Source organism: Rhodococcus sp. IEGM 1302 (genome assembly GCF_030056935.1).
Taxonomy (GTDB): Bacteria; Actinomycetota; Actinomycetes; order Mycobacteriales; family Mycobacteriaceae; genus Rhodococcus_F; species Rhodococcus_F qingshengii.
Genome location: NZ_JASHKY010000023.1, coordinates 1 through 56,591 on the forward strand (window position 1 = coordinate 1; position 56,591 = coordinate 56,591).

At 62.8% G+C, this 56,591-nt stretch carries 58 protein-coding genes and 1 tRNA gene (1 of these 59 running past the window's edge); 35 read left to right on the forward strand and 24 right to left on the reverse strand.

All coding sequences use genetic code 11. The features are described from left to right. Both QM609_RS23325 and glpX read right to left on the reverse strand, forming a co-directional pair. On the reverse strand, positions 1-608 hold a 608-nt coding region (locus QM609_RS23325), incomplete at its 3' end, for a lyase family protein (RefSeq protein WP_283337507.1). A gap of 101 nt (positions 609-709) precedes the next feature. Continuing rightward, positions 710-1,744: a class II fructose-bisphosphatase gene (gene glpX, locus QM609_RS23330; RefSeq protein ID WP_003945202.1), complete on the reverse strand. Its 1,035-nt coding sequence runs from the start codon at positions 1,742-1,744 to the stop codon at positions 710-712. A gap of 180 nt (positions 1,745-1,924) precedes the next feature. Between glpX and QM609_RS23335 the strand changes: the two genes are divergently transcribed. Continuing rightward, on the forward strand, positions 1,925-2,494 hold the full coding sequence (locus tag QM609_RS23335) for a DUF4245 domain-containing protein (protein WP_003945206.1): 570 nt from the start codon (positions 1,925-1,927) through the stop codon (positions 2,492-2,494). Positions 2,495-2,515: 21 nt separating this feature from the next. Here the strand turns inward: QM609_RS23335 and QM609_RS23340 are convergent, their stop codons facing one another. From QM609_RS23340 to QM609_RS23350, 3 genes are read right to left on the reverse strand one after another with little or no spacing between them, the layout of a single operon-like run. Continuing rightward, on the reverse strand, positions 2,516-2,734 hold the full coding sequence (locus tag QM609_RS23340; protein WP_003945276.1) for an exodeoxyribonuclease VII small subunit: 219 nt from the start codon (positions 2,732-2,734) through the stop codon (positions 2,516-2,518). After that, positions 2,731-3,996 (reverse strand): exodeoxyribonuclease VII large subunit, encoded by a 1,266-nt coding sequence (gene xseA, locus QM609_RS23345; protein ID WP_050656007.1) that lies wholly within the window; start codon positions 3,994-3,996, stop codon positions 2,731-2,733. Before xseA ends, QM609_RS23340 begins: the two co-directional genes overlap by 4 nt. Then, positions 3,993-4,592, reverse strand: coding sequence for a lipid droplet-associated protein (locus tag QM609_RS23350; protein WP_030536251.1), 600 nt, complete (start codon positions 4,590-4,592; stop codon positions 3,993-3,995). The genes xseA and QM609_RS23350 overlap by 4 nt, the downstream gene beginning before the upstream one ends. Positions 4,593-4,745: 153 nt before the next feature. Here QM609_RS23350 and QM609_RS23355 point away from each other — a divergent pair, with 153 nt between their 5' ends. Continuing rightward, the gene (locus QM609_RS23355; protein WP_003945273.1) at positions 4,746-5,759 is read left to right on the forward strand and encodes a 4-hydroxy-3-methylbut-2-enyl diphosphate reductase; all 1,014 of its coding nucleotides are present in this window, start codon (positions 4,746-4,748) and stop codon (positions 5,757-5,759) included. A gap of 70 nt (positions 5,760-5,829) precedes the next feature. Here QM609_RS23355 and QM609_RS23360 read toward each other — a convergent pair whose 3' ends face one another. After that, positions 5,830-6,786, reverse strand: a complete 957-nt coding sequence (locus QM609_RS23360; RefSeq protein WP_007726347.1) for a DUF6542 domain-containing protein — start codon at positions 6,784-6,786, stop codon at positions 5,830-5,832. A 217-nt stretch (positions 6,787-7,003) separates the two neighbouring features. Here QM609_RS23360 and QM609_RS23365 point away from each other — a divergent pair, with 217 nt between their 5' ends. Together QM609_RS23365 and QM609_RS23370 are read left to right on the forward strand one after the other, a co-directional pair. Beyond that, entirely contained in the window at positions 7,004-8,179 is a 1,176-nt protein-coding gene (locus tag QM609_RS23365; protein WP_050656030.1) for an exonuclease SbcCD subunit D, read from the forward strand. Continuing rightward, positions 8,176-11,154, forward strand: coding sequence for an AAA family ATPase (locus tag QM609_RS23370; protein WP_050656008.1), 2,979 nt, complete (start codon positions 8,176-8,178; stop codon positions 11,152-11,154). Before QM609_RS23365 ends, QM609_RS23370 begins: the two co-directional genes overlap by 4 nt. On the opposite strand, the gene QM609_RS23375 is transcribed toward QM609_RS23370, so the two are convergent. Next, positions 11,155-12,348 (reverse strand): AI-2E family transporter, encoded by a 1,194-nt coding sequence (locus QM609_RS23375; RefSeq protein WP_003945249.1) that lies wholly within the window; start codon positions 12,346-12,348, stop codon positions 11,155-11,157. It abuts the gene before it with no gap. Between the two features lie 152 nt (positions 12,349-12,500). Between QM609_RS23375 and QM609_RS23380 the strand changes: the two genes are divergently transcribed. Continuing rightward, positions 12,501-12,905 carry a hypothetical protein gene (locus tag QM609_RS23380; protein ID WP_003945253.1) on the forward strand — a complete coding sequence of 135 codons (405 nt, stop codon included), beginning with the start codon at positions 12,501-12,503 and terminating at the stop codon, positions 12,903-12,905. A gap of 6 nt (positions 12,906-12,911) precedes the next feature. Here the strand turns inward: QM609_RS23380 and QM609_RS23385 are convergent, their stop codons facing one another. From QM609_RS23385 to QM609_RS23395, 3 genes are all read right to left on the reverse strand, one after another. Next, entirely contained in the window at positions 12,912-13,121 is a 210-nt protein-coding gene (locus QM609_RS23385) for a YbdD/YjiX family protein (RefSeq protein ID WP_003945213.1), read from the reverse strand. A gap of 2 nt (positions 13,122-13,123) precedes the next feature. Beyond that, entirely contained in the window at positions 13,124-15,406 is a 2,283-nt protein-coding gene (locus tag QM609_RS23390; protein WP_050656009.1) for a carbon starvation CstA family protein, read from the reverse strand. A 112-nt stretch (positions 15,407-15,518) separates the two neighbouring features. After that, complete coding sequence (locus tag QM609_RS23395) at positions 15,519-17,096, reverse strand: FMN-binding glutamate synthase family protein (RefSeq protein WP_042449196.1); 1,578 nt, start codon at positions 17,094-17,096, stop codon at positions 15,519-15,521. Positions 17,097-17,188: 92 nt separating this feature from the next. On the opposite strand from QM609_RS23395, the gene QM609_RS23400 reads away from it, so the two are divergent. Together QM609_RS23400 and ychF are read left to right on the forward strand one after the other, a co-directional pair. Then, complete coding sequence (locus tag QM609_RS23400; RefSeq protein WP_371683539.1) at positions 17,189-17,707, forward strand: CD225/dispanin family protein; 519 nt, start codon at positions 17,189-17,191, stop codon at positions 17,705-17,707. A gap of 70 nt (positions 17,708-17,777) precedes the next feature. After that, a complete protein-coding gene (gene ychF, locus QM609_RS23405; protein WP_019744568.1) occupies positions 17,778-18,857 on the forward strand; it encodes a redox-regulated ATPase YchF in 1,080 nt (359 codons plus the stop codon). Between the two features lie 18 nt (positions 18,858-18,875). Here the strand turns inward: ychF and QM609_RS23410 are convergent, their stop codons facing one another. Next, positions 18,876-19,838, reverse strand: a complete 963-nt coding sequence (locus QM609_RS23410) for a pseudouridine synthase (RefSeq protein WP_050656011.1) — start codon at positions 19,836-19,838, stop codon at positions 18,876-18,878. Positions 19,839-20,026: 188 nt separating this feature from the next. Here QM609_RS23410 and QM609_RS23415 point away from each other — a divergent pair. Further along, positions 20,027-20,102, forward strand: a tRNA-His gene (locus QM609_RS23415). Positions 20,103-20,398: 296 nt separating this feature from the next. Here QM609_RS23415 and QM609_RS23420 read toward each other — a convergent pair. Beyond that, complete coding sequence (locus QM609_RS23420) at positions 20,399-21,496, reverse strand: glycerophosphodiester phosphodiesterase family protein (protein WP_179090764.1); 1,098 nt, start codon at positions 21,494-21,496, stop codon at positions 20,399-20,401. A gap of 62 nt (positions 21,497-21,558) precedes the next feature. Then, a complete protein-coding gene (locus QM609_RS23425; protein WP_047270355.1) occupies positions 21,559-22,401 on the reverse strand; it encodes a PE-PPE domain-containing protein in 843 nt (280 codons plus the stop codon). 107 nt (positions 22,402-22,508) lie between these two features. Between QM609_RS23425 and QM609_RS23430 the strand changes: the two genes are divergently transcribed. From QM609_RS23430 to QM609_RS23460, 7 genes are all read left to right on the forward strand, one after another. Beyond that, positions 22,509-23,474, forward strand: a complete 966-nt coding sequence (locus tag QM609_RS23430) for an L-lactate dehydrogenase (RefSeq protein WP_050656012.1) — start codon at positions 22,509-22,511, stop codon at positions 23,472-23,474. Positions 23,475-23,514: 40 nt separating this feature from the next. Then, positions 23,515-23,901, forward strand: a complete 387-nt coding sequence (locus tag QM609_RS23435) for a phage holin family protein (protein ID WP_003945275.1) — start codon at positions 23,515-23,517, stop codon at positions 23,899-23,901. Further along, on the forward strand, positions 23,898-24,263 hold the full coding sequence (locus QM609_RS23440) for a VOC family protein (protein WP_050656013.1): 366 nt from the start codon (positions 23,898-23,900) through the stop codon (positions 24,261-24,263). The genes QM609_RS23435 and QM609_RS23440 overlap by 4 nt, the downstream gene beginning before the upstream one ends. Before the next feature lie 75 nt (positions 24,264-24,338). Continuing rightward, positions 24,339-24,815, forward strand: a complete 477-nt coding sequence (locus tag QM609_RS23445) for an SRPBCC family protein (RefSeq protein ID WP_007726321.1) — start codon at positions 24,339-24,341, stop codon at positions 24,813-24,815. A gap of 32 nt (positions 24,816-24,847) precedes the next feature. Then, on the forward strand, positions 24,848-26,176 hold the full coding sequence (locus QM609_RS23450) for a WS/DGAT domain-containing protein (RefSeq protein WP_050656014.1): 1,329 nt from the start codon (positions 24,848-24,850) through the stop codon (positions 26,174-26,176). Positions 26,177-26,196: 20 nt separating this feature from the next. Continuing rightward, positions 26,197-26,760 (forward strand): mismatch-specific DNA-glycosylase, encoded by a 564-nt coding sequence (locus tag QM609_RS23455; RefSeq protein WP_003945221.1) that lies wholly within the window; start codon positions 26,197-26,199, stop codon positions 26,758-26,760. Between the two features lie 52 nt (positions 26,761-26,812). Then, complete coding sequence (locus QM609_RS23460; RefSeq protein ID WP_050656015.1) at positions 26,813-27,163, forward strand: hypothetical protein; 351 nt, start codon at positions 26,813-26,815, stop codon at positions 27,161-27,163. Positions 27,164-27,223: 60 nt separating this feature from the next. Here the strand turns inward: QM609_RS23460 and QM609_RS23465 are convergent, their stop codons facing one another. Both QM609_RS23465 and QM609_RS23470 read right to left on the reverse strand, forming a co-directional pair. Continuing rightward, positions 27,224-28,921, reverse strand: a complete 1,698-nt coding sequence (locus tag QM609_RS23465; RefSeq protein ID WP_007726313.1) for a fumarate hydratase — start codon at positions 28,919-28,921, stop codon at positions 27,224-27,226. Positions 28,922-29,035: 114 nt separating this feature from the next. After that, complete coding sequence (locus QM609_RS23470) at positions 29,036-30,157, reverse strand: winged helix DNA-binding domain-containing protein (RefSeq protein ID WP_050656016.1); 1,122 nt, start codon at positions 30,155-30,157, stop codon at positions 29,036-29,038. A 271-nt stretch (positions 30,158-30,428) separates the two neighbouring features. On the opposite strand from QM609_RS23470, the gene QM609_RS23475 reads away from it, so the two are divergent. The 8 genes from QM609_RS23475 (at position 30,429) to QM609_RS23510 (ending at position 37,759) form a co-directional block, all read left to right on the forward strand. Further along, a complete protein-coding gene (locus QM609_RS23475; RefSeq protein WP_019744544.1) occupies positions 30,429-30,554 on the forward strand; it encodes a hypothetical protein in 126 nt (41 codons plus the stop codon). 315 nt (positions 30,555-30,869) lie between these two features. Next, complete coding sequence (locus QM609_RS23480) at positions 30,870-31,874, forward strand: alpha/beta hydrolase (protein WP_050656017.1); 1,005 nt, start codon at positions 30,870-30,872, stop codon at positions 31,872-31,874. After that, positions 31,871-32,857: an alpha/beta hydrolase gene (locus QM609_RS23485; RefSeq protein ID WP_228232762.1), complete on the forward strand. Its 987-nt coding sequence runs from the start codon at positions 31,871-31,873 to the stop codon at positions 32,855-32,857. The genes QM609_RS23480 and QM609_RS23485 overlap by 4 nt, the downstream gene beginning before the upstream one ends. A gap of 85 nt (positions 32,858-32,942) precedes the next feature. After that, positions 32,943-33,422: a VOC family protein gene (locus QM609_RS23490; RefSeq protein ID WP_050656019.1), complete on the forward strand. Its 480-nt coding sequence runs from the start codon at positions 32,943-32,945 to the stop codon at positions 33,420-33,422. Between the two features lie 109 nt (positions 33,423-33,531). Then, the gene (locus QM609_RS23495; protein ID WP_228232760.1) at positions 33,532-34,494 is read left to right on the forward strand and encodes an ABC transporter substrate-binding protein; all 963 of its coding nucleotides are present in this window, start codon (positions 33,532-33,534) and stop codon (positions 34,492-34,494) included. A gap of 153 nt (positions 34,495-34,647) precedes the next feature. After that, the gene (locus tag QM609_RS23500; RefSeq protein ID WP_020908494.1) at positions 34,648-35,346 is read left to right on the forward strand and encodes a CPBP family intramembrane glutamic endopeptidase; all 699 of its coding nucleotides are present in this window, start codon (positions 34,648-34,650) and stop codon (positions 35,344-35,346) included. A gap of 69 nt (positions 35,347-35,415) precedes the next feature. Continuing rightward, a complete protein-coding gene (locus tag QM609_RS23505; protein ID WP_050656022.1) occupies positions 35,416-36,816 on the forward strand; it encodes an amidohydrolase family protein in 1,401 nt (466 codons plus the stop codon). Position 36,817: 1 nt separating this feature from the next. Continuing rightward, on the forward strand, positions 36,818-37,759 hold the full coding sequence (locus tag QM609_RS23510; protein WP_050656023.1) for an antibiotic biosynthesis monooxygenase: 942 nt from the start codon (positions 36,818-36,820) through the stop codon (positions 37,757-37,759). On the opposite strand, the gene QM609_RS23515 is transcribed toward QM609_RS23510, so the two are convergent. Continuing rightward, on the reverse strand, positions 37,747-37,977 hold the full coding sequence (locus tag QM609_RS23515) for a PLD nuclease N-terminal domain-containing protein (RefSeq protein WP_031331074.1): 231 nt from the start codon (positions 37,975-37,977) through the stop codon (positions 37,747-37,749). The genes QM609_RS23510 and QM609_RS23515 overlap by 13 nt on opposite strands. Before the next feature lie 876 nt (positions 37,978-38,853). Here QM609_RS23515 and QM609_RS23520 point away from each other — a divergent pair. Next, entirely contained in the window at positions 38,854-39,636 is a 783-nt protein-coding gene (locus QM609_RS23520) for a DUF1906 domain-containing protein (RefSeq protein WP_042920828.1), read from the forward strand. On the opposite strand, the gene QM609_RS23525 is transcribed toward QM609_RS23520, so the two are convergent. Together QM609_RS23525 and QM609_RS23530 are read right to left on the reverse strand one after the other, a co-directional pair. Beyond that, a complete protein-coding gene (locus QM609_RS23525) occupies positions 39,623-40,123 on the reverse strand; it encodes a nuclear transport factor 2 family protein (RefSeq protein WP_042920826.1) in 501 nt (166 codons plus the stop codon). The two genes, QM609_RS23520 and QM609_RS23525, sit on opposite strands and share 14 nt — an antisense overlap. A gap of 235 nt (positions 40,124-40,358) precedes the next feature. Next, the gene (locus tag QM609_RS23530; RefSeq protein WP_050656024.1) at positions 40,359-41,789 is read right to left on the reverse strand and encodes an MFS transporter; all 1,431 of its coding nucleotides are present in this window, start codon (positions 41,787-41,789) and stop codon (positions 40,359-40,361) included. Between the two features lie 85 nt (positions 41,790-41,874). On the opposite strand from QM609_RS23530, the gene QM609_RS23535 reads away from it, so the two are divergent. Further along, positions 41,875-42,333, forward strand: a complete 459-nt coding sequence (locus tag QM609_RS23535) for a MarR family winged helix-turn-helix transcriptional regulator (protein WP_003945257.1) — start codon at positions 41,875-41,877, stop codon at positions 42,331-42,333. Here QM609_RS23535 and QM609_RS23540 read toward each other — a convergent pair. From QM609_RS23540 to QM609_RS23550, 3 genes are all read right to left on the reverse strand, one after another. Continuing rightward, complete coding sequence (locus tag QM609_RS23540) at positions 42,324-42,722, reverse strand: hypothetical protein (protein ID WP_042448789.1); 399 nt, start codon at positions 42,720-42,722, stop codon at positions 42,324-42,326. The two genes, QM609_RS23535 and QM609_RS23540, sit on opposite strands and share 10 nt — an antisense overlap. A 78-nt stretch (positions 42,723-42,800) precedes the next feature. Then, on the reverse strand, positions 42,801-43,544 hold the full coding sequence (locus tag QM609_RS23545) for an Rv1157c family protein (RefSeq protein WP_003945233.1): 744 nt from the start codon (positions 43,542-43,544) through the stop codon (positions 42,801-42,803). 271 nt (positions 43,545-43,815) lie between these two features. Continuing rightward, on the reverse strand, positions 43,816-44,118 hold the full coding sequence (locus QM609_RS23550; RefSeq protein WP_003945236.1) for a 4a-hydroxytetrahydrobiopterin dehydratase: 303 nt from the start codon (positions 44,116-44,118) through the stop codon (positions 43,816-43,818). Between the two features lie 16 nt (positions 44,119-44,134). Here QM609_RS23550 and QM609_RS23555 point away from each other — a divergent pair, with 16 nt between their 5' ends. Beyond that, positions 44,135-44,560 carry a (deoxy)nucleoside triphosphate pyrophosphohydrolase gene (locus QM609_RS23555; RefSeq protein ID WP_007726279.1) on the forward strand — a complete coding sequence of 142 codons (426 nt, stop codon included), beginning with the start codon at positions 44,135-44,137 and terminating at the stop codon, positions 44,558-44,560. On the opposite strand, the gene QM609_RS23560 is transcribed toward QM609_RS23555, so the two are convergent. Next, positions 44,538-44,714 carry a hypothetical protein gene (locus QM609_RS23560; RefSeq protein ID WP_003945207.1) on the reverse strand — a complete coding sequence of 59 codons (177 nt, stop codon included), beginning with the start codon at positions 44,712-44,714 and terminating at the stop codon, positions 44,538-44,540. The genes QM609_RS23555 and QM609_RS23560 overlap by 23 nt on opposite strands. Positions 44,715-45,038: 324 nt before the next feature. On the opposite strand from QM609_RS23560, the gene typA reads away from it, so the two are divergent. From typA to QM609_RS23590, 6 genes are all read left to right on the forward strand, one after another. Then, the gene (gene typA, locus QM609_RS23565) at positions 45,039-46,946 is read left to right on the forward strand and encodes a translational GTPase TypA (protein WP_007726276.1); all 1,908 of its coding nucleotides are present in this window, start codon (positions 45,039-45,041) and stop codon (positions 46,944-46,946) included. 151 nt (positions 46,947-47,097) lie between these two features. Next, entirely contained in the window at positions 47,098-48,882 is a 1,785-nt protein-coding gene (locus tag QM609_RS23570; protein WP_030536226.1) for an ABC transporter family substrate-binding protein, read from the forward strand. Continuing rightward, on the forward strand, positions 48,879-49,763 hold the full coding sequence (gene mshB / locus QM609_RS23575) for an N-acetyl-1-D-myo-inositol-2-amino-2-deoxy-alpha-D-glucopyranoside deacetylase (RefSeq protein WP_050656025.1): 885 nt from the start codon (positions 48,879-48,881) through the stop codon (positions 49,761-49,763). Before QM609_RS23570 ends, mshB begins: the two co-directional genes overlap by 4 nt. Before the next feature lie 107 nt (positions 49,764-49,870). Further along, a complete protein-coding gene (locus QM609_RS23580) occupies positions 49,871-50,029 on the forward strand; it encodes a hypothetical protein (protein ID WP_003945210.1) in 159 nt (52 codons plus the stop codon). 92 nt (positions 50,030-50,121) lie between these two features. Next, a complete protein-coding gene (locus tag QM609_RS23585; protein WP_050656026.1) occupies positions 50,122-50,538 on the forward strand; it encodes a hypothetical protein in 417 nt (138 codons plus the stop codon). Positions 50,539-50,589: 51 nt separating this feature from the next. Then, complete coding sequence (locus QM609_RS23590; protein WP_050656027.1) at positions 50,590-51,435, forward strand: uroporphyrinogen-III synthase; 846 nt, start codon at positions 50,590-50,592, stop codon at positions 51,433-51,435. On the opposite strand, the gene QM609_RS23595 is transcribed toward QM609_RS23590, so the two are convergent. Both QM609_RS23595 and QM609_RS23600 read right to left on the reverse strand, forming a co-directional pair. Beyond that, entirely contained in the window at positions 51,395-52,966 is a 1,572-nt protein-coding gene (locus QM609_RS23595) for a PH domain-containing protein (protein ID WP_082239048.1), read from the reverse strand. The two genes, QM609_RS23590 and QM609_RS23595, sit on opposite strands and share 41 nt — an antisense overlap. Next, positions 52,963-53,466 (reverse strand): PH domain-containing protein, encoded by a 504-nt coding sequence (locus tag QM609_RS23600; protein WP_007726268.1) that lies wholly within the window; start codon positions 53,464-53,466, stop codon positions 52,963-52,965. The genes QM609_RS23595 and QM609_RS23600 overlap by 4 nt, the downstream gene beginning before the upstream one ends. A gap of 82 nt (positions 53,467-53,548) precedes the next feature. Here QM609_RS23600 and QM609_RS23605 point away from each other — a divergent pair, with 82 nt between their 5' ends. From QM609_RS23605 to QM609_RS23615, 3 genes are all read left to right on the forward strand, one after another. Continuing rightward, positions 53,549-53,737 (forward strand): Rv3202a family protein, encoded by a 189-nt coding sequence (locus tag QM609_RS23605; RefSeq protein ID WP_003945217.1) that lies wholly within the window; start codon positions 53,549-53,551, stop codon positions 53,735-53,737. A 118-nt stretch (positions 53,738-53,855) separates the two neighbouring features. Further along, positions 53,856-56,414, forward strand: coding sequence for a bifunctional FO biosynthesis protein CofGH (locus tag QM609_RS23610; RefSeq protein WP_003945208.1), 2,559 nt, complete (start codon positions 53,856-53,858; stop codon positions 56,412-56,414). After that, positions 56,414-56,591, forward strand: the 5' end (the start) of a protein-coding gene (locus tag QM609_RS23615; RefSeq protein WP_003945247.1) for a hypothetical protein. The gene runs 581 nt beyond the window's last position; 178 of the gene's 759 nt are visible here — the first part of the coding sequence; it begins with the start codon at positions 56,414-56,416; the stop codon falls past the right edge of the window. Before QM609_RS23610 ends, QM609_RS23615 begins: the two co-directional genes overlap by 1 nt.

Consider the following 56,591-nt stretch of genomic DNA (forward strand, 5'->3'; position numbering starts at 1 on the left):
GCGTAGCCGCCGAACTCCTGACCGAGCGTGACCGGCACAGCGTCCATCAGATGGGTGCGCCCGGATTTGACGACGGTCTTCCACTCGGTCGCCTTCGTGGCAAGCGCAGCATGCAGATGTTCCAGTGCCGGAACAAGATCGGTGACCGCTGCTTCGGTAGCTGCGACATGCGTGGCGGTGGGGAAGGTGTCGTTGGAGGACTGCGACATGTTGACGTGATCATTGGGATGTACGTCCACACCGGCGGCCTTCGCGATGGATGCGATGACCTCGTTGGCGTTCATGTTCGAACTGGTTCCCGAGCCGGTCTGGAAGACGTCGATGGGGAACTGATCGTCGTGCTTGCCTTCGGCGATCTCGTTCGCGGCGGCGATGATTGCGTCGGCCTTGTCCGCGTCGAGGAGTCCGAGGTCCTTGTTGACCTGCGCACACGCTGCTTTCAGCAGGCCCATTGCGCGGATCTGGGTGCGCTCGAGCGGGCGCCCGCTGATCGGGAAGTTCTCGACTGCACGCTGGGTCTGTGCTCGCCACAGTGCGTCGATGGGCACCCGAACTTCGCCCATGGTGTCGTGTTCGATTCGGAACTGTTGATCGTTGCTCTCCGTCATGGCTCCACATTGCCACTTTTCGAGAGCGGGTAGGGGACTACGTCCCCCGTGAGCGGTTGAGGAGTGCAGGGACTCCCTAACCACTCACGGGGCGGAGCCCATCAGAACGTCGGGGGAACCGCGCCCTCTTCGCCGTCGAAGTCGACGGAGCTGTACTCGCGCAGCTTCTCGAGACGGTGGTACGCGTCGATCATGCGAACGGTGCCGGACTTGCTACGCATCACGATGGACTGCGTGCTGGCGCCGCCGCCGTAGTAGCGGACGCCGCGCAGGAGGTCACCGTCGGTGACGCCGGTGGCGCAGAAGAAGACGTTCTCGCCCGAGACGAGATCTTCGGTGGACAGGATCCGATCGAGATCGTGACCGGCGTCGATGGCCTTCTGACGCTCTTCGTCGTCGGTGGGGGCCAGCTTGCCCTGCAGCGATCCACCCATGCAGCGCATGGCTGCTGCGGCGATGATGCCCTCTGGCGTTCCGCCGATGCCCACGAGCATGTCGGTGCCGGACTCCGGACGCGCTGCGGCGATCGCGCCGGCAACGTCACCATCGGAGATCAGACGGATACGAGCGCCGGTGTCGCGAACGTCCTGGATCAGCTGGTTGTGACGCGGGCGGTCCAGGATGCAGATCGTGATGTCGGAGACCGACGCCTTCTTGACCTTGGCCACGCGCTTGATGTTCTCGGCGATCGGTGCGCTGATGTCGATGACATCTGCGGCATCCGGCCCGACAGCGATCTTCTCCATGTAGAACACGGCCGACGGATCGAACATCGCGCCGCGCTCGGCAACAGCCAGAACAGAGATTGCGTTGGGCATGCCCTTGGACATCAAGGTGGTGCCGTCGACCGGGTCGACGGCGAAGTCGCAGTCGGGGCCGTCGCCGTTTCCGACCTCTTCGCCGTTGAACAGCATCGGCGCTTCGTCCTTCTCGCCTTCACCGATGACGACGATGCCGCGCATCGAGACTGACGAGACGAGCTGACGCATGGCGTCGACGGCTGCTCCGTCGCCGCCTTCCTTGTCGCCGCGGCCTACCCAGCGGCCGGCAGCCATAGCACCGGCTTCGGTGACTCGGACCAATTCGAGTGCGAGGTTACGGTCCGGGGTCTCACGATGAGTGCTGCTGGCCGTCATGTGCGGTGCCTCCTGGCGCGGTCGCGGTCGACGGGGTGTGTCGACGCAGTGGTTTCTTCAGGCGTCATTGTCCCAGATGGGAGCGGCTACGTGCGCTGTCGGGTCGCCGCAGAGACGTTTTGTCTCGCTCGAGGGGGACCGGGAATCGTATCTACTGCGGAGTACCTGGATACTGGGGGTGTGGCATCGAAGAAACCCCGCATTCTCGAAGACAACAAAGACATGGTCTGGTCTCTCGTACCGTTGGTGCTGTTCTGCATCATCATTGCGGGCATCGCCAGCCAGTGCACGTTCAGTCCTGGCGGCCCGACGCAGGGGCCTATCCCGAGCGTCGACGTGGACGCAGCTCTGAACTACGACGCGAAGGAACTCGGATTTCCCATCCGTAATCCCGGTGTTCCGGACGGGTGGACTCCGAACTCCGGCAGTCGCAAGATCATCTCCGGCGACGGCGGCGGAGATTCGAGCACTGTGGGATTCATCACGACCAGTGGTCGCTACATCCAGCTGACACAGAGCAACGCCGAGGAATTCCCGTTGGTGTCACATGTTGCCGGTGGACAGCGATTCGCGACCGGAGTCGAGACCGTCGGTGCCGATACGTGGAACGTCTTCGGCGGCGAAGGTGTCGAGTCGATCTGGGTCACGGACGTCGGGGATGTTCGCCTGTTGCTCACGGGCGCGGCGACGCCGGAAGAGTTCCGGATTCTTGCCGAGAAGGTCGGCGCAGCGCAGCCGATCACGCCATAGGATTTGCGGTCGGAGCGGACGTTACTCGTCCGCTTCGGCCAGAGCCTTTTCGACGCGGGCCCTCGCGCCGGCCAAGTGCTCTTCACAGCGCTTGGCCAACGCTTCGCCTCGCTCCCACAGTGAGAGTGACGCGTCGAGGTCCAGACCGCCCTGTTCGAGAATCTTCACGACGCTCACCAATTCGTCGCGGGCTGCTTCGTAGCCGAGTTCGTTGATGTCGGTGTCGGTGGCGTTGCTCATTTTTCTCTTCCCATCACTGCGGCGCGAACGGCGCCGTCTGCAAGTCGAACTCGAACCTGGGTTCCGGGTGGCGCGTCCTCGACCGAGCGCAGAACCTCCGGATCGCCGTCGGCGACAACACGTTGCACGACTGCGTACCCGCGGGCCAGCGTCGCGGCGGGGCCCAGCGTGGTGAGCCGGGCGCGCAGATGCTCGATCGTTCGGGACTCGGAGTCGATCAACCGAGTCACATCGCGTCGTCCGGCGGCTTGGAGCCTTTCGACCTCCTCGGCGCGACGGTCCACCGCGAGCAGCGGTGATGCCATGACCGGTCGAGTGCGCAACTGTTCGATCAGATGAGACTCACGCTTGACCCAGCTGCGCAGTGCCGCAGCGCTGCGGTCACGCAGATCCGCAACCAGGGCAGCTTCCGCAACCGCGTCGGGTACGACGCGCTTGGCCGCGTCCGTGGGTGTGGCTGCGCGCAGGTCGGCGACGTGGTCACTGAGCGGGCTGTCCGGCTCGTGTCCGATGGCACTGACGATCGGCGTCGTGCAGGCCACGATGGCGCGGCACAGCGCTTCGTCGGAGAACGGCAGGAGATCCTCGACGCTACCGCCGCCGCGAGCGAGGATGATGACGTCGACTACCGGGTTGGCGTCGAGTTCCTTCAGCGCTTCGATGATCTGGGGAACAGCAGTCGGACCCTGAACCGCGGTGTTACGCACTGCGATGGCAACTGCTGGCCAACGACGATGGGCGACTGAGACGACATCCTTCTCGGCCGCACTGGCTCGGCCCGTGATCAGGCCGATCGTGCCGGGCAGAAACGGAAGCGGCCGTTTGAGCCGCGGATCGAACAAGCCCTCGGCGGCGAGCAAGGCGCGCAGTCTCTCGATGCGGGCAAGCAGCTCACCGATACCCACGGCGCGAATCTCGGTGACACGCAACGACACCGTTCCGCGTCCGGTGTAGAACGAGAGCTTGCCGAACATCACGACTCGCGAGCCCTCGGTCAACGGCACCGGGGAGTTGTGCAACAACTGCGGTGAGCACGTGATCGACAGCGACATGTCTGCCGACGGATCACGCAGGACGAGAAAGGCCGTTCGGGTGCCGGGGCGTGCATTGATCTGGGTGATCTGACCTTCGACCCAGATACTGCCGAGCCGATCGATCCAGCCGGCGACCTTGGCGGAAACCGTGCGGACCGGCCACGGCTGCTCAGCGCTACTGGCGCCGGACGATCGCTGCGATGAAGCGGGGGGCGTTGCGGAAGTCACTTTGCCTTGGCTGTGGTGATGCGGTTAGTGAGCATGGTCTGGAACGGTGCGCGAGCGAGCGTCGCATTCTCGTAGTCCAGGACTGCGGTCAGCTCGTCGATGCTGAGCGTCCGGATGCGCGCACGGAGCTGTGCGAGTGTGAGGTTGGGGTAGTCGAGTTCGGTGACGATCTCGGGCTCTTCGGCAGGTCCGTCCGTCGTAGCTGCCGTGGATTCGGACTCGGCGACGGGTGCGGGTTCCTCGATGGGGGCAGTCGGCTCGAGCGAGTAGAGCGCGAAGCGACCGGCGTTGGTCGGGGTGTCAGCGGTGGTCGATCCGGTGGAAGGCGTCGGGTCAGCAGGCGCATCGACGTCTTCGTCGAAGACCGCCCACTCGGGCTGTTCGTCCTCGGAAGACCAGTTGATCAGTGCAAATGCCTGATCGCCCTTGATGGCCAACGAGGTGATCGACTGCTGCACGCGCATGCTTGTCTGCAGCATCTGGCTCACGGCGGTCATCGGCAGGGCGACGGCGGTGGTGGGCAACTTCTTTGCCTCTTCCATCGCGGTGACGGCGAGTCCCGCGGCAACGCGCGCCACGAACGGTGGTCGGATCATTCCCACAGCTTGCCGCAAAGCTCCGACAATCGGTAGCCGACTTGCCTGTGACGGCTGTACTCGTTTACTTCGGAACCTTCGATCGGAGCCCGAAACCGAGGTGTTCACGTTTGCCGGAGTGTCTCACGTTCGAGGTGCCAGTAGGCTGGTCACATGTCTTCGGCTGTTCCTCTCAATCTCGGTATCGCGCACTCGGCTGATTCGCCGTCCACCCGCAAGGGCAGCGCCAAGCGCGTGCTCCTCGCCGAGCCTCGCGGCTACTGCGCCGGCGTCGACCGCGCGGTCGAGACCGTCGAGAAGGCCCTCGAGAAGCACGGCGCACCCATCTACGTGCGTAAGGAGATCGTCCACAATCGCCACGTCGTCGAGACGCTCGAAGATCAGGGCGTGATCTTCGTCGACGAAACCGACGAGGTTCCCGAGGGATCGTTGCTCGTGTTCTCGGCGCACGGTGTGTCGCCGGCCGTCCACGACTCGGCTGCCGAGCGGAACCTGCGCACGATCGACGCGACGTGCCCCCTGGTCACGAAGGTGCACCAGGAAGCGAAGCGATTCGCCCGCGACGATTACGACATTCTGCTCATCGGCCACGAAGGCCACGAGGAGGTCGAGGGCACCGCAGGTGAGGCTCCCGATCACGTCACCATCGTCGACGGCCCGGATTCGGTCGACGCGGTCACGGTTCGTGACGAGTCGAAGGTCATCTGGCTTTCCCAGACCACACTGAGCGTCGACGAGACGATGCAGACCGTCGCGCGCCTGCGTGAGCGCTTCCCCAATCTGCAGGACCCGCCGTCCGACGACATCTGCTACGCCACGCAGAACCGTCAGGTCGCGGTCAAGGCGATGGCTCCCGAGTGCGATCTCGTGATCGTGGTGGGTTCGCGGAACTCGTCCAACTCGGTTCGCCTGGTCGAGGTCGCGCTCGGGGCGGGCGCTGCCGCGTCGTACCTGGTCGACTACGCCCGTGAGGTCGATCTCGCGTGGCTCGAGGGTGTCCAGACAGTCGGCATCACGTCAGGCGCATCGGTACCCGAGGTGCTCGTGCGCGGCGTGATCGAACTTCTTGCCGAGCACGGATACAACGACGTTCAACCCGTCACCACTGCCAACGAGACTCTGGTGTTCGCCCTTCCCCGTGAATTGCGAGCAGCGCGCACGTCCTGAAACAAGAAAATGCGGGGCACCTTCCATCTGGGAGGTGCCCCGCATTTTTTGTGCTACCGGGCGCGTCTGTTCAGGGCTCTTCGCGATCGCGGTACCGAACTCGCGGCGGCGGATACGCGGGAAGATCGACTCCGGGTGGGCGGCGGCGAGGGGGCAGCGGCGGCGATACGTCGTCACCCGAAGCGAAGAAGGGCTCCATCCGCTCCTCACGTCTGGGCGACGAAGTGGGCTCGGGCGCCCGGCGGCGACCGTACGACGGGTAGTCGTCGTCTGCCACGGGCCGACTGTCGGGTTGGGGGCGACGCGTAGGCGGTTGGTGCGTGCGATCGACCCTGGGTGGCTGAGGGCTTCTCCGAGGCGGCAGCGGACGCTCGTCCTGGATCGGCTCGCGCCTGGGGGTGCTTCGGTAGGCGGGCTGCTCGTCCACCTCGGGGGCGCGGCGACGCGGCGGCCCGGGGACGGGCGCGTCCGAGACTCTGCGTCGACGCCCGGTCTCGGGTGCGGGTTGTTCTCGCGTGGCAGCCGCAGAGGAGTCACGAGTGGTGGCCGCCGAGCGGCGGGAGCGGGTCGAGCGCGCGGGCCCGGTGGGGCGCTGATTGAGCAGGAAGTATCGGAAGCCACCGATGATCAGCACGACCACGGTTGCGGCCAACATGATCGGAAAGCGGTTGACCAACGGGTACGCGATGTTGATCGCGATATCGCGCAGCGCGGTGCTGTTGTCCTTGCCGATGAGCGTGTGCCCGATCGGCACCGCAGCGAAGAGCAGCAACGGCGGTTGGGCCATCGCGGTGAAGAGTGCTTTGTTCGAAGCGGCAACCACAGCGAAGAGACAGCCCAGGAAGTAGAACGTCGAGAACACCGCGGTGAGCTCTCCGCCGCCTCCGGTGGCATCGATCAGTACGCCGACGGCGGTCACACCGGCAGCAAGCAGGATCACTCCCCACCAGGGCAGGCCGGGGACGGTCACGATGAGCGATCGCTTGTCCAGCGGTACCCCGGAGCGAGCACGTTGGGTTGCAGACACATAACGACATTAGCGGTTCTTGCGTTGTCGGCCGTGTTTGTGCGGGTCGTGGCTGGCGCATTTATCGACGCGATGGCGCGATGGTTTCGGGTTCTTCGCCAAACGAACCGGACGGATTGTGTGCAGGGTCACCGGACGCTCGTGGGTTGGGGCACACCGACGAAGCCGTCAGCGTGGGAGATCGGCGGTGTCGGTGGGCTGCTCTACCGTCGGATTCATGAAGATTCTGCACACCTCCGATTGGCATATAGGTCGCACCTTTCACGGCGTCGATCTGCTGGCCGATCAGTCGAGTGTGCTCGGTTCCATCGCAGATTCCGTCCGCGAACACGGCGTCGACGTCGTGGTCGTGCCGGGGGACATCTACGACCGCTCGATTCCCAGTTCCGACGCGGTCACCGTGTGCAATCGAGGCTTCGAGGCAATCCGGGCGGCGGGGGCGGTCATCGTCGCGACGTCCGGCAATCACGATTCCGCGGTGCGGCTCGGAGCCGGGGCATCCTTTGCCGCTGCCGGCGGCTTGCACCTGATCACTCGCGTCGGCCAGATCGGTACTCCGGTGATGCTGAGCGATCAGTTCGGTCCTGTCGCCTTTTACGGGATTCCGTACCTCGAGCCGGAGATCACGCGCGTCGAGTTGGACGTGCCCCGGGCTTGTACTCATTCCGACATCCTCGGAGCGGCCATGTCGCGTGTTCGGCGAGATCTCGCCGAACGAACGGCTGCCGACCCCGCGACTCGATCGGTATTGCTCGCCCATGCCTTCGTCGTGGGCGGTGAGGCCTCCGAATCGGAACGCTCCATCTCGGTCGGCGGAGTGGAGACCGTCGCAGTGGGCGAATTCGACGGCGTCGACTATGTCGCCCTCGGACACCTGCATTCTCCGCAGATGCTCTCGGAGAGTGTGCGGTACTCAGGTTCACCGTTGCCGTATTCGTTCGGTGAGCGCAGCCACCGCAAGGCTGCGCTTTTGATCGAACTCGACGCAGCCGGTCTGTCGTCGGTGCAGCGCCTCGATCTTCCGGTGATTCGAGGGCTGAGCCAGGTGACGGGAACTCTCGAGGAACTTCTCACCGAGTCGAAGTACGCCGATTCCGAGCAGTGCTACGTCTCCGCTTTGCTCACCGACCCGGTTCGTCCCGTCGATGCCATGAGGCAGCTCCAGGCACGTTTCCCCTTTGCCGTTCACCTCGAATGGCAAAGGCCGGAAGGACAATCGGATCTCAAGTATCGCGACGCGGTACGGGGTCGAACCGACATGGAGATCGCCCGCGGCTTTGTCTCGGCCGTGCGTAGTGACCCGTCCGAGCGGGAGGTCACGTTGATGGCCGAAGCGCTCAGCGCTGCCGCGCGCGCCGAGGAGTCCACGGTAGAACTGAGTGAAACCGCGTGAGGCTGCACAAACTCGAAGTCAGCTCTTTCGGGCCCTTTGCCGACACTGTCGAGGTCGACTTCGACCGATTGGGTGCAGACGGGCTGTTCCTTCTGCACGGCGACACCGGTGCAGGCAAGACCACGATCCTCGACGCGGTTTCCTTTGCCCTGTACGGGCGGGTTCCGGGTGCGCGCAACGAGGGCAAACGGCTACTGTCCGATCACGCGCCCGCCGGTTCGGTGCCGCGCGTGGAACTCGAAGCGACCATCAGTGGTCGCAGAATCAAACTTGTTCGTAGTCCAGAGTATTCGCGCCCGAAGAAGCGTGGCACCGGTTCGATCACAGAGAATGCAAAGGCCACACTGACGTGGTTGGACGGCCGCGGCGAGAATCTTTCGCGCATCCCTGACATCGGTGACGAGATCAACCGCCTCATGGGCATGAGCGCTGATCAGTTCTTCCAGGTGGTGCTCTTGCCGCAGGGTGAGTTCGCCAAATTCCTGCGTGCCGAGAGTGACGAGCGAGGCAAACTGCTCGAGCGTCTGTTCGACACCAAGCGTTTTGTCTCCGTCGAGGCATGGTTCGACGCCAAGCGAAAGGCAAGTGCGACCGCGCTCGCGGCAAGGGAGCAATCCGTGCGGCTGCTGCTCGCGAAGGTCGAGACAGCTGCGGGACTCGAGGTAGGCGCCGAGGCACACCCACTGGAATGGTCGCGCAAACTCCTCGCCGAGGCTCAGGACACCCGCGATACAAGTCTTGCGGAGCTGGTGACCGCGAAAGATGCAGCAGCCGAGGCTAATCGGGTGCTCACCGTTGCGCAGCGAACCTCAGATCTGGTCGCTCGCCGTAATCGTGCGACCACTGAACTCGCAGCATTCAATACGGGCGCCGCCCAAAGAGCTGTGATCGGCGCTGAACTCGAGACCGCCAAGCGCGCACTGCCTGTGGCCGCTGTCGCCGGCGATGTGGACGCTGCCGGCTTGCACCTCGCTGCCGCACTCGAATCGATGACCGCAGCGATGTCGACCTACTCCGCAACGGGCGGTCCGGAGATTTTCGTGCCGGAGGTGTGGCCACCCACCGACGACGAGCGTCAACGCGTCGTAGCTCGGATCCGGACCTGGCGTGACGAGATCGTTCGCCTGGACGCAATGGCGGAGGATGCTCGCAGAGCCGATGCGGCAGAAGCCGAGATCGAGAAACTCGGAGTTCGGCGAGACGCTCTGTCCGAGCGCATCGATGCCATCGCGGTTGAACGCACTCAACTGCCAGAAATGGTGCGCTCGGCCGGCCAACGACTGGAGGATGCGCAACGCGCGCACGCGGCTCTGCCCGGCCTCGAAGCTGCACTGGCCAAAGCATCGGATGCTGCGGCAGCGGCTCATGAATTCGTCTCTCTGCGTGCGCAAGCCGAGAAGATTCGTGTGCAGGTGTTGGATGCGCGCGACGCCCATCAGAGTGCTCGCGGGCGCTGGCTCGACCTCGTGCAGAAGCGTATCGAGGGCATGGCTGCGGAGTTGGCGAGTTCACTCGCGCCCGGTGACCCATGCCAGGTGTGTGGTTCGCGTGAACACCCTGCGCCGGCGCAGTCTGATGTCGTGACGGTCACCGAGCCCGATCTGGAAGTCGCGTCCGCAGCCGAGCGTGCGGCCGAGAAAGCCCTGAGCAAGGTAGTCGACCGCCAGGTAACCGTCGACCGTGACATCGACCGGGTGATCGCCCGCGGCGGGGACGGCGACGTCGCAGAACTCGACAGGCTCCGCGCCGCGGCTCGGAACGCCGTTGACGAGGCGACCCACTCTGCCGGTCAGGTTGGAGGGTTGGCCGACAAGCTCGGGCATCTCAACGAGCGTGACGGCGAGCTGCAACAGGAATCCGCTTCTCTGACGGCCGAATTGGCGGCACTGACCGAGCGTACGACGACTCTGTCGGCCACGGTCGAGCAGATTCGAGCGGCGATCGTCGCTGCGGTGGGAGAAGATTCGACCATCGCTGCTCAGCGCTCGCGGTTCGAAAGGCTTGCCTCCGCTGCCTCGGCGGCGTCTGAGATGCGTGACGACGCCGTTCGTGCGCAGGCGCGATCGGCGGAACTGTCGACCAAACTGGCCGCTGCGGCGGCCGCTGCTGGATTCGATTCGGTCGAGGCTGCGATCGAAGGGGTGAGATCGCCGGCCCGAATCGCAGCGATCGAAACGGAACTCGCCAAAGCACGCGACCTCGAGGTGGCCGCTCGGACGGTCCTCGACGACCCCGAGGTCGTTGCGGTGAGCGAAGTCGAGACAGTCGACGTCGACGGTCCTCGCGAGCGTGCTCTTCAGTGCGCCGAGGTGGTGAACTCGGCTGTTGCAGCTGCTTCCCTGGCCGAGAACCGTGTGTCGGATCTCGAACGGTTCAGCGGACAACTCGAGAAAGCATACGAAGCGGTTGCACCTGAGCGGGAACTGCACGACGAACTCGCTGGCCTCGCCGACGTGATCGCCGGCAAAGGTCAGAACAGTCGCAAGATGTCGCTGCGAGCGTATGTGCTCGCGTCGCGGTTGGAAGAGATCGCCGTGTCGGCATCGGTTCGGCTGCAGCGGATGTCCGGGGGCAGATACGAGTTCGTGCACAGTGACGAGGCAGGTTCTCGGGGTCGCCGCGGCGGTCTGGGGCTCGACATCCGGGACGACTTCACGGGTGTCGTTCGCTCGGCGAAGACGCTCTCGGGCGGTGAATCATTCTTGGCGTCGTTGTCTTTGGCCCTCGGACTTGCCGATGTGGTTGCGGCGGAGTCCGGCGGAATCGTTCTCGACACGATGTTCATCGACGAAGGATTCGGCACTCTCGACGCCGACACCCTCGACTCGGTGATGGCTGTGTTGGACGAGCTTCGCGACGGTGGACGAGTGGTGGGCATCGTCAGTCACGTGGACGAGATGAGGCAGCGAATCCCGAGTCGCCTGCACGTCATTCGCGGACGTGCAGGCTCCTCGGTGAAGGTGATCGCGGGCTGATCAGGCCTTTTTGTTCTCTACCTCTGACTCGGCGTCGTCGTCTTGATCCTCGAGGATGTCCGACGCATCGCCGGCGGGCATCGGCTCGTTGTCGCTTGCGCGTTCGTCGATCTGCTCGCCGATGTACCGGATGACAACTGCTGCCACAGCGGCGACGGGCACTGCGAGGAAGGCGCCGACGATGCCGTACAGCGAGCTACCGGCGGCCACGGCAAGCAGCACGATGACGGCGTGGAGTTTCATCGACTTGCTCTGCAGCACAGGCTGAAGGACGTTTCCTTCGATCTGCTGAACGGCCAGGATGATGATCAACACGATGATGGCGGTGGTGAGACCGTTTGCCACCAGCGCAACCAACACGGCCAGGGCGCCGGCGACAAAGGCACCGACGATCGGGATGAAGCCACCGATGAACGTGAGAATTGCCAGCACCGGTGCCAGCGGGACCCCGAGTATCAGCAATCCGGCGCCGATGAAGACCGCGTCGATCAGACTCACCAGTGCTTGTGTCCTGATGAATCCGCCGAGCGTGTCCCACATGCGGGTGAGGACCTCTTCGAGATGCCGACCGGCGCGGCCGCCGCCGACAGCGTGGAGCCAGGGGATGAACCTCGGTCCGTCCTTGATGAAGAAGAAAGCGAGAATCAGGACCAAACCGAGCGTGACCAACAACGAGCTCGCTGTGCTCACGCCGCTGAAAACGCCTGAAGCGATGGCGGTTCCACTTTCCTGCACCTTGGTGATGACGGCATGGACGGCGTTGTCGATCTGGTCGTCCTTCAGGTTCAGCGGCGGACCCTGGAGCCAGTCCTGAACCTGGTTGATGCCCTCGGTGGTCTTGTTCGCGAGCTCGGGGGCCTGGCTGACCACTGACGGAACGATGCCTGCGATCACACCGGCCAGGATTCCGATCGAGAGCACCAGGGTGATGCCGGCTGCCGCGGCCGGTGGCATACCGCGCTTGATCATGCCGCGGGTCGGCGGCCACATGACTGTCGCAACAACGATAGCCAGAGCCACCGGCAGGATGATGACCCAGAGCTTTTCGATCAGCCAGCCGAAAATCCAGGCGCCCAGCGAAATCGACGCCAACACCAACGACCATTTTGCGAGCCACATACCCCCTTGCCCGATGATCTCGCCGCGGTCGCGCTTGCGCACCCCTGCGGACGTCCCCTTGTCTTGCTCGCTCACTGATCGTCCTTTCCGTCGGCGCAGGGATCTCCTCGCCGATGTGCGAATCCGGTGATCTAGCTGAGCTGATCGTAACGACTGCATGCGATAACTCGTGTGTTGCGCTGCAATACTGTGTTTTGAAGCATGCTGATCGGACTAACATTTCCGTCATGAGAATCGCAGCAGCAGTCGGGGCAGCAGCAATCGTCGTTCTCGGGCTCACCGCGTGTAGCACCGAGGATCAGGACAACGCGCAGAACAAGATCAGCGAGGCAGTCACGAGCGGGCAACAGGCGCTCGAGACGGCGAAACAGTCAGCGGGCAACGCCATCGATCAGGGCAAGACGGCGCTGTTCGTCGCCACGTTCCGTGGGGCTTACGCACCGTTGGCGGAGAACCGCGACGACGCAGACATCGAGGAGATCTTGACGACCACGTGTACCGAGGTCGCCAACGGCACGGACGAGGCGGAGGTCAAGACCAAGATCACCGACCTGGCCGAGAACAACGGCAACAAGCCCACCGACGAGCAGGCCGGCCACATTTACGAACTCGCGAAGGCCACCTGCCCCTGACCGGATTCAGCAGCAGCGGGCGCCTGGGTTGGCGTCGGCTGCTGCGTGTCGGCGGCGCCAGAACTCTCGTTCGCTGATCACCGGTGAGTCGGCGTGGTGGCGTCGGGTGTGCTCGACGTAGCGCTGATAGTCGAGATCACCCATCACCGAGCGAACCCACCACAGCGTTCCGCGGAACGCTGTGGTGAGTTTTGCCGTCATGGTCGCCGTCGTCATGGTCAGTGCCCACCTCCGTGTGCGGCGCCGGGCGCCCGGACTTTCCCGGCTTTGATCAGCTCGTCCCATTCTTTCTGGATTTCCTTCTCCGCGGGCGTCGGAATGAAGCTGGCGGGTCCGAAGATTTTCGACGGTTCTTCCGGGGACTCGGTGGTCGGCAGCCCGCCCGCTCGGATTGCCTTGGCACATACGATGATCCCGGCGATGACCACGACGATCACCAGTGACGCGAAGATGATCGACAACGTGCCCTGGATGAAGGTGTTGCGAATGACGGCATCGATGGCCTCCGGAGTCTTCGCGGAACCGTGCGCCGTCTCGCCGGCAGCCTTCGCGTCCTTGAACACGTTGTGCTGAGCCCAGTACCCGATCGCGGGGTTGTCGGAGAAGATCTTCTGGTACGACGCGGTCATGGTTACGACCAGGTCCCACACCAGCGGTACGCCGGGAATCCAGGCCCATTTGAACAGGCCCTTCTTCATGACGATCGTCATGACCACCGTCAGTGCGATCGCGGCGAGTAGCTGGTTGGCGATGCCGAAGAGCGGGAAGAGTGTGTTGATTCCGCCCAGCGGATCGGTGACACCCATGAGCAGAATCGCGCCCCAGGCAGCGACGACGATCAGCGAGCACAGCCACGCGCCGATGCGCCACGACGGGTCCTTGAACTTCTTCGCCGGACCGCCGAAGTTGCCGAGCGAGTCGGAGAGCATGAATCGAGCGACGCGGGTGCCGGCATCGATCGTGGTGAGGATGAAGAGCGCCTCGAACATGATCGCGAAGTGGTACCAGAACGATTTCAGCGAGTCGCCGCCGAAGACGTCGCTGAGTACTTCGGACATTCCGAACGCGAGCGTCGGGGCGCCGCCGGTTCGCGAGATGATCGATTCTTCGCCGACGGCCTCGGCTGCCTGAGTCAGCACGTCCGGTGTGATGGGGGCAGTGCCGAGGGGCAGATTGTTGACGTATTCGGCTGCGGTTTCCGGTGTTCCACCGGTCAGTGCCGCGGGAGCGTTGAGTGCGAAGTACAGGTGCTGATCGAGGATGCAGGCGGTGACCAGAGCCATGATCGCGACAAACGATTCGGTCAGCATGCCGCCGTACCCGATCATCTTGGTCTGGCTTTCCTTCTCGAGCAGCTTTGGCGTCGTACCGGACGCGATCAGTGCGTGGAAGCCCGAGAGTGCGCCACAGGCAATGGTGATGAACAGGAACGGGAACAGTGAACCGGCAAAGGCCGGGCCTTCGCCGTTGGAGGCGAATGGCGTCACTGCCGGCATGTTCAGAGCGGGTCGTGCGACCAGAATTCCGATGGCCAGCAGCGCGATGGTGCCGACCTTCATGAACGTCGACAGGTAGTCGCGCGGTGCCAGGAGCAGCCAGACTGGCAGCACCGATGCGGCGAATCCGTACGCGATCATCAGCCACGCGATGGTGACCTTCGAGAGTGTGAACCAGTCTGCGCCCCAACCGGTATCGGCAACCCATCCGCCGGAGACGATGGCCAGGAGAAGCAGGACGACGCCGATCAGGGAGACCTCGGAAACCTTGCCCGGCCGCAGATACCGCAGGTACACGCCCATGAACAGCGCGATGGGGATGGTCATCGCGATCGAGAACACTCCCCACGGGGACTCGGCGAGCGCATTGACGACCACAAGTCCGAGCACCGCGATGAGGATGATCATGATGACGAACACGCCGATCAGTGCGGCGACGCCGCCGACAAGGCCGAGTTCTTCGCGGGCCATCTGACCGAGGCTGCGCCCGCGGCGCTTCGACGAGATCCACAGGACCATGAAGTCCTGCACCGCCCCGGCGAACACGACGCCGACGATGATCCAGATCGTTCCCGGAAGATATCCCATCTGCGCGGCCAACACGGGTCCGACCAGGGGACCGGCACCGGCGATTGCCGCGAAGTGGTGACCGAACAGCACCCGACGGTCGGTCGGCATGTAGTCGGCGCCGTTCTCCATGATTTCGGCGGGAGTTGCGACGTCGTCGCGGGGCTTGACGATCTTGCGTTCGATCAACCGCGCATAGAAGCGGTAGGCGATCAGATAGGTACAGATTGCGGCCAACACGAACCACACAGCGCTGATGTGTTCACCGCGGACGATCGCAATCATGTACCAGGCGCTCGCGCCGACCAGTCCGAGAACAAGGAAGACGACGCGCGCAGTCGTGGAGATGGGTGTTTTGTCGATGACGCCGACAGGTGGCAGGTCAGGATCGGTTTTCAGGTACTCGACATTTGGTTCCGGCGCAGTCGTCAAGCTCATCGTCGAACTCCGTCCACTAGTGCACGTGTGGCCGCCGTCACAGCGGGCCATCTGTCACTGTAGGACCAGAAGGGTGAATCCGCGCGATCTGAAACGCGGGAGTCGACCGACGTCAGAATCGGTGAGCGTCGGCGTCGATCCAATCGGTGAGCCAGCTCTGCGGCGGGGAGTCGAGCAGTTCGCCCGGCATCAGCCAGTCGAACAGGTCGGCATAGGTGCGAGTGGTGAGACCGTCGACGCGGCGGTTGAGCATTCCCGGTTGCAGTTGGTCGAAGGAATCGATGCCCATCGACGCGATCATCTGTTGCGCGCTGGCGACGGTTGCCTTCTGGAATCGGTAGACGCGCTCGCTCTTGTCGGGGATGTCGAGTGCGCGGGTGCGTGCCGGATCCTGAGTGGCAACGCCGACCGGGCAGCGGTTGGTGTGGCACATCTGGGCCTGAATACAGCCCACTGCGAACATCATTGCGCGGGCCGCCATCGTGAAGTCTGCGCCCTGGATGATGCGTTTGACGATGTCGGAACCGCTCGCCACCTTTCCGGAAGCGCCGACTTTCACGAGAGGGCGCAAACCAGTTCCCACCAGAGCGTTGTGCACCAGCATCAGGCCCTCGGTCAACGGCATGCCCATGTGGTCCTCGAACTCCACCGGACCTGCGCCGGTGCCGCCTTCGGAACCGTCCACGATGATGAAGTCGGGCGTGATACCGCGTTCGATCATCGCCTTGCAGATTCCGAGGAATTCACGACGCGAGCCGACACACAGTTTCATCCCGACCGGCTTGCCTCCCGACAGTTTTCGCAGGGTCGCGATGAAATCGACCAGTTCGACCGGGGTGCTGAACGCGGTGTGCGCGGGTGGCGAAATCACGGTCTGGCCGACGGGTACCCCGCGGGTTTCGGCGATTTCGGGGGAGACCTTGACTCCGGGAAGCACGCCACCCAACCCGGGTTTCGCACCTTGCGAGAGCTTGATCGAAATGGCCTTCACCTGATCGAGTCCGGCACGCTCGGCAAAACGGTCAGGATCGAATCGGCCGTCCTCGGTTCGGCATCCGAAGTATCCCGAGGCGATTTCCCAGATCAGATCGCCGCCGTGTTTGCGGTGATACGGACTGATCGCGCCTTCGCCGGTGTCGTGGGCGAAGCCGCCTTTGGCGGCGCCGGCGTTGAGGGCTTCGATTGCGTTGGCGGACAACGACCCGAAGCTCATCGCGGAGACGTTCAGGAGAGCGATGTCGTACGGCTTCGTGCAATCGCGTCCGCCGAGGCGAACTCGGGGAACGGTGTCGGGGGCGGTCCGTGCGCGAATCGAATGCGTCATGAACTCGTAGCCGATCGCATTGACGTCGCGCTCGGTCCCGAAGGGCTCTTCCGCCAGTGTTCCCTTTGCCCGCTCGTAAACCAGATCTCGCGTTTCGCGATCGAATGGCATTCCATCGGTGGATGATTCGACGAAATACTGCTGGATCTCCGGTCGAATCTTCTCGAGGAGGAATCGCGCGTGCCCCAGGACCGGATAGTTACGGAGGATGCTGTGGGACTTCTGAGTGAGGTCGTAGGTGCCCATGGCCGCCAGCGCGAGTGTGACGACAGCGATCACCCACCATCCGGGCGAGGCGACAATTGCGAGCGCGGCGGTGCCGAGACCCACTATCCATATCAAGAGCACGATCAGCATCCGAGTCACCTCGAGAGCGTAGGCGCTCACTGTGACACGGCAGCGGTAAGTCTCCACTAGGTTCTGCGATAGAGAACCGAATCCGACTCTTTGGGGGAATGATGACCGAACCGCAATATCCGACCGACCCGCAGGATCCGAAGGAGCAACAGTATCCGAAGGAGCAGCAGTATCCGGCAGGCCAGCAGTATTCAGCCGGTCAGCAATATTCAGCAGGCCAGGAATATCCGACGGGCCAGCAGTACCCGACCGACCCGCAGTACTCAGCCGGACAGCAGTATCCGACCGGTCAGCAGTACAGCGCAGCCCAGCAGTACAGCGCTGCTCCCACGTACGCGGCGCCTCAGTACGGTCCGCCGAAGTCCAACGCGGGATGGGCCGTCGCGTCGATCATCTTCTTCTGGCCTATCGCGTTCGCCGCGTTCAACCATCTCCACGACATCTACCCGAAGTGGGCGATGGGCGATCACCAGGGCGCGCAGTACGCATCCGAGCGGGTGAAGAAACTCGGGCAGATCTCGCTCCTCATAGCCGTGATCTGCTGGGTGCTGTTCATCGCGTTCTACGTCATCTTCCTGGTTGCGATCGTGTCATCCGTCGATTCGTATACCTACAACTGATCACCTGCCGCGACGTGACGGTGGGGCGAGTACCCGTCACGTCGCCGCGAGGCCGTAGAATCCACAGACCGTGAGCCTTACCCTCGGAATCGTCGGACTGCCCAACGTCGGCAAGTCCACCCTTTTCAATGCACTGACCAACAACGACGTGTTGGCAGCGAACTACCCGTTCGCGACCATCGAACCCAACGTCGGTCTGGTCGAGCTGCCCGATCCGCGGCTGCAGAAGCTCGCCGAGATCTTCGGCTCCGAGCGCATCCTCCCCGCGACCGTGTCGTTCGTCGACATTGCCGGCATCGTCAAGGGAGCGTCCGAGGGCGCAGGCCTGGGTAACAAGTTCCTGGCCAACATCCGTGAAGCGGACGCCATCTGCCAGGTAGTTCGCGTCTTCGCCGACGACGACGTCATCCACGTCGACGGCAAGGTCGACCCGGCCTCCGATATCGAGGTCATCGAGACCGAACTCGTGATCGCCGACATGCAGACCTTGGAGAAGGCTCTCCCGCGTCTGGACAAGGAAGCTCGCAAGAACAAGGAGCTCAAGCCGGCCCACGACGAGGCACTCAAGGCTCAGGCCTTCCTCAACGAGGGCACGACGCTCTTCAGCGTCAAGGACAAGCTCGACTTCTCGTTGCTTCGTGAGCTGAGCCTGCTCACCACCAAGCCCTTCCTGTACGTCTTCAACGCCGACGAGTCTGTGCTCACCGACGCAGCGAAGGTTGCGGAATTGCGCGCATCCGTCGCACCGGCCGACGCTGTGTTCCTCGACGCGAAGGTCGAGCAGGAACTCCTCGAGCTCGACGAGGAAGACCGCCAGGAAATGCTCGACTCGATCGGTCAGACCGAGCCGGGCCTGCACGCTCTCGCGCGCACCGGCTTCCACACCCTCGGACTGCAGACCTACCTGACGGCTGGTCCGAAGGAAGCTCGCGCCTGGACCATCCACAAGGGTGACACCGCTCCCCAGGCTGCCGGCGTCATTCACACCGACTTCGAGCGCGGCTTCATCAAGGCTGAAATCGTGTCCTTCGACGACCTCGTCGAGGCGGGTTCCATGGCCGCGGCCAAGGCTGCCGGCAAGGTCCGCATGGAGGGCAAGGAATACGTCATGGCCGACGGCGATGTGGTGGAGTTCCGCTTCAACGTCTAAATCCGCGGCTCCTGGTCGTCACCCCACGGGCATCTCGCTGAGCGTCCGACGGGTGACGAACCGCCGCGCTTTCCCCGACAACGGGTCGGTGAATTCGAGTTCCCTCGCGAGCAATTGGAGTGGGAGGGAATGATCGTCCGGCGCGTCGGGCAGCAGGTCGGGGTATCGCCGGTCGCCCAGGATCCCGGCGCCGAGAGCTGCCAGGTGCACTCGCAACTGGTGCATCCGTCCGGACTGCGGACGTAGAACCGTGTGCAGCACAGCACGTCCGGAGGCACTCACGCCCGGCCCTCGCGCCTCGATCATGGTCTCGGAGTTGGGTTCACGGCTGTCGTCGACGACGACTCGCAACTCGCCGCGTCGAGCTTCGATGTGGTTGCGGTAAACGAGAGGGACGTCGAGCGCTGGTGCATCCCGGCCCCGCCGGGTCGGTCGCGCCGACACCGCCTCGTAAACCTTCGTGACCTGACGCTTCTCGAACAGTGACTGGTACGCGCCGCGCGTCGCGGGGCGGGCCGAGAACATCACCACCCCTGCGGTGCCGCGGTCGAGTCGATGGATCGGGGTCAGATCTGGGTTGTCGAGACGAACCCGCAGGCGGATGAGCGCCGACTCACGCAGGTATCGCCCGCTCGGAGTGGTCGGGAGAAAATGTGGCTTGTCGATGACGACGAGATCGTCGTCGGTGTGCAGGATCTCCTCGTGGAACGGCACCGGGTCCTCCGCCGGCAACTCACGGTAGTACCAGACGAACCGGTGCGCGCTGAGTTCTGTGTTCAGGCAGATCGAGTGGCCGTCGGTATCTACGAACTCGCCGTCGTCGAACCGCCGATACAGGTTCTCGGCGTCCAGATGGTCGAACTTGGCTACGACGTACTCGGCGATCGTCGCCCACGGCCCAGAGAGCGGGATGCGTAGGCGCGTCGGGCCAACCCCGTTCTTGACGGGCAGCGGTGGGGACATGGACACGCAGGTCATCATCCCATCGACTACTGGTCAGCGGTGATTCGGTGTGGCCTCGACGGGGACGTCCCCGCGGGGACGCGGAAACCGAACTCACAGCGGTGGTCGGTGTAGATCGTCGAGTCGAAAATCAGTAGCGCGGACGAGATGCAGGCCCGTATGGTTCGGCAGAGAATGATCGCAGTCGAAAAGCACTGCGGGCCATACCTTCTGTAGCTCAATTGGTGAGAGCACCCGACTGTGACTCGGGCGACGGCGGATCGTAACCGCCCAGAGGGACCAGCTCAGATACGGCTGAGGTCGGGCTTCTAGGCGCAGAGGCCGGCGGCCCTTTGCCTGCACAGTTGTCGAACGAGCCTGAGCCGGTATTCCCTGAATCGCCGGACAGCATTCCAGTCGCCGGCCATTTCCGCGTCGGCAAGTAGGTATTCGCAGTTGTCCAACTGATCCTTCAAAGACATCATCAGAATTCACCTCCGATCACCCGAGCAAGTACCTGTCCAGGATGCGGCCGACGGGACCCCGGGGACATCGGCCGTAGTACCTGTTCAGGTACCTGCTTCGGTGCGCGGTGGAGGCTACTTCTTGACCGCAGGTGCAGGTAGTGGCATGCCTCGCTCGGCCAGAACGGCTCGGAGACGATCGGGGTAGTCGGTGATGATCCCGTCGACACCGAGGTCGATCAGGGCGTGCATGGTGGCGGGATCATCGACGGTCCACGGGATGACCTTCATGCCACGCGCATGTGCGCTCGCGATCATGTCGGCTGTCGGATAGAGGGTGAAACCGGGATCCCCGACCTTTCCGCCCTGCGGAGTTCCTTGGACGGGGGAGTAGGCGGAGGCACCAAAGGTTGCTACCGCCGCGATGCCGTCGCCACCGAAATCATCGATGTCCAGACCGCCGAGCCACGGTGACGCTCCGTCCTTGCCTACCTGGAGAAAGTCGCCGTTTGTGAGCGCAACGACGGGGACACTCGGCGCGAGTTGACGGGTGAGCATGAGCGAGCCCCAGTCGAAGCTCTGAATGGTGACGCTGTCCAACAATCCGGCTGCCCGGATCGTATCGAGGACTACAGAGACGAACTGCTCACGCGGGGCGGTCTCGTGAGGCGCTCCCGCTTCCACCTTGGTCTCGATGTTGAGCTTGATTCCGGGTGCGTTGTACGACTTCACCAGGGCAAGCACTTCTTCGAGCGTCTGCATTTTCGCTCCCGGAACATTCTGCTGTTCAGGGTATCCGGCAAGGGGGAGAGTGCCGCAGTCCATGGTCTTGATCTGCTGCAGGCTCAGCGTGTTGACGAATTTGCCGACGTACGGGAACTCCGGGTCACCCGCAGTTGCGGGCTCGGTGTCGAGGCATTTCTTGTTCGAGATCTTACGATCGTGCGTGACGACAGCGATCCCGTCCTCGGTGATCTGGGTATCGAGTTCCAGTGTGCTGACGCCCATTTCGAGGGCATTCGCGAACGCGGCCAGGCTGCTTTCCGTGTACAGGCCGAGCCCGCCGCGGTGGGCTTGGACGTCGAACGTCGAAACCGGCTGGGGCGCTGAACTACCGAACGAACCGGACCAGTCGAGACTGCCGGTTGGCGATGCGGCGGCCGGGGCCGCCAGGGCGGTGAGGGGGAGTGCGACGGTCACGGCGGCGCACGACAATATTCTGCTCAGTTGCATGAAAGGAACGTAGAGGCGTCGAATGGCTCGCCGGGGTTCGCTAGGTAAACTAACGGTAAAGGTCAGGCCGCGTGAATGCGCTGCCCGACGCCGCTCGCGTGGACCTTCATCCACGACGCCAGAAGCTCACACCCGGTCAGTCCGCTCTCGTCGAGAGGTTCGATCGCGTAGCTGATGTGTCTACCGCCGCGAGGGTTCTTGAGCTGAAATCGGTTCAGGTTCAACTTCGTCGGCAGGTAACCAAGTACTTCGAGGAACGCGGTGCGAATGCGTCGTAGATCGGTACGCCACTGTTTGGGACTGAAACGAGTCTTCTGCGCATTCTGGAAAGCATTGCTACGAAGTAGTTCCCAAACCTTTCCTGCCCACACGCGTGCCTGCGAGAAGGACATCCAGCGCGTCAAGTCTGCGATGTCGCGAATGTAGCTGTCGTCGCTGGCATTACAGATCATGTCCTGCGGGTGCCCGATCCACTTGACCGGAATCCACGGCTGGATATCGGGTCCGTCGCCGGCAACTCCGTGTCCCTCACAACCTTCGATCACGCCTGCCGGTTGTTGAGGATCGGAGATCAGTCCGACTCCGATGATGTTGGCGCGGTTCAGCGTCGGAAGAGCCGAGCGGATCACGGTGCATCCCTGTGAGTAACCGATCAGCATGACCGGGCCGTCTGTCTGTGCGATTTCGGCGGTGAGGGCCTTCACACCCATCGCGGTGCTGTGCCGAAAGCTCAGGCCACCGTCGGCGACCGGACCGTACGACGCGGGATAAGCGACCCAGCGAGAATCGAATCGACTGTCGAGTTCGTCGGTGACGGCACTGAGGAGTCCGCGCACACGGGCGCCGTGGTCGCCGACGTGGGATTCGCCGGTGCCGCCAACTGCAAGAACGGTTACCTCAGCCATGTCAGCGATCATCCACGTCGATTCTGAGAGGTCTGCATCCAAACCCTGAGAAGAGACTGGCAATCCGTTGTACTGCGAAATCGTTATCGAGCGAGCACCATTTACCCATGACGACGCCGAATCGTTCATCCAGACGAAAAGTGTCCGTTGTCGGTGCGGGAAGCGTCGGCACCGCAATTGCGTATGCGTGCCTGATACGCGGATCGGCCGACGCGCTCGCCCTCTACGACACCAACAGCGCAAAGGTCCGGGCCGAAGTTCTCGATCTCAACCACGGCACCCAGTTCACACCGCCGTGCACTGTCGACGGAGGCGATGACATCTCGGTCACCGCGGGATCCGACTTGGTCGTCGTCACCGCGGGCGCCAAACAGCATCCCGGTCAGTCGCGGCTCGAACTTGCCGCGGTGAACGTCAAGATCGCGCAGACACTGACCGAACAACTGTTGGCGGTGTCACCGGACGCGGTCCTTCTCTTCGTCACCAACCCGGTCGACGTGGCGACCTACGCAGCGATCCAGGCTGCGGGACCGTCGTACCGCGGCCGAATTTTCGGATCTGGGACCGTGCTGGACACGGCCCGATTGCGATTCCTGCTGGCTACCGAACTCGGAGTCGCGGTGGAGAACGTTCATGCCTTCATCGTGGGCGAGCACGGGGATTCCGAGATTCCGCTCTGGTCGAGCGCAACCATCGGCGGAGTGCCGGCAACCTCGTTCGTGGGACCGTCGGGTGGCGTCCTCGGCCCCGACCTACGCGCGAAAGTAGCGAAGTCTGTAGTCGAGAGTGCTTACGAGATCATCGAGGGTAAGGGCGCGACCAACCTCGCCATCGGATTGTCGAGCGCATTCATCGCGGAAGTCGTGTTGCGGGACGAACAACGGGTTCTGCCGGTATCGACTTTGCAGAGCGGCGTCCACGGACTCGAGCACGTTTGCCTGTCCCTTCCCACGATGGTTGGTCGTGCTGGTGCCGGCCGAGTCCTCGAAGTACCGCTATCGGAAAGAGAGGCTTCGGGGCTCCGATCTTCTGCCCGGACATTGCGAGAGGTGCAGGACTCTCTGGGATTGTGAATATCTGTTCTCCTTGATATCCGACATATAGGATCAACAAATGATCAGCTTCCTGATTCGCGCCGCGATCTTCCTGGGTTCTGCCGCTGTCGGGCTTCTTGTTGCGTCGTTGATTCTTTCGGGCTTCTCGGCGCCCACATCCGGATTCATCGTTGCGGTCGTGATCTTTGCGATTGCGCAGTCGGTCCTGGCGCCGTTCATCGCCACGGTGGCAAAGCGCCATGCACCGGCATTTCTCGGCGGAATCGGATTGGTGTCGACATTTGTCGCGCTGTTGGTGGCGTCGCTCTTCTCCAATCTGTCGATCTCCGGTGTCTCGACGTGGATTCTGGGAACCGTCGTCGTGTGGCTGGTAACCGCCGTTGCGACGCTGGTTCTTCCGTTGTTGTTCGTGCGTAAGAAAGTTCAGGAGAAGAAGGCACAGTGACGCGCCCGAACATCGGTATGGACTACGCAGTCCTGGACTGCCCGGATCCGGCTGCATTGGCCAACTTCTACGTCCAGGTCCTCGAGTGGAAAAGTGTTCGCGACGAGGATGATTGGCACGTGATCGAAGGACCCGGCGGGGGGCGGCTCGCATTTCAGCTCGCTCCGGATTTCGTTCCGGTGGACTGGCCGACCTCCGGTGTCGGGATCCATCTGGATCTGTTCGTGGATTCTCTCGACCCCGCCGAGGCTTGGGTGATCAGCCTGGGTGCGCAGCGGGTGACCGACATTCCGGAGCATCAGACTTTCCGCGTGTACCGCGACCCGGTCGGTCACTATTTCTGCCTGTGCCTGCGGGACTGAGTGTCGACTCGCTCCGAACTCGTCGACCGTGGATAATTCCGAACACTTGTCACGCCCGAGAATTGGAGATCGACGATGGCTTCGCAGAATTCCAACGAATTCCTGGTAGAACGTACGACGATCGTCAAGGCAGAAGCACCGGTCGTCTTCGCGTTGATCAACGATTTCCATCAGTGGACTCAGTGGTCGCCGTGGGAAGGTCTCGACCCGGCGATGCAGCGGACGTACGCGGGGCCTGACGCGGGCGTCGGGGCTTCGTACGCCTGGGCGGGAAACAAGAAGGCGGGCTCCGGTTCGATGGTGATCACCGAATCCGTCCCGAATGAACGAGTAGTTTTGGACCTGGCCTTCCTCAAGCCGTTCAAGGCGCAGAACGTCACCACGTTTCTCATCTCGCCGAATTCCGGTGAAGTTCAGGTGACGTGGAAGATGACCGGAAAGAAGAATCTGTTCTTCAAGATCTTCGGTTTCATCTTCAGCATGGACAAGCTTGTCGGAAAGGATTTCGAGAAGGGCCTGTCCCAGCTGAAAGCTGCTGCAGAAAAGAGCTGACAAGCCGGTGGTACCGTCTCCCGGTGTTACGGATGACGCCCACCGATGCCCAAACCTTCTGGATTTCGGAGAAGATCCCGAACGATCAGCTGCTGCTCTACTGTTTCGACGGGCAGAGCCAGCACATGGACGAGCTACGACGCTCGGTGGTCGAAAGAGCGTCGCTCATTCCGGATCTCAATGTTCGGATTCGTGAATCACCGTGGCACCTCGACTATCCGGTGTGGGAGCCCATGCCGGTCGACGCCTCCTTGGTGAGAGTGCATGAGCTGCCCGAAAACTCGTGGCTCTCGTGCATTCACGGAATCGAGAAACTACTCGAGAACCACGTCGACCCGCGCGAGTCCCCGTGGACGCTGCACCTGTTTCACGGCGTCACCGGCGTGCCGCGCTGCAGTGGCCCGGCGCTGATCGCAGTTCTGCAGGTCGCTCATTCTCTGGCGGACGGCAAACGCGCGTCGGCGATTGCTCGCCAGCTGTTCTCGCCGCAACCGCCCGCGAAGCAGAAGACGGACGTGCGGCGTAGCGGATCAGCCGAGATTCTGGGCCGCGCCGCCCTGCGCCTTCCGGGCCAACTTGTTTCGCTGTTCCGCGACGGCCGGGCGGGGCACCGCGCGCAGTTACAGCTGCAGGCGGACACCGAATCGGGAGTTGTTGCGCCGCAGGCGGCGAGCCGTCCCAAGGTGCGCTCGAACATCCCTCCCGGACCGCACCGACTGGTGCGCATGGTCGTGCGGGACAGCGCAGATTTCCGTGGCGACGGCGTATCCGTCACAGTCGGAGCGATGACAGCCATCTCGGTAGCGATGGCGAACTACCTCACCGAGCGAGACGGCTCGGTACCGCCCGAATTGGGAGCTGAGGTGACCATCGCCAAGGCAGGTACACCCACGGCGCGCAATCACTTCCGCAATGCAGGTGTCGGGCTGTTCCCGGAAGTCGATGATCTTCGTGAGCGAGCCCAATTGATCAAGGAGTCGATGGACGAGCGTCGCGCACGTGCGTCCCATCCATCCAGCGCAGCGTCGGATCTCGCGCTGAACGCGGTTCCCGGCCCGCTGGTCCGTTGGGGCGTGCAGCAATACGATTTCACGGCAGTACCCGACGAGGTCACTGGAAACACCGTGGTGTCGAGTGTCGCGCGCGGTGACGCGGATCTGGTGCTCGGAGGCGGCGTCGTTCGGTTCACAGCGGGCTTCCCGAGTTTGTCGCCGGTCATGTCGTTGACCCACGGCGTACACGGGGTCGGGGACACTGTGACGATCAGCATCACCAGCAGTCCGGCCTCGATTCCGGACATCGACGTGTACGAGCAGATGATGCATGACGCGATCGACGAGGTGCGCGAAGCACTGTCGTGACGGCCTGATGTACTGGCAGCATGGGATTCACGCGTGCCGAACTGGAATCGTTCCGAGACGCCGAGATCGAGGATCTGATCGGGCCGGATTGTCGGCTGTTGTTCGTCGGTATCAACCCGGGACTGTGGACGGCGGCGACCGGCGCGCATTTCGCCAGACCGGGTAATCGGTTCTATCCGGCACTGCTGCGGGCAGGCATCATCGAGCATGCGATCGATCCTTCCGCGGGTATGTCGGACGCTGACACACAGCATCTGATCGATCGGGGAGTGGGCATCACCAATTTGGCGGTGCGGGCAACTGCGCGCGCCGATGAATTGACGTCGGAGGAACTCGCAACTGGCGGAGTTCGGGTCCGAAACATCGTGCGCGCAACCAATCCAGTAGTCGTTGCCTTCGCCGGGATCACCGCCTATCGAACAGCTTTCGGTGACAAGAAGGCGAAGGCCGGGCGTCAGGACCGTGATTTCGAGGGGGCAAAACTGTGGATCGTGCCCAATCCCAGTGGTCTCAACGCACACGAGACGGTGGACACCTTGGCAGCGAAATATCGTTCCGCCGCATCCGAAGCCGGAATTCTCTGAGAGAAGTCGCAGTTCCGTTCGGCCAGAACAAGGTACAAGTTAAAGTGCTTGTATGTCTGTTCTATACAACGTCTTTGTAGTGATTCACTTACTCGGCATGGCTGCCATGGTCGGTAGCTACTTCACCGTCCTCAAGGCTCCTTCGATCACCGAGGTCATGGTGTGGGGTGCCAGGATGCAGTTCGTGTCCGGCCTGATCATCGTCGGGTTGGGCGAAGGCGCCCTGGACAAGAACTACATTCACGCGAAGATCGCTGTGAAGCTGGTGCTTTCGCTGGTCATCGTGGCGCTTGCCGAGATCACCCGGGCGAAGCAGAAGAAGGGCCAGCCCAATCCGAATCTGGTACACGTCGTCGGCGGGTTGTCGATCGTGACCGTCTTCGTGGCCGCGCTCTGGACCTGACAAAGACACAAAAGAGCCCCGGCGATCGAAACTCGCCGGGGCTCTTTGCTGTTGACGTGTCTACAGGCCTGGACGCTTGCCGATCGTCAGGGTCACTTCACCGGTGTGCGCAAAGAAGTCGTTGCCCTTGTCGTCGACGACGATGAAGGCGGGGAAGTCCTCGACGTCGATCTTCCAGACGGCTTCCATCCCGAGTTCGGCGTACTCGAGGATGTCGACCTTCTTGATGCAGTCGAGCGCCAGGCGAGCGGCCGGTCCACCGATGGATCCGAGGTAGAAACCGCCGTGCGAGTTGCAGGCGTCGGTGACCTGCTTGGAGCGGTTTCCCTTGGCGAGCATGATCATCGAGCCACCGGCGGCCTGGAACTGCTCGACGTACGAGTCCATACGGCCGGCCGTGGTCGGGCCGAACGAACCGGATGCCATACCGTCGGGCGTCTTGGCGGGGCCGGCGTAGTACACCGGGTGATCCTTGAGGTACTGCGGCATCTCTTCGCCTGCGTCGAGGCGTTCCTTGATCTTGGCGTGCGCGATGTCGCGTGCCACGACGAGCGGACCGGTCAAGGAGAGACGAGTCTTCACCGGGTGCTTGGAGAGCTCGGCGAGGATCTCCGACATCGGCTTGGTCAGATCGATCTTGACCGCAGCGCCCTTGCCGGTACCCGAAATGCCATCCGTCTCTTCGTCGAGCTGAGCGTCCGTGACCTCGGGCAGGAAACGGCCCGGGTTGAATTCGAGCTGTTCCAGGAACACGCCCTCCGGGGTGATCTTGGCCTTCGCCTGTCGATCTGCCGAGCAGGACACCGCAATGGCGACGGGCAACGAAGCGCCGTGGCGGGGGAGTCGGACGACGCGGACGTCGTGGCAGAAGTACTTGCCGCCGAACTGTGCTCCGATACCGATCTTCTGCGTCAGCTCGAAAACCTTCTTCTCGAGCTCGTGATCGCGGAAGCCGCGACCCGTGATGGCGCCTTCGGTGGGCAATTCGTCGAGATAGTGCGCCGACGCGTACTTCGCCGTCTTCATCGCGAACTCGGCCGAAGTACCGCCGACGACGATTGCAAGGTGGTAGGGCGGGCAGGCTGCGGTGCCGAGTGAGCGGATCTTCGCCTCGAGGAACTGCATCATCGAGTCGGGATTGAGGATCGCTTTGGTTTCCTGGTACAGGTAGGACTTGTTGGCGCTTCCGCCGCCCTTGGCCATGAAGAGGAACTTGTACGAGTTCTCGTGTCCGGCAGCAGTATCGGCGTACAGCTCGATCTGCGCGGGCAAGTTGTTGCCGGTGTTCTTCTCGTCCCACATCGTGATGGGGGCGTTCTGCGAGTAGCGCAGGTTCAGACGCGTGTAGGCGTCGTAGACACCGCGGGCAATGGACTTCTCGTCGTCGCCGGGGGTGAGCACATGCTGTCCACGCTTGCCCATGACGATGGCGGTTCCGGTGTCCTGGCACATCGGCAGAACGCCGGCAGCGGCGATATTGGCGTTCTTGAGCAGATCGAGCGCGACGAACTTGTCGTTGTTCGACGCTTCGGGATCGTCGAGGATGCTCGCGAGTTGCGTCAGGTGATCCGTGCGCAGGTAATGAGAGATGTCGTGCAGCGCCGTTTCAGTCAGCAAGCGCATCGCTTCCGGCTCGACCTGCAGGAAGGTGCGGCCGTCCGGTCCCTCGACTGTCGACACCCCTTCGGTGGTGAGCAATCGGTACTCGGTGGTGTCATCACCGATCGGCAACAGGTCCTCATAGAGGAAGTCGGCCATCATCTCTCCTGAACAAGGGTGCGTGCGAAGGTCGCATTCAGGTTATCGTTGGGGGTTTCCTTCTCCGAATCGGGGCGGGTGTGAGCTGGAATTATCCGGATGCCACTGGCTCGATCAAGATACTTCGACCAGTTCGGAGAGCTCGACGCCGCGAAATTCGGCAAGTATTTCGGCCTGCTCGGCCACTGCTGCGCGGGCCGATCGTGACCACGTTCCCCACGGGGTGATCGCGACCTTCAGCTTCTTTCCGGATGCTCGTGGTCGCCACAATCCGGTGATCGTGCCACCGACCACCACCGTGCCCGGTCGCCCGAGGGTCGGCCACACCGTCTTCTGGGCGGTCGGATCGGGAACCAGGGTCTCCCGATCCTTGAGCTGTACATACGGATCGAAAGGCCCGAGCAAGCGCGTACTCGAATCGGTGGGGGAGCCGAACAAGTCTTCGCGGTCCTGTTCGAGAATCCACCGCTTCTCGCCGTTTACCTCGATCTCCTCGGCATCGACGGGCCAGTGGGCTTTGACGTCCTTGACCGGGGCATCGAGAAACGACGCGACGTGAGCAGGAGTGGCGGGGCCGTAGAAGCGCAGATACCCGCGGATCACGTCGAAGCGGGGATCGGCGTCTGCGCCCGTGGCGCTGTATGGGCGTCGGCGCCAACCCGGAATGCGTTCGAGCACTGGGGGAGATGTGTTCGGCTGTAGCTCGAGGCCTGCCTGGAGTGCCGCGAGCCGGAACGGCATCTCGTACAGATGAGCGGCATTGCACGGGCGGCAGAATCTCAGATAGGGCTCGGTGACCCGCGTGGTCAATTGCGCGGACATCTCGCCCTTGACGGTTGGTTTCGAGACGATGTCCCGCATCGCAGCAGCAACTGTTTGCAGGGCAGTCAGCGTCGGGATGCCGGCGGCCTTCAGGGGCCGATTGGCGTCGTAAATGCGCTTGGCTGCATCGGCTTCGCTGAACGGCGACGTGGCGGCGGCGACGGCAGGCAGGTCGCCCCGACGGTAATAGTGGGGGGCTCCGCGCAACGTCCAGGCAAGAGCGAGCTCAGTGGCGTCGACGCGGACGCCGCGGATCCGCAGGGCCCAGGCGGCTCCGTCAGGTCCGGTGTTCTGAATCCCGAGATCGAGAATGCTGCAATCGCTGTGATCGGCGTCACCGACAACCGCTCGGTCGAGTTGATGGCGGTGCCACCGGAAATTAGCTACCTGCGTGAGTGAGGTTGCGCTAGACATGATTTCAGTTTACTGGTGGGTAACCGCACGATTTGGGGCGGTTGATCAATGCGGCGACAGAATTGGTCAAATTCGACCGATTGGCCGGAATTTTTTCAGTAGCAGACCTTATTAGTCGAAATAATGACCCCATTGTCGGAATCCTTTGCCAACTGGTCGTTCGTATGATTACTGTTACCCACGTCACGGATACATTACAGATGTGACGCAGCTGTCACAGCACTGTCGGGTGCTTTTGGCAGCTGACCTCTGACCTCTCAAGGAGATTCGCATGGGTTCAATGGAAGGAATTCTCGGCGCTGTTGTTCAGGGCCTGGGATCACTGTTCAGCGCTGACGGTCTGCTCAAGACCTTCATGGGATCGGTAGAGACCATCTCCAAGGACCCCACCCCCTAATTCAGCGCGACATTGCCACGCCCGCTCCGGGTGTAGTTACTTCAATTTCGACAAACTGCAGGAGGAAACTCATGGGATCTCTCGGTGAAGCCATCGGAAGCGTCAACAACCTCGGTCAGCGTCTCGTCGACGCACTGACCACGCTCAGCGGCGGCACGGTTACGCCCAAGTAAGCGTCGTCTGACGAGAAAGGCTCACGCACTCGGTGCGTGAGCCTTTCCGTGTCGACCGGATCGAGTATTTCCGATCACGTCGGGTTTGCCTGTTTCAGGCGGTACCGTTCGAAAGGTTCCGCTGCGGAAGAGAGTGACCCGGATGATCGAGACTCGTGCGTTACGAACGGTTTTCCGTGTCTTCGTGGCGTTGGCCACGGCAGTGTGTGGGCTCCAGCTCCTCACCGCACCGGGTCACGCTCAGTCGGCGGACAGCAGGCTGGTCGACATCTCGGTGTACTCACAGTCGATGGGGCGCGACATTCCGTTGCAGGTCTTGCGGCCGGCTGATACTTCGACGCCTGCTCCGACGCTCTACCTACTCAACGGAGTAGACGGAGGAAAAGACGACGCGACGTGGTCGGTGCGGACCGACGCACCGAAGTTCTTCGCGGACAAGCACGTCAACGTGGTCACGCCTCTCGGTGGAGCATTCAGCTATTACACCGATTGGGAGCGGCCGGACCCCGGCCTCGCGAAATCCGGCAACAACAACGGGGTCAACATGTGGACCACGTTCCTGACGGAAGAACTACCGCCAGTCATTGATTCAATGTTCGCGACGACCGGCGAGAACGCACTGGCAGGCCTGTCGATGGCAGGCACGTCGGTACTGGATCTGGCTATGGCGGCGCCCGCGCTGTACAACAGTGTCGGGTCCTTCAGCGGGTGCGCGATGACGAGTCCGGGCATCGGGCAGAACTTCGTGAAACTCGTGGTCGCCGTGGGTGGGGGTGACGCGGAAAACATGTGGGGTCCGTACCATGGTCCGGGTTGGCCGGCTCACGATCCGGTTGTCAACGCGGACAAGCTACCTCGAGTCCCTATGTACATCACAACAGCAACCGGAATTCCGGGTCCGTACGACACACTTGCCGATCCGCGGATCGACAACGACGTCACAGATTTGGCGTTGCAACTTGTTCTCGGTGGCGGAATCGAGGCGGCAACTCACTACTGCACCACCCAGCTTGCGGACAGGACGAACGCATTGGGTATGAACAACATTCGCTACAACTTCAAGCCGGCAGGAACGCATTCATGGGGATACTGGGAAGACGACTTACACGACTCGTGGCCGATGATCGCCGCGTCGCTCGGCGTGTGAGGCCCCATCGAGCAAGCCTTCGAAGCGTCGTTCTCGTCGGCGCGCTCGCCTTGATTTCACTACTTGCGTTGCCCTCGACCGCGCTCGCCGACGAGACCCCGAAGATAACGAGTGTCACCGAACTGTCTTCGCGCTTGGTTCTTCTCGACGTCGCGAGTCCCGCCATGGGGCGCACCATGCAGGTGAAAGTGCTGCTTCCTGCCGACCGCTCGGAACCGCGCGGGACGCTGTATCTCCTGGACGGCAATTCCGGGCAGATCGAAGAGAACAACTGGCTGGCTCCGGCTAACGGCGATATCGTCCCGTTCTTTGCCGACAAAAACGTGAACGTCGTACTCCCCATCGGTGGAACCGGCACCATGTACACCGATTGGCAGGAAGACCACCCGAAATTCGGTCGTCTGAAGTGGGAGACGTTCCTGACGAAAGAGCTTCCCCCACTGATCGACACGAGGTTCGCCACCAACGGGCACAACGCAATCGGCGGGATTTCGATGGGCGCAGAAGCCGCGCTGATTCTGGCCCAGCGCTCAGCCGGGTTGTACGACGCGGTCGCCGGCTACAGCGGCTGCTACACAACTGTCGGGGGATTCGGCAAGGCGTTGACCGATCTTGTGGTGATCAACGGAAATGCCCGTTCGGAGCAGATGTGGGGTCCGGCCGGCAGTGAGGCTTGGCAAGAGCACGACATCTTCGCCAATGCCGACAAGCTGCGCGGCACCAAGGTGTATCTCGCCTCGGGATCGGGACTACCAGGTCCGCACGAAACTCTCGATACTCCTGCCCTGGGCCGGGTATTGGTCGTTGGCGGGGTCATGGAACTGGGATCGAACCTGTGCACCGACCAGATCACTCAGGTGTTGCGTGATCGCGGAGTCGATGTCACCCGCAGCGCTCAGCCGGTGGGGACGCACGGTTGGCCGTACTGGCGCGACGAACTCGTTCGTTCCTGGCCGATGCTCGAATCTGCGTTGTCCGCTTGAGCAGTTCCTGGCGATGAGTTTTCGTTTCGGGTCGGGTCTATAACCCTGTACACCTGTTTCGTAACCTCTCCGACAAGGACAGAACATGCCTTCCATCACTCCCTGTTTGTGGTTCGACAACCAAGCAGAAGAAGCAGCCAACTTCTACATCTCGGTGTTCGGTTCCGGGCAGATACTCGGAATCGAAAGGTACGTCGAGGGATCGCCCTCCGGAATGCCGGCAGGCTCGGTGATGACCGTCAGCTTCGAACTCGGCGGTCAGCGATTCACCGGATTGAACGGCGGGCCGATGTTCACGTTCTCGGAAGCAGTGTCTTTCGAAATTCCGTGCGTCGATCAGGCTGAGGTCGATCACTACTGGTCCAGGCTGACCGAGGATGGGGAAGAGGGCCCGTGCGGATGGGCCAAGGACAAGTTCGGATTGTCCTGGCAGGTAGTCCCGAATCGCCTTCTCGAACTGATGAAGGATCCGGATCGGGCCAAGGCGCAACGCGCCACGGACGCGATGATGAAGATGAAGAAGATCGACATCGCGGAGCTCGAACGGGCCGCAGACGCGTCCTGAACACGATCTGGCCGATGGGCGACAGCCTTCGTTAGCTGATGCTAGCCTTCCCTAATTCTCGCTGAGCGTTGGAGGAGTGCTGGTAACCATGCGAATCAAAGTCTCTCGAATGAAGATTGCAGTCACCGCCTTGGCGGCCTCGCTCGCCGTCGCCGGACTTGCCGGCTGCAGCAGCGACAGCGCTGACGCACCCGCGGAGGCGGGAGCAACCGTCTCGACCATGTTCGGTGACGTCGAGGTCCCGGCCAACCCGGAGCGCGTCGTCGCGCTCGGTTGGTCGGACGCCGAGACGGCACTCGCTCTGGGCACTCAACCAGTGGGCGTCGCGGACTGGATGGCGTTCGGTGGCAAGGGCGTCGGACCCTGGATTGCGGACGAGTTCACCACGGACCCGAAGATCCTCGGAACCATGGACCTGAGCATCGAGGACGTCATTGCTCTCGACCCGGACCTGATTTTGTGGACGAGAAGCGACAACACGCGGGCCACCTACGACAAGCTCAGCGCCATCGCGCCGACGGTCGGGCCGCCGCCGGGTCTGTCCACTGCGTACGGGACGACGGTCGAGCAGCAGACCGAACTCGTCGCGAAGGCTCTCGGCAAGGAAGCAGAAGGAAAGGCGCTACTGTCCGGCCTCGACGCCAAGTTCGACGCTGCAATTGCCGCCAATCCGAGTTTTGCGGGTAAGACAGCGGCCGTCGGCGCCTACAGTACCGACGGTTACGGCGCGTACGTACCCGGCGACGCACGCGCAGACTTCATGACCCGTCTCGGCTTCACGATCCCGACGGCGATCACCGAAAAAGCCACCGGAAACTTCTACATCCCGGTTGCCAACGAGAACCTGAATCTGTTCGACGCCGACCTGACCGTGCTGTTGCCGATCTTCCTCGACAGCAGTGCGTTTGCGAACGATCCGCTACTGCGCGCAATCCCGTCGGCCCAGGAGGGACATCTGTTGATCCTCGATGACCCGGCACTCGTCAATGCGTTCTCGAGTGGCTCGGTACCGGGGTTGACCTACGCAATCGACAACGCCGTTCCGAAGTTTGCGAGCACGCTCGTCGCCTGATCAGAGCTGTTTCGGGACCTGCCCGTCACTGTGAGCGTGTTCGCAAACAGTGGCGGGCAGTTCTCGTGCGTCAGTACACTGGAAAAAGTGAACTTTCAGCTAACGAGCGGCGGCCCAGTGGAGATCGAAGCGACCGCTCCTCGTTTTCCGCGGATGCATGCATACGTGGATATCGCTGTTGTGATCGTGGTGCTGGTGGGAACCAATCTGATCGCGCATTTCACCACCGCCTGGGCAAGCATCGCGACGGTACCCATCTCTGCTCTCGTCCTGTTGGCGCTCACCAAGCGCCGGGGAATGGGGTGGGCGGAATTGGGGCTGTCCCCTCGTGACCTGCGGCGAGGTTCGAAGTACGCGCTTGCTGCCGTCGGCCTGGTCCTGACCGTTGTCGCCGTCGGCGCTCTGCTTCCGCTCACACGTCCTTTCTTCATGGCGGATCGCTACGCCACTATTTCCGGCGCGATCATCGCGTCGATGATCGTGATCCCGCTGCAGACCGTCATTCCCGAAGAGTTGGCTTTCCGTGGCGTCCTGCACGGCACGTTGAACCGGGTCAGTGGATTCCGCGGCGTCGCCGCTGCCGGTTCTCTGATGTTCGGACTGTGGCACATCGCGTCGTCGATGGGTTTGACCAGCGGTAACGAAGGGCTGTCCGGCTTTCTCGGTACCGGAGTCGTCGGCCAGGTCGCCGGCATCCTCGGAGCTGTTCTCGCCACCGCTGCGGCCGGTCTCGTATTCACCTGGCTTCGTCATCGCAGCGGCAGCCTCATTGCGCCGATTGCTCTGCATTGGTCGTTGAACGGTGCAGGTGCGCTGGCTGCGGCTCTTGTTTGGCATGCAACTCTTGCTTGATCCCAATATCTGACAAAAAGGACAGCATTCGCCGCGCGGCGCCGGGTAGTTTTGTGCTTTGCTCAGTAAGTGACGCACCTTCATCGAGGCCATGTCTTCCACATCTCCGGTCGTCCGACGGTAGAGGATGCGGCGAAGTCGCTCGTCTCGATCCCCGACGGCGTCTTGGCGATCGACGATGCCGGAACGATCGTCTACTGCGGAGAATTCGGATCACTCCCGAGCGGTCTCGAAGGCGCTGAAACCCACGACCACCGACCGGGTTTCCTGCTGCCCGGATTCGTCGATGCACACATTCATTTCCCGCAGACCTACGCCGGCGACGCCTACGGCGGCGGCCAACTCCTCGAGTGGCTCGACCTGTGCGTCTTTCCCTCCGAATCGAGATTCGCTGATCCGGGATTCGCCCAGCACGCTGCCGAGGCCTTCTGCGCTCGCCGAATCGCCACGGGAACCACGGCCGCGATGGTGTTCGGATCGGCCTTCCCGCACGCGCAGGACGCCCTGTTCTCGGAAACTCTGAAACGCGGCCTTCGGGTGGTCAGCGGACGTGGGGTTCAGACCACCGGCCCGGCCTCCGCCGCCGCGCTGATCACCTCGGAAGAGGACGCGATCAGACTCACCCGCGAGGAGATCGACAAGTGGCACGCGGCCGACACCGGCGACGTGAACACTGCGCTCGTTCACGTCGCAGTGGTTCCCCGCTTCTCTCTCGCGGTGACAACACGGACGCTGAAGGATTTGGGGGAGTTGTACGACTCCGTCCGTGACCGGGGCGTCTACTTCCACAGTCATCTCAACGAGAACAATCGGCCCGGAACCGGCGAGGTGGCAACCACACTCGCCGAGTACGAGGTCGAGACCTATCTCGACACGTACGACGGCAAGTTCCTCCCCGGCTCACAGGTCGGCGGAAAGAGCTTCCTGGGTCCACGCGCGATACTCGCGCACTCGGTGCACTGCCAGGACTCCGAACTCGCACGAATGGCCGAGACCGGAACCTCGATCGCACATTGCCCTACTTCCCAGCAGTTTCTCGGCTCCGGCACCATGCCGTGGAAACGAACCGTTGCGTCAGGGGTCAACATCGCGATCGGATCGGACTTCGGTGGCGGCGACGAGTGCCTGCTCACCCGAGTCCTCGGCGACGCCTTCAAGGTTCACATCTCCGAAGCCGGCGACGACGGAGTGTCGATGCACCCTGCCGAACTGCTGTTCACCGGAACACTCGCCGGTGCTCGCGCGCTGGACATGGAGAACCGGATCGGCAACTTCGACGAGGGCAAAGAGGCCGACTTCCTGGTGATCGATCCGTCCGGGTGGCCGCCGCTCGCCGGGCTCGTCAACTACGGAACGCGTTCGGATGATCCGATACTCGCCCGCGACCAGATGCTCTTCGGGCTCCTGATGGCGATGCGCGAGCCCGCGATTGCGCACGTGTACGTGCAAGGGCGCCGGATATCGGGCTGACGTGTCCGCAACTGCCATCACCGGGTACCACCGAACGAGTTCGGGATTCCGGGCGTGGGTCGAGCGTGCGGCCGAGACCGCCGGTCGATTCGACGGCTACCTGAGCTGTGGCATCAGTGATCAACCGGAACCGGTGTCGCACGGCGTGTCCGTCACTTTCGACAGTGCCGACGATCTTCATCGTTGGCTGGAGTCGACTGATCGCCGCGATCTCGAAAGATCAGCTGCTGCAACGGGAATTCTGGCGCAGACGAGTGATCTCGTTCTGATCGACGGCGTGCTGCCGCCGCCCGGTATCGGTGTGTACGACCACGCCGTCGTCGTGGGTAAGGAGAACGAGTTTCTGCGAACGCAACGACACCTCATCGATCTCAGTTCGCGATTCTCCGGCTACGAGTCGGTGATGTTGTTGCGGTCGGTCACCGACTCCACCCAGTGGAAGTCCGTCCTTCGGTTTCGGACAGAACAGCAGTTGGCGGTGTGGATGGCGTCGCCCGAGAGGGCCGCAGCACTACCGAAACTGCGGGCCGAGTTGGCCGAGGACTTCACCGAGACCACGCGGTCGACACCGTTCGGCACCATTCTGCGCACGGAGAACGGGCAGACTCGCGCGACGCCGAATTGGAAGACGGCGATGATCATCCTGCTCGTCCTCTATCCGACGGTGATGACGCTGTCGAGGTTTCTCGGGCCGCTGCTCGACGGGATCGGAGCGCCGCCGTGGCTGTCGATGTGGTTGAGCCAGATAGTCAGCGTCGGCGCCATGACGTGGTTCCTGATGCCGACGGTCACCAGGTGGTTCCGCCACTGGCTCGACCCGGTCGACGGCGCCGTTCCCCGCACCAACTGGCGCGGTGGCGCAGCGGTAATTGCGGTGTACGTCGTGACTCTGACGCTCTTCGCCTCCGTGAAGTGGCTGCAGTTCTGGGACTACTTCGACTGAATCCGGCCTCGGCGGAAGTAGGTGAGCGGTCCGAAGAAGTTGACGAAGATGATCGCCGCCCACTTCTTCTTGCTGCCGTTGACCGTATCGGCAGGGCGTCGCGCCAGGTCGGTCCACGCTGCGATCGCCAACAGGGACTGAATCGTTGCGAGCAGGGAGACGACGCGGCGCTGCGCGGGTGACAGCTCACTCCAGGATTTCTTTTTTGTGAGGTTCATGAACTCCACTGTGCCCTCGAACGTCCAATCGGTGTCGAGATCCGGTTGTTATCGGTGCCGGGAGTTCCTCAAATCAGTGTGAATAGCGTCACCATGATGACCGATAGGTACTGTCTCGCGGGCCGTCGGGACGGTCGTTTTCGGCGTAAAGATCTCGCTAACTCGAACTGTGGCTGAATGTTTGCGCCCGCACTAAGCTCGCGTGGCTACATTGCCGCGGGGGATTTGGCCAATCTGCTGGTACGCCCTCTATCGGGAGCAACACCCATCCTGTTAAGTAAGGCTTGCCAATCTTGTGGTCGGCCTACAGGTTTGATGCTGCTCGGTAGCTGCTATCGGGAATGATGTTCGGAATACGTCAATAAATCGTCCTTAGGTGACAGTTTGATCACTGCCGGTGGGTGTTACCTGTGTGTATGTCCGCGCCCCGAAGGGGTCGAAATGTAACGTCCCGGACACATTTGGTGTCGCGGAAGTAACGGAAGGCCTCTACTCTTATCGCCAGCAGCCACTCACGTGGCGGCAATCCTCTGGACCGTATCTTCGACAGGAGCACATCGCATGAGCAGCGCAGAATTCTCGGATGCCTTCACCTTCCTCAACGACTTCTTCAGCAACGCGTCTGATCTCTTCAGCGCTCTGAGCTTCTTCACCTCGCTCAGCTGATAGCTTCCGGCCGCTAGGCCGACTCAGTGGCCCCCGAAGGCGATGCCTTCGGGGGCCACTGTTGTCTGTCAGGCGTCCAATTTGGTGACAATGTGAGCATTGTTGACCAAGTGCATGGCGGGGTTGATGTGACTGTGGTGGAATGCGAGCGAAAGAAGATAGCTTGCCTGCCCGCCACTTCGAGCGGGACACGCCGATGATCGGAGCTTTGTGCACGTCTCGCGAAGAAACCTCTTCAAGTACGCAGCGGCTGGATCGGCGGCTGCCGGACTCGCTGCATTGAGCGGTACGACGTCGGTGGCCAATGCCGGTTCGCTCGGGACCCTGCTCGATTACGCCGCCGGTGTGCCGTCCGCTCAGGCAATCAAGGCCGCCGGGTATGCGGGCGCCATTCGATACGTCTCGGACAGGCGCCCGGGCGCCGATTGGATGGTCGGCAAGCCCGTACTGGCGCGGGAAACCGACGCGTTGACCGCGGCCGGACTTCAAGTCGTTTCTTGCTATCAATTCGGCAAGGGCGGAACGGCGGACTGGCGCGGGGCCCGCGAAGCGGGCAAGCGTCATGCTGCCCGTGGCCTCGAACTACATGCGGCGGCTGGTGGGCCGTCCGGTCGCCCGATCTACGCGTCGATCGACGACAACCCGACCAGTACTGAAATCACTACGCTGATCGCGCCGTACCTCGAGGGGTGGGCCTCGGTTGTCGGCAACGGAGCGCTCGGCGTCTACGGAAACACTCGCGTGATCGACGCAATGATCAGTGCCGGCGTCGGAACCTGGTTCTGGCAGCACAACTGGGGCTCGCCCGCAGGGTATGTGCACCCGCGGGCAAACCTGCATCAGTTCGAGATCGACAAGCGCAAGGTCGACGGCGTCGGCGTGGATCTGAACTCGATCCTCACTCGGGACTACGGGCAGTGGTCGTTGGCCGGTGCGGTCGGTCCGGCCCAGCCGGTCGGATCCTCGTTGCCGACAGGATCTATCGCACCATAGCGCCGAATTTGGCGAGCCAGGCCTTGGCGTCATCGGGGAGGGTGCCCGCCGCTTCCGCGGCGAGGCACCATGCTTTTGCCATCGACAGGAAGTTCATCGGGTTGTAGGCGTCTTCTTCGCGAGACCACAGTCCGTTGCCGGCGTAGTGCAGGATCGTGATGTTGGCGGCTCCGTGCTTGGATCCGTCACCCGGATCCTCCATCGGGTTGTCGATCTCGCACACGATCCATCCGCGCTGCTCGTCGATCACGAACCAGTTGGCCGGGAATTCGGTCATGCGGTGCCCCGGGAACTCCGTCATCGTGCGAGTGACCCACTTGCGTACGGCCTCTCGGCCATTGAGGGTGCCGAAAGCGTGTTCCACGTAGACGACGTCCTCGGTGAACATGTCCGCGAAGGCGTTCCAATCGCCGGAACGAGTGCACTCGACAACGGTGTTCTGGTAACCCGCGAAGGCGTCTTCGAGTTCGGTGCGTGTCCAGGTCATGAAAGGCTCCTCGGGTAGTCGTCGCCTCAAATTAGAACACGTTGCAGAATTGATTGTCGGCGATTCGATGGAGAAGAGTTCTGCGGTACCGTCGTTGTCGGGTCGGGGACCCGTTATGTGAGAGGGCACCACGTGGATATCATCATCAATTTCATCTACACACTTCTGTCGAAGTTGCAGACGGGCAGCATCGAAGGCTCTTCGGAGAAGTGAGTCCTCCGCCGGGTTGATTCCCTTACGAGACTTTCTGTTTGGGAATCAACCCGGCGAACACCATCGTCACGACGGCGGCGGCGATGGAGATCAGGAACGTGGCACGAAACGCCTCGAACGAGGGGATCACTGCGGTGCCGACGGTGATGGTCATTCCGGCCAGGACGACGCTCACGATCGCGGCAGACGTCGACGTGCCGATCGATCGCATCAGTGAGTTCAGTCCGTTCGCGGCTGCAGATTCCGTGATGGGGACTGCGCCCATGATCAAGGCCGGCATGGCCGAGTACGAGAGCCCGACGCCCGCTCCGATGAACATTCCGGCCACGGCGACCTGCCAGACGCTCGACACCGTGAAATATGCGAAGGCGTAACCCAATCCGATGACGAGGGCGCCGAGCATCAACGTGATTCGCGGGCCGCGCCAAGCCGAAATTCGAGCGGAGACGGGCGAGAGCGCCATCATGACGAGTCCGCCGGGGGCCAGTGCGAGCCCCGCTGCAACCATGGACAGTCCGAGTCCGTAACCGGTGGACGTCGGTGCCATGAGCAGTTGGGGGAGAGTCAGGGAATTGCCGTACATGGCAAAACCGACGGCGATCGACGCGAAGTTGGTGAAGAGAACTTGCGGCCGGGCCGATACGCGGAGGTTCACCAGCGGTGCGTTGCGTCGAAGTTCCCACCATCCCCACACCAGGAAGCTGAGCGCGGAAACCGCAAGGAGCCCCAGGGTTTTCGCGTCGCCCCATCCCCAGGTTCCGCCCTTGGTGATGGGGAGTAACAGGGTGATCAGACCAACGGTGAGGCCGAGCGCACCGACGAAGTCGAAACGTCCCGGGCGTCGTACGGTCGATTCGGGAATGACGAACGCAACCAGTGCGATGCAGATCAGCCCGAACGCTGCCGATGTGACGAAGAGGAAGTGCCAGTTGGCATTCTGGGCGATCACCGCGGCGATCGGCAGTCCGATCGCACCGCCGACGCCGAGGGTGGCGCTCATGACCGCCATCGCGCCGGCCACTTTCTTCGGTGGAAGAACGTCACGAATGATGGCTATGCCCAATGGAATTGCCCCGACCGATGCTCCTTGAAGTGCACGGCCGACAACGAGCACGATCAGTGATGGTGCGATCGCGCAGATGGCCGAGCCCAGAACGACCATCGCGAGACTGACCAGCAGCATTCGTTTCTTGCCGAACATGTCGCCGAGGCGCCCGCTGATCGGCGTGATCACCGCGGCGGCGAGGAGTGTTGCGGTGACCGCCCACGAGGTGTCGGCGGGAGTGGAGTTCAACAGGTGCGGCAATTGCGGAATGATGGGGACTACCAGCGTCTGCATCAAGGCGACGACGATTCCGCACAGTCCTAGAACGGTGAGCACTGGACCCGAGGATGCGTAGTTCGTGTCGGGGATTTTCTCGTCGACATTGGACGACCCTGCGTGAACGGACATGCGGCTCCCGCCATGGCGTGTTCTGATTGGTGCGTTCGCCCCAGTGTGCACGCTACACATCGTGTGTAGTCTGCACAATATGAGGATGGACCGGGACCCTGATCTGGTGAATATCGAGTACGAGTTGACTCTGCTCTCGCGTTACCACGCGCTCGCACAACGGGCCGAACTTCATCTGGACCGGTCGGCGTATCTACTGCTCGGTCGACTGGAATTGCAACATCCCATGAGCCTCAAGGAGCTCTCCTGCGCTTTCTCGCTCGACATCTCCACCATCAACCGGCAGATCGGCGCGCTGAGGCGTCAGGGCTTGGTGGAGCGAGTGGAGGATCCGGACGGAGGGCTCGCGCGAAAGGTCCGGCCGACGGCGCAGGGGCTGTCGAAACTTCGTGCTGATCGCGAACATTCGACAGCCGGTGTCGAAAAGGTCCTCCGCGAGTGGACGCCGGAGCAGCGTCTCGCGCTCGGTGACCTACTGCGGCAATTCAATACCTCGGTCGAAGCGCTGGAAGGCCGCGAATGGCCGCGACCGAATCAGGTCTGAGAGTGCGAGACGGATCGTAGTGAGCGGTCCGGATCGCTCGAATCCGATTCCGGCGCAATGACAACAAGTTTCGGGTGCTCTTCGGGGGCTGCATGATTTCCACGCCAGGAGAGCAGTGACCAACGTGAGAGACCGGACAGCGCGGACCCGAGACTGGCGAACGAGCCCGAACTCAGGACCGACGCCGTAGACCCGATGCTTCCGATCGAAAGAAAAGAGCCGACGCTACCGATCGACAGGATCGAGTACGCCGATCCGATCGAGAGAATGGACCCCTCGGATCGGATGGACAGTATCGATCGCGTCGACTTGTGTGACCGTATCGACTGGTCTGGGCCGGATTTCTTCTCTGGACGACCGTGCGTGATGTCCACTCGTAGATGTCCCATCTATCGGGTCTATCACGGTGATCGGAGATGCAAAAGGGACCCACCGAAATTCGGTGGGTCCCTTTCACAAGACTTCGATCAAGCTACCGCGAACATGCCCACGGTCGGAAGGAAGCTGCAGGTGATGCGATCTGCGCCTTCCGGCTGGGTGGTCAGCGAACCGCTGATCACCGAGAGAACGCGTCCGGGGCCGGTATCGGCGATAGCCGACAGAGTGGCTGGGCCGTCCGGGTTGATGCGTGCGGCGTTGGTCAAGTTCTGGGTGGCGCTGCGCTGGTTGTCGATGTTGACCCAGGTGACGGTCATCGGCACCGGCTGGTCGTCGACGGCGGGAGCCGTACCGAGAGCGGTGAAGACGAATCCGGCCTGACCGGCAGCGGGACCGGGAGGAGGCAGGTGAGCCGGGCCGGGAACGGCAAGTGCAGTTCCGACCGAATCGGCGGTGGCCGAGATGCAGCCCTTGCCAAGCGTCGGGTAGAGGAACTGCGCGATGACGGGGGCGTTCTCGTCCGGGATCGCCGGTCCGCCGCCGCCGCTGCCGTCGAGGAAGGTGATGACCTTCTCGAGGGTGGCCTTGATCTCGGGCGGAATGCCGGGGGAGTTCAGGATCGCGCGAGCCTGGTCGAGCAACGCTTGCTGCGGTCCGCCTGCAACATCGGCCGGACCTGCGGCGGCGCCGATGATGGCGGGCGCAAACGATGCGAGGAACTCGATCGGCACACTTTCGGGTGCGGGCGGTGCTGCCGGATCGGCCATTGCCTGTGCCGGCAATGCCAGTCCTGCTACTGCGGCAATAGCGACGGCGGTGAACGCCTTTCGCATACCTCGGGTTCGAAGCACTGTTTCCCCATCCTTAGTCATACCGCGCGGGCGCCTAGGCGAGCTCCGCGTTTGACGGCTCGAGGGGTCACTCTATGTACAGAGCCCCCGGGTTGTACAGCTGTTCAGTTGCTGAGCAGCTACGCACCGGGGGGAGTCTATGGCATGACCGGCCTCGATCGTGATTTACGGCGACCATACCTGTGACTGAAGTGATCTATGTGAAAGTTGATGCAACTGTTACGTCAGATTGCGAGGTTTGTTCACTCGAAGATCAGTCGAAACGGACCGAATCGTCGACGAGTACGTCAATTCGACGGGCAAGGTCGAAGTCCAGTTCCGTGAGACCGCCCGCCGAGTGTGTCGAAAGCGTGTACGTGACCTTTCGCCAGCGAACGTCGATGTCGGGATGATGATCCGCGGCCTCGGCGACTGCCGCGATGCGTTGAAGAAGCGCGATGGCGTCCGGGAATGTCGCGGAGTCGACCGTGCGAGTGATCGACCCTGGCGACAGTTGCCAGGCGGGCAGTTCGTCGAGAGCGTTTTGGATCGCGGAGTCGGACAACAAAGTGGCCATACTCCATCATGGTGCGATGAGTGATGCACCTGCAAGGGATCGGGAAGTTGTCGCCGGTGCGATCTTCCGCGAGGGAAGGCTGCTCCTCGCGCAGCGGACGAGTCCGCCGGCTTTGGCCGGTCGTTGGGAGCTGCCGGGCGGGAAGGTCGAAGAATTCGAATCGCCACAGAACGCGTTGGCGCGGGAGCTGCTCGAGGAACTGGCGGTCGAGGTGAGATGCGGCGCCAGAATCGGTGTCGACGTGCCACTGTCGCCGGGGTTGGTCCTGCGGGCCTACCGGGCGGAGTTGGTGTCGGGAGAACCGGTCGCGCTCGACCATGCTCAATTGACATGGGTCGACGCCGAAGAACTGTTGTCGATGGATCTGGTGGACAACGATCGAGCCTGGATCCCCGAGTTACTCGCGGAATTGAGCGCGCTTACGCCGCACGAGCCTTCTTGAGACCCGCTTTCAGTTCCTTCTTGGATGCGCCCTCGTTCTCGAGCTTCTTCATCCGCATGATGACGACGGGACACTTGATGCACCGCGTCTTCTTGCGGCAGCACTTCTTCTTCGGCTTGAGCTGCGAGACCTTGCTTGCCTTGACTTTTCCCATGTGACGCTGCGGCTTTCCTGTTTCACTACGGCGGAGAGCCCGCTCTTGGAACGAGGTTAGCGTACCCTTAAATGACCTGTTTCTCCAGGTCGTAATCCTACGCGCATCGGCGTGGTGCAGATCACTATTCGCTGGTGGGGGCGGTGATAGAGGCCGCACAATGCAGGAGTATCAGCCCGGAGCGAGTAGTATTTACTAGGCCGCGGTGCCTTCTCAGGCGATTCGTGCCCTGATTCGGATCACACACTCGTGCAGCGGCCACCAGAAGAGCCGTGCGACTTGACTTTCGCGTGGCCGAATCAACTCAGCCAGGAGAGCCATCGCGTGACCATCACCAGCTTCCGTAACGTTGCCATCGTCGCACACGTCGACCACGGCAAGACCACCCTCGTCGACGCCATGCTTCGTCAGTCCGGCGCGTTCGAGGAGCGCGCCGAGCTGGTCGATCGCGTTATGGACTCCGGCGACCTCGAACGCGAGAAGGGCATCACCATTCTCGCGAAGAACACCGCAGTACATAAGGTCAACGAAGACGGTTCCATCACCGTCATCAACGTCATCGACACCCCCGGCCACGCCGACTTCGGTGGCGAGGTCGAGCGCGGCCTGTCCATGGTCGACGGCGTCGTCCTGCTCGTCGATGCTTCCGAGGGACCCCTGCCGCAGACGCGTTTCGTGCTGCGCAAGGCACTCGCCGCTTCGCTGCCCGTCATCCTGGTCGTCAACAAGACGGACCGCCCCGACGCCCGCATCGAAGAGGTTGTCACCGAGGCTCAGGACCTGCTCCTCGACCTCGCATCGGACCTTTCCGACGAGGCCGCCGAAGCCGCTGAGCTCGCACTCGAACTTCCCGTCCTCTACGCGTCCGGTCGCGAAGGCAAGGCATCGACCGTGCAGCCCGAGAACGGCAAGGCTCCCGACGCCGAGGACCTCACCGCGCTCTTCCAGGTGCTGATGGAGTACGTCCCCGCGCCGAAGGGCTCGGTCGACGCACCGCTGCAGGCTCACGTCACCAACCTCGACGCATCCGCATTCCTCGGTCGCCTCGCACTCGTTCGCATCCACAACGGCGAGCTGCGCAAGGGCCAGACCGTGTCCTGGTGCCGCGAGGTCGACGGCGAGCCCGTCGTCACGAAGACCAAGATCACCGAACTCCTCACGACCATCGGTGTCGAGCGCGTTCCCGGTGAGGTCGCCGTCGCCGGTGACATCTGCGCCGTCGCAGGATTCCCGGACATCATGATCGGCGACACCCTCGCTGATCTGGAGAACCCGGTCGCACTGCCCCGCATCACCGTCGACCAGCCGGCAATCTCGGTCACGATCGGAACCAACACGTCACCGCTCGTCGGTCGCGTCAAGGGTCACAAGCTGACTGCACGCATGGTCAAGTCCCGCCTGGACCAGGAGCTCGTCGGTAACGTCTCGCTCAAGGTCCTCGACATCGGTCGCCCCGATGCGTGGGAGGTCCAGGGTCGTGGAGAGCTCGCGCTCGCCATCCTCGTCGAGCAGATGCGTCGTGAAGGCTTCGAACTCACCGTCGGTAAGCCGCAGGTTGTCACGCAGCTCGTCGACGGCAAGGTTCACGAGCCTTTCGAAGAGCTGACCATCGACAGCCCCGAGGAGTACCTCGGCGCCATCACGCAGCTCCTGGCCAACCGCAAGGGCAAGATGGTCCAGATGTCGAACCACGGCGCAGGCTGGGTTCGCATGGAGTTCATCGTTCCTTCGCGTGGCCTCATCGGCTTCCGTACGGACTTCCTCACGGAAACCCGCGGAACCGGTATCGCCAACGCCGTGTTCGACGGATACGGCCCGTGGGCCGGCGAGATCCGTGCGCGCCACACCGGCTCGCTCGTCTCGGACCGCTCCGGCACGGTGACGCCGTTCGCCATGATCCAGTTGGCCGACCGTGGAACCTTCTTCGTCGAGCCCGGCGCAGACACCTACGAGGGACACGTCGTCGGTATCAACCCGCGTCAGGAAGACCTCGACATCAACGTCACCCGCGAGAAGAAGCTGACCAACATGCGTCAGTCGTCCGCAGACGTGATGGAGACCCTCGCAAAGCCGATCAAGCTCGAACTCGAAGCAGCGATGGAGTTCTGCTCCAGCGACGAGTGCGTCGAGGTCACCCCGGAGGACGTCCGCGTCCGCAAGGTGCACCTCAACGCAACCGAGCGCGCTCGCGAGCGTTCACGTAGCAAGGCACGCGACAAGGCTGCTCTGTAGTCTTTCGTCGGTTACAACCTGACAGGCGGATGTGCCTTTCAGCCGAGTTTTCGGCGGAAAGGTACATTCGCCTTCATGGTTTCCAGGCGAAAGATCTGCCAGGGAATCGAGTGCAAAGGGGCGACGCGGCCCCGTACGGAAGGAATTGTCTGTGGCCTCAGGACGTCGCTACCTGGCGTTGGCAGTGGCAGTGACGGCGTTGTCACTGACTGCATGTACAGCCGATCCGCCGCCTCCGGTCGAGAGCACCGAAACCGTCAAGCCCACACCGACTCCGGTCGTTCCGGCGATGAAGCAGGTCACTGTGGCAATCGACGAGGTGGGAGGCGGATTCAACCCGCACCTGCTCGCGGATCAGTCGCCGGTCAACTCCGCAGTCGGCAACCTCGTACTGCCCAGTGCGTTTCGCCCGATCAATTCGCCCACACAACCTGGCGCGACGGAGTGGGCGATCGACGATTCTTTCCTCGTTTCCGCTGAAGTGACGTCGGAGGCCCCGTTCACGATTCGCTACCAACTGCGCAACGAAGCCCAATGGTCGGACGGCGCTCCCATTGCGGCAGAAGACTTTCGCTACCTGTGGCAGCAGATGATCTCGGTTCCCGGTGTGGTCAATCCCGCGGGCTATCAGATGATCGACGACGTGAACTCGTCCGGCGGCGGCAAAACGGTCAACGTCGTGATGCGTGCGCCGTATCCGGCATGGCGAGAGTTGTTCACCGATATTCTTCCGTCCCACCTGATCAAGGACACTCCCGGCGGTTTCAGCACCGGCCTGAGTGAGGGGATTCCGGTGTCGGGAGCCCACTTTCACGTGCGCTCGGTCGACCGCGGCCGGGACGAAATCGTGCTCGAACGCAACGACCGATTCTGGGGCAAGCCTTCAGACCCGGATCAGATAGTTCTGCGACGCGGAGGAACGGCTGCGCAGTTGGCGGATGCGCTGCGTACCGACGATGCCCAAGTGGCGCAGGTTCATTCGGGTAGTGCCACGGATATTCAGCTGTCTGCAATCCCGGGTGTCAGGACGGCATTCTCCTACGTTCCGCGCACTCTCGACATCAACGTGAACGGGCGAAGCAAGAACTTCGCGGATGTTCGGGTGCGTAAAGGTGTTCTGGGACTGCTCGATCCGGACCTGCTCGCCGTGGTGGCGGCAGGGAGTGAATCGGCGTCCGCCCCGGTGAAAGCTCAGATCCTCGCTCCGTCGGATCCGGGATATGCGCCCACCGCGCCGCCGAAACCGACCAGGGAGCAAGCACTGGGCGAGCTGACCGCAGCCGGCTACCTGACGGCACCGCCCACCGGAATCGTCACGGGCACTGGAACGGTCGGATCGATCGTCCGTGACGGCGCCCAGTTGACACTGCTGATCGGCGCTCCCGAAAACGACGACATCGCGATCGCCGTGGCAAACACCGCTGCCGACGAATTGCGTGACGTGGGAATCCTGGCGACCGTCGAATCGGTGGCGCCGGAGGAACTCTACGGCGAGGACCTGACGACAGGGCGCGTCGACATGATCGTCGGTTGGAGCCGGGCAGGCGCCGACACGGCCACTTCGCTGGCCTCGCGGTTCAGTTGCCCGAGCGCACCCTCCACTCCGGCAACAAGTTCGGCAGTGCCCGCACCGACGCCGTCGCAGACACCGGAGCCCATCCGAACGACAAGCGTCGAGGCTCCGAGCAACCTGTCCGGGCTGTGTGATCCGGCGTTGCAAGGTCGGATCGACGAAGCGCTCAGTGGCATCGGGGATCTCGGGTCGTTGATCGCCGATGCGGAACCCAAGCTGTGGGATCTTGCGGCGGTTTTGCCGATCGTGCAGAGCCGAGCGCTGGTCGCGGTCGGGACCGGAGTCGAGGGCGTGGTCCTCGACGGGCCGGTGCAGGTGGGGATATTCGGAAACGCTACGGACTGGGTGAGGGTGGAAAAGTGACCGCGTCGGCGAAGCGACTTCTGTTGGTACACGCACATCCGGACGACGAAACGATCACCACCGGTGGCACCATCGCGCGATACGCGTCCGAAGGCGTCGAGGTCACAGTCCTCACCTGCACGTTGGGGGAGGAAGGCGAAGTGATCGGTGATGCGTGGGCCGGGCTCGTGGCTTCCGAGGCCGATCAACTCGGTGGCTACCGGATCGCGGAACTGAGCGCTGCTTTGTCGGCTTTGGGCAGTGCCGCTCCTCGCTTCCTCGCCGGTGCCGGTCGGTATCGCGACTCCGGAATGATCGGCACACCTTCGGCCGCCAATCCCCGTGCTTTTGTCAATGCTCGACTCGACGAAGCAGTTGGCGCGGTGGTCGCCGTCATTCGTGAGATTCGGCCGCACGTCGTGATCACGTACGACCCCAACGGCGGCTACGGGCACCCGGATCACATCCAGGCGCACGCGATCACGACAGCGGCCGTCGAAGCTGCAGGAACGACCGCGTATCCCGAGACCGGCGAGCCGTGGTCGACTCCGAAGTTCTACTGGACCGTGACCGAGCGCAGGGGACTCGAACGCGGCATCGCGGCGATTTCCGAGTTCCCGGAGAACTGGCGTCTGCCCGAGCCCGGGGAATTGCCGAGTGTCGAGGACGCAGACGTGACGACGGCAATCGACGTTCGAGGCGTCATCGATGCGAAGGCGAGGGCATTGAGCGCCCACGCCACTCAGGTGACGGTAGCCCCGAGCCGAGCCGAGTTCGCATTGTCGAACAACGTGGTCCAACCGATCCTGACGGTCGAGCATTTCGTATTGGCCGCCGGCGCGCTCGGTCCGGTGGGTGAGGACGGCCGCGAGCGCGATCTGTTCGGCGGGCTGCACAGCTGACCTGGGCGTCGGCTCACAGGCATTGCGATCGACGCCGTAGTGGTGTGTGATGCGTGTCACCGGATGGGTGGTCCTTTCGGTAACAGCAAAGCCTGGGGGCTGAAGAAATGTACAACTGGGACCTGCAGAACCAGATCGTCGCCTTCGTCGATTCGTTGCGTCCGATGGCTGGTTATTACCACGACTTGTATTACGGGTCGCTCTACGCATTCGCAGATCAGCAGAGTCATTTGCTGACTCTGCTCGGGTTCCCGCCGGTTCCCTGATCAGCTTCGTGCTTTTCGGGCGCGAGCCGGGGTGCTTGTCGGGAGGGACCCCGCGCTCGCGCGATGACGACCGATAGACCACTATCAAAACCATGACGACGGTCGAGAACAACACGGACGCCTCGACAGGAACGTCGCTGTCGTGGCTCGACCCTGTCATCCTCGGCATCCTGATTTTCGACGGGTTCTTGTGCGCGGTGTTGTCCGTCCTGTTCTTGCCGACTCATCTCGGTACGACGGCATTTCCCATCAGCATTCTCGTAGCCGCGACCGCGAACCTCGTATTGGTGATCGCCGCCCGCACGGTTACGACGCCGGGTAGGGCCGCATTGCCGCTCGCCGGTTGGATCGTCGGGTTCTTGGTGTGCATGGTGGGCGGCCCCGGCGGCGACGTACTCGTGCTTTCGTCCCCTCTGACCTTCCTGCTGCTGGTCGGTGCGATCGCTCCGGCCGCCGTTTTCCTCTTCAAAGTGGCGATCAACAGACTCGCCACCCTCAGCTCGCAATAGTTCTCGGCGCGCGCGTAGGAAACTGACCCGTGCATAAGGGACACTCAGCCTGTGGCTGAACATGATTTGGCGGGTGCGACTATCGCCTTGACCGCAGAACGGCGTGTCGAAGAATTTGCGACGCTCCTCGAACGTCGAGGCGCGGAGATCGTGCGGACACCGGTGATCCATGTGCTGCCGTTGGTGGACGATCGAGACCTGAGGACTCAGACGTCCGCTTTGATTGCCGATCCTCCGGAATTGGTCGTGATCAGTACCGGGATCGGCTTCAGGGGTTGGCTCGACGCCGTCGCCTCGTGGGGTTTGACCGAGGAGTTCCTCGGGGCTCTCGCCCACACGCGCATCATCGCCCGCGGCCCCAAGGCGACGGGCGCCATCCGAGGCGCCGGACTGCGCGAGGAATGGTCGCCTTCGGGTGAGTCGTCCGAGGAAGTTCTGGCACATCTCGGAAGCGAGGGAGTGGCAGGCTTGCGCATCGTAGTCCAGTTGCACGGCACCATCACCGAATGGGAGCCGTTGACGGACCTGAGCGCCTCCCTCGCCGACATCGGCGCGGTTGTCACTCCGGTATCGGTCTATCGGTGGATCCGGCCGCCGGATCAGTCGCCGGTCCGCGCGTTGGTCGCTGCAGTTCGTTCCGGTGCGATCGACGCCCTGACCTTCACCAGTGCCCCCGCGGTCTCCTCGATGCTCAGCACGGCAAAAGAAATGGGCGAGCTGGAGCGGTTCGTCGCAGCTATGCGCGGACCGGTACCGACCTACTGCGTCGGACCGGTGACGGCCGCTCCGCTGGAACTCCTCGGTGTTCCGACCATCCAGCCGGAGCGATCGCGTCTCGGTTCGCTGGCGCGGCTCATCATCGACGACCTGCCCACACGTCGCCACCGCCCGGAGTGACGGCTTCGATCAATTCCCACGCGTTCTCGGCGGGGAGATCGATCACCTCGTAGCTTCCGGTGCCGGCGGGCGTCGCGGCGACGACGGTTGCCACTCCCGCGCGCCTCTGGAAGAACGTCTCGCGCACCGTCCATCCGATGACACCTTCGGATTCGAGACTGTGACGCTGGCGATCGAGCGAGCCGTTTCGGGTGATCAACCATCCGGGTAGTACTGCGTGGCCGAGGCCGTTGTATCGGTCGAAGGCGAGGGCAGTGCCACCGATGGCGAGTACGGCGACCCCGAACCACGCGTAGATCGGTACATCGAGTCCAGAAGCCGCGCACGCCACACAGACCAGGAACGCCACCGCGGCGAGGAACAGTGCTCGGGTGTACCGGCGACGCCGCGCGGCCGGGCCGTGCGGGATCAGCGGGGCGGACGCCTGGCGTGAGTCACCGATCACGGTGGCCATCACTCGCTCGGCTTCCCTGCGCGGTCCCTGCGGGAGCAGTAGCGAAGATTCCTTCTTCTCGGCGCTGACCCCGGTCATGATGGCGTCGAGCCGCGCGCCGCGAGCCAATCGCAGCAGGAGCGGTTCCTTGAGCGTCGTGCCGCGGAGGCGGGCGCGGTCGAGTGTGGTTTGCCGAGTCTTCAACAGGCCGTGACTGACATGCAGGATGCGGCCGTTGTCGGTGAGTTTCATGTTGCCGAACGCGATCAGGTACTGGACGCAGGCGAGTGCACTCGACAGCACCAGCAGCACGACGAGTGCGATGACGACCATCAGTGCGATGCCGAGGCTCTCGAGTGAGTCGAAGCTGTCGCTCACTGCCGAGGATTTCGCGACGGCAGTGCCGATGCCGTATTGGAACGAGATGCCGATGATGGCTGCGATGATGGCGATTCCGGTGAACGAAAAGGGGGCGTAGCGAACCCAACTCGGTTCCCAGTGACCGATTTCGGTGTCGACCGGTTCGGTGATGCTTTCGACCGGCGTGCCCGGGGTTTCCAGTCGCCGTGCTTGCTGGGCGCCGGCCAACAGTGCGGCGCGTAGGTCCGGAACCAGGGCGGTCGACAGGGCGTTGAGCTCGAACTTGTTCGAATCGTGGCCGCTCCCGGCGCGCTGGCCGGTACCGATGCGCACGATCGACAGTCCGAGCAACCGGTGCATGACCCCGGCCTCGACGTCGACGGATCGGATGCGGCTACGCGGGACGGAGAGCAGCTTTTTCTGGAAGACCCCGGTGCGCAGTTGAACGTGGACGGGTCCGATTCGGTACGTGGTGGTGAAATACCGCAACAAACCGAAGATGACGAGCAGAGTGACGACGCCGAGTCCCCACCAGTGGTTTCCGGATTGGCTGCCGAGAACTACGGAGACGAGTAGGACCGGGAGCAGTTTGACGACTTCGTTGACGGGGTGGACCAGAAGCATGCGTCGGTCGAGGCGGAGCCAGGGCTGTTCCTCTTCCGCGGCCTCGGCAGCTGCCGTTTCCGCCTCTACCGGGATCTCGATCGCGGTCGGGTCGCCCAACTGTTTCTCGTTCACGTCGCGTCTCCCACGTTGGTACCCGCGATCTCCGTCAGTTGAGCCACCGTGCGGTCGGCGACTTCCTGGTCGAGTGCGGAGATCTTCACGGCCCCGGCCGACGACGCTGTCGTGACCGTGACGGTTGCCAGACCCAACATGCGGTCGATCGGTCCGCGCTCGGTGTCCACGGTCTGCACGCGCGAGATCGGTGCGATGCGTCGCTCCTGGGTGAACCAGCCGGTGCGTGTGTACACCGCGGTATCACTGATCTCCCATCGGTGGACGCGATACCGCCACGCCGGGACCATCAGAATGTAGGTGGCAGCGAAGAGCACGGTGACTGCGAATACGGTGCCGACCACCCAGGACGGGATTCCGGGTATCAAGACGGCACAGACGATTTCGGCGACGATGACGGGTACCCAGAACAGTGAGGCAGTGATTGCCCACAGCCTCGGGGCTTTGGTGCTGGGTCGCCATAACGGGTCGGCCATGGTCAGCGGTTGCGGCGCAGTCATGGGCACTACTTTGGTCGAGTGAGGGGCGATCTGTCGACATCGGCCCTATCGTGGAGTGTGGCGACCGCGAAGGGAGCACGTGATGACCGAACAAGATGCGACATTCGACCCGGAGGCTCCGGAATCAGATGCGCTCGAACAATCGACACCCGTAGATCCGAACGCCCCTGAAGAACCCGATCTGACCGACATTCCGCTCGACGCGCCAGTGGCTGACGTGGTGGATCAACGAGTCGAGGTTGCGGTCGACGACGACTACCGGCCGTCGTGATCGAGGCGGTGTCGGGGCGGTGAGGCCGCCTACTTCTGGCACCGGGTGGCACTAGTCGTCCCACATGGCGCATGATCGCTAGGTGAACCGAACTGGTGATGACTCCGGCAAACCCACCATGCTTCCGATGCCAGGTATTTCCGCGTCCGCCTCGTCCAGTCCGTCGCCCGGCCCGTCAGCGTCGGCGATGCGGCGAGTTCTCCGTCGTGCACGCGACGGAGCGACCCTGAACGTCGACGAGGCGGCAACGCTGCTGCAGGCACGGGGAACCGATCTGACCGATCTGTGTTCTTCGGCGGCCAAGGTTCGCGATGCCGGTCTGCTGGCAGCGGGTCGGCCGAACACCGTGACGTATTCGCGGAAAGTTTTCATTCCGCTGACCCGTCTGTGCCAGGACAAGTGCCACTACTGCACATTCGTCACGGTGCCGGGGAAGCTGCGTGCCGCTGGGCACGGCATGTTCCTGGAACCGGACGAGGTTTTGGACATTGCCCGGGCAGGCGCCGAATTGGGCTGCAAGGAAGCGTTGTTCACGCTGGGGGATCGCCCCGAGGCTCGCTGGCCGGAAGCCAAGCAATGGCTGGACGAACGCGGCTACGACTCCACCCTCGACTACGTGCGAGCGATGTCGATCCGGGTACTCGAGGAGACAGGCCTGCTCCCACACCTCAATCCCGGTGTGATGAGCTGGCAGGAACTCTCGCGGCTCAAGCCCGTTGCGCCGTCGATGGGCATGATGCTCGAGACGACCGCTACCCGGCTGTTCACCGACAAGGGTGAGTGCCACTACGGCAGCCCGGACAAGGACCCGGCGGTTCGGCTACGCACCCTGACCGACGCAGGCCGACTGAACATCCCCTTCACCACGGGAATTCTTGTGGGCATCGGGGAGAACTTCCTCGAACGTGCCGAGTCGATCATGGCGATACGCAAGTCGCAGAAGGCGTTCGGCCACATCCAGGAAGTGATCATTCAGAATTTCCTGGCCAAGCCCGATACCGCGATGCGCAATACGCCTGATGCTGGACTCGACGAGTTTCTCGCGGCCATCGCCGTCGCACGCCTGCTGCTCGGGCCGACGATGCGGATTCAGAGTCCGCCGAATCTCGTCTCGAACAGCGAGTGCCTCGCGCTGCTCGGCGCAGGCGTGGACGACTGGGGCGGGGTATCACCGTTGACCCCCGATCACGTCAACCCCGAGCGTCCCTGGCCGAATCTCGAGACCTTGGCCGAGATCAGCGCCGAGGGCGGCTTCACGCTGACCGAACGCACTGCGGCTCAGCCGGCATATGTCCTGGCCGGGGCTCCGTGGATCGATCCGCGTATTGCGGGTCACGTGCAGGCGCTGGCGGATCCCAAGACCGGTCTCGCCTTGCCCGACACCAAGCCGGTGGGTCGGCCGTGGCAGGAACCGGACGAGTCGTGGGAATCGAGCGGACGCGTCGATCTCAATACCGAGATCGACACGGACGGGCGCAACACCGAGACCCGCAGTGACCTGGGCAGTGCGTTCGGCGACTGGGAGACCGTGCGCGAACAGGTTCTCGAGCTCAGTGCTCCGATTCGCGTCGACACCGATCTGCTGGCTGCGCTCCGCAGTGCCGAACGCGACCCGGCCGGATGTTCCGACGACGAGTACCTGGCCCTCGCCACGGCGGAGGGCCCGGGCCTGGAAGCCGTTGTGGCACTGGCGGATGCGCTGCGCAAGGATGCCGTCGGCGAGGACGTCACCTACGTGGTGAACCGGAACATCAACTTCACCAACATCTGCTACACGGGCTGCCGATTCTGTGCGTTCGCGCAGCGCAAGGGTGACGCCGACGCGTTCACGCTGTCGGCAGAGCAGGTCGCCGACCGTGCGTGGGAAGCGCACGTCGCCGGCGCAACCGAGGTGTGCATGCAGGGCGGTATCGATCCGGAACTTCCCGTCACCGGTTACGCCGACCTGGTCCGGGCCGTCAAGAAGCGCGTGCCGTCGATGCACGTCCACGCGTTCTCTCCGATGGAGATCGTGAACGGTGCATCGCGCAGTGGTGAGAGCATCAGGGATTGGCTGACAGCCCTTCGTGAGGCGGGCCTGGACACCATTCCCGGTACGGCAGCGGAGATCCTCGACGACGAGGTGCGCTGGATCCTCACCAAGGGCAAACTGCCGACGGCGGAATGGATCGAAGTGGTCACCACGGCCCACGAGGTGGGGCTGCGGTCGAGTTCGACGATGATGTACGGGCATGTCGATCAGCCGCACCATTGGGTCGGGCACCTGAACGTTCTTCGCGGAATCCAGGACCGTACAGGCGGATTCACGGAGTTCGTGCTGCTGCCGTTCGTTCACCAGAGCGCGCCCCTGTACCTGGCGGGCGCTTCACGGCCAGGGCCGACCAATCGGGACAACCGCGCTGCGCACGCGTTGGCACGCATCATGCTGCACGGCCGCATACCCAATATCCAGACCAGCTGGGTCAAACTTGGCATCACCGGAACGCAGATGATGCTCAACGGCGGCGCCAACGACCTCGGCGGAACGCTGATGGAAGAGACGATCTCGCGGATGGCCGGCTCCGAACACGGTTCCGAGAAGACCGTCGCAGAACTGCGCGCCATCGCCGAGGGAATCGGACGTCCGGCACGCGAACGAACCACCACACATGCACGACGCGAAGGAGCGATTGCCTGATGGCTGACGTACTGGGGGACCGCAAGGTCGTCGAGGTTCTCGATCGAGCGGTGTGGGGGATCAACCCGGTTCTCGACCTCGCCTACAGCGATCCGCTCGGTATCAAGCGTCGGACGTTCGAGCCGACCGATCCCGAGCGAAACGCTGCTGCGATGGTGTTGGACGCGGCCGCTTGGG

Excerpts from the sequence above, each read along its gene's own strand:
- glpX (WP_003945202.1), bottom strand. The coding sequence starts at position 1,744 with ATGACGGCCAGCAGCACTCATCGTGAGACCCCGGACCGTAACCTCGCA.
- QM609_RS23340 (WP_003945276.1), bottom strand. The coding sequence starts at position 2,734 with ATGAGCAACGCCACCGACACCGACATCAACGAACTCGGCTACGAAGCA.
- QM609_RS23350 (WP_030536251.1), bottom strand. The coding sequence starts at position 4,592 with ATGATCCGACCACCGTTCGTGGCGCGCGTTGCCGCGGGACTCGCCGTC.
- QM609_RS23355 (WP_003945273.1), top strand. The coding sequence starts at position 4,746 with ATGTCTTCGGCTGTTCCTCTCAATCTCGGTATCGCGCACTCGGCTGAT.
- QM609_RS23365 (WP_050656030.1), top strand. The coding sequence starts at position 7,004 with ATGAAGATTCTGCACACCTCCGATTGGCATATAGGTCGCACCTTTCAC.
- QM609_RS23380 (WP_003945253.1), top strand. The coding sequence starts at position 12,501 with ATGAGAATCGCAGCAGCAGTCGGGGCAGCAGCAATCGTCGTTCTCGGG.
- QM609_RS23385 (WP_003945213.1), bottom strand. The coding sequence starts at position 13,121 with ATGACGACGGCGACCATGACGGCAAAACTCACCACAGCGTTCCGCGGA.
- QM609_RS23390 (WP_050656009.1), bottom strand. The coding sequence starts at position 15,406 with ATGAGCTTGACGACTGCGCCGGAACCAAATGTCGAGTACCTGAAAACC.
- QM609_RS23400 (WP_371683539.1), top strand. The coding sequence starts at position 17,189 with ATGACCGAACCGCAATATCCGACCGACCCGCAGGATCCGAAGGAGCAA.
- QM609_RS23410 (WP_050656011.1), bottom strand. The coding sequence starts at position 19,838 with ATGATGACCTGCGTGTCCATGTCCCCACCGCTGCCCGTCAAGAACGGG.
- QM609_RS23420 (WP_179090764.1), bottom strand. The coding sequence starts at position 21,496 with ATGCAACTGAGCAGAATATTGTCGTGCGCCGCCGTGACCGTCGCACTC.
- QM609_RS23425 (WP_047270355.1), bottom strand. The coding sequence starts at position 22,401 with ATGGCTGAGGTAACCGTTCTTGCAGTTGGCGGCACCGGCGAATCCCAC.
- QM609_RS23430 (WP_050656012.1), top strand. The coding sequence starts at position 22,509 with ATGACGACGCCGAATCGTTCATCCAGACGAAAAGTGTCCGTTGTCGGT.
- QM609_RS23435 (WP_003945275.1), top strand. The coding sequence starts at position 23,515 with ATGATCAGCTTCCTGATTCGCGCCGCGATCTTCCTGGGTTCTGCCGCT.
- QM609_RS23445 (WP_007726321.1), top strand. The coding sequence starts at position 24,339 with ATGGCTTCGCAGAATTCCAACGAATTCCTGGTAGAACGTACGACGATC.
- QM609_RS23450 (WP_050656014.1), top strand. The coding sequence starts at position 24,848 with ATGACGCCCACCGATGCCCAAACCTTCTGGATTTCGGAGAAGATCCCG.
- QM609_RS23455 (WP_003945221.1), top strand. The coding sequence starts at position 26,197 with ATGGGATTCACGCGTGCCGAACTGGAATCGTTCCGAGACGCCGAGATC.
- QM609_RS23460 (WP_050656015.1), top strand. The coding sequence starts at position 26,813 with ATGTCTGTTCTATACAACGTCTTTGTAGTGATTCACTTACTCGGCATG.
- QM609_RS23465 (WP_007726313.1), bottom strand. The coding sequence starts at position 28,921 with ATGGCCGACTTCCTCTATGAGGACCTGTTGCCGATCGGTGATGACACC.
- QM609_RS23470 (WP_050656016.1), bottom strand. The coding sequence starts at position 30,157 with ATGTCTAGCGCAACCTCACTCACGCAGGTAGCTAATTTCCGGTGGCAC.
- QM609_RS23475 (WP_019744544.1), top strand. The coding sequence starts at position 30,429 with ATGGGTTCAATGGAAGGAATTCTCGGCGCTGTTGTTCAGGGCCTGGGA.
- QM609_RS23480 (WP_050656017.1), top strand. The coding sequence starts at position 30,870 with ATGATCGAGACTCGTGCGTTACGAACGGTTTTCCGTGTCTTCGTGGCG.
- QM609_RS23490 (WP_050656019.1), top strand. The coding sequence starts at position 32,943 with ATGCCTTCCATCACTCCCTGTTTGTGGTTCGACAACCAAGCAGAAGAA.
- QM609_RS23495 (WP_228232760.1), top strand. The coding sequence starts at position 33,532 with ATGAAGATTGCAGTCACCGCCTTGGCGGCCTCGCTCGCCGTCGCCGGA.
- QM609_RS23500 (WP_020908494.1), top strand. The coding sequence starts at position 34,648 with ATGCATGCATACGTGGATATCGCTGTTGTGATCGTGGTGCTGGTGGGA.
- QM609_RS23515 (WP_031331074.1), bottom strand. The coding sequence starts at position 37,977 with ATGAACCTCACAAAAAAGAAATCCTGGAGTGAGCTGTCACCCGCGCAG.
- QM609_RS23525 (WP_042920826.1), bottom strand. The coding sequence starts at position 40,123 with ATGACCTGGACACGCACCGAACTCGAAGACGCCTTCGCGGGTTACCAG.
- QM609_RS23530 (WP_050656024.1), bottom strand. The coding sequence starts at position 41,789 with ATGTCCGTTCACGCAGGGTCGTCCAATGTCGACGAGAAAATCCCCGAC.
- QM609_RS23535 (WP_003945257.1), top strand. The coding sequence starts at position 41,875 with ATGGACCGGGACCCTGATCTGGTGAATATCGAGTACGAGTTGACTCTG.
- QM609_RS23540 (WP_042448789.1), bottom strand. The coding sequence starts at position 42,722 with ATGGGACATCTACGAGTGGACATCACGCACGGTCGTCCAGAGAAGAAA.
- QM609_RS23545 (WP_003945233.1), bottom strand. The coding sequence starts at position 43,544 with ATGCGAAAGGCGTTCACCGCCGTCGCTATTGCCGCAGTAGCAGGACTG.
- QM609_RS23550 (WP_003945236.1), bottom strand. The coding sequence starts at position 44,118 with ATGGCCACTTTGTTGTCCGACTCCGCGATCCAAAACGCTCTCGACGAA.
- QM609_RS23555 (WP_007726279.1), top strand. The coding sequence starts at position 44,135 with ATGAGTGATGCACCTGCAAGGGATCGGGAAGTTGTCGCCGGTGCGATC.
- QM609_RS23560 (WP_003945207.1), bottom strand. The coding sequence starts at position 44,714 with ATGGGAAAAGTCAAGGCAAGCAAGGTCTCGCAGCTCAAGCCGAAGAAG.
- QM609_RS23580 (WP_003945210.1), top strand. The coding sequence starts at position 49,871 with ATGTACAACTGGGACCTGCAGAACCAGATCGTCGCCTTCGTCGATTCG.
- QM609_RS23585 (WP_050656026.1), top strand. The coding sequence starts at position 50,122 with ATGACGACGGTCGAGAACAACACGGACGCCTCGACAGGAACGTCGCTG.
- QM609_RS23600 (WP_007726268.1), bottom strand. The coding sequence starts at position 53,466 with ATGACTGCGCCGCAACCGCTGACCATGGCCGACCCGTTATGGCGACCC.
- QM609_RS23605 (WP_003945217.1), top strand. The coding sequence starts at position 53,549 with ATGACCGAACAAGATGCGACATTCGACCCGGAGGCTCCGGAATCAGAT.
- QM609_RS23610 (WP_003945208.1), top strand. The coding sequence starts at position 53,856 with ATGCTTCCGATGCCAGGTATTTCCGCGTCCGCCTCGTCCAGTCCGTCG.